This is a genomic window from Rhodoferax sp., assembly GCF_030653815.1.
Classification (GTDB): Bacteria; Pseudomonadota; Gammaproteobacteria; order Burkholderiales; family Burkholderiaceae_C; genus Rhodoferax.
Genome location: NZ_JAURYQ010000015.1, coordinates 55,990 through 113,660, shown reverse-complemented (window position 1 = coordinate 113,660; position 57,671 = coordinate 55,990). Strand labels below are relative to the sequence as shown.

Annotated in this window: 45 protein-coding genes (2 of these 45 only partly in view); 22 read left to right on the top strand and 23 right to left on the bottom strand. The window is 61.9% G+C overall.

Translation table 11 applies throughout. From position 1 onward, the window contains the following. The 4 genes in view from hemH to hpnC are tightly spaced (at most 57 nt apart) and all read right to left on the bottom strand, a layout consistent with a single transcriptional unit that may run on beyond the window. Positions 1–412: the 5' portion of a ferrochelatase gene (hemH, locus tag Q7U49_RS05405; RefSeq protein ID WP_304762885.1), read on the bottom strand. It extends 695 nt beyond the left edge of the window; 412 of the gene's 1,107 nt are visible here — the first part of the coding sequence; its start codon is at positions 410–412; its stop codon lies beyond the left edge, outside the window. A 57-nt stretch (positions 413–469) separates the two neighbouring features. After that, positions 470–1,765: a hydroxysqualene dehydroxylase HpnE gene (gene hpnE / locus Q7U49_RS05400; protein WP_304762884.1), complete on the bottom strand. Its 1,296-nt coding sequence runs from the start codon at positions 1,763–1,765 to the stop codon at positions 470–472. After that, on the bottom strand, positions 1,762–2,601 hold the full coding sequence (gene hpnD, locus Q7U49_RS05395; RefSeq protein ID WP_304762882.1) for a presqualene diphosphate synthase HpnD: 840 nt from the start codon (positions 2,599–2,601) through the stop codon (positions 1,762–1,764). Before hpnD ends, hpnE begins: the two co-directional genes overlap by 4 nt. 44 nt (positions 2,602–2,645) lie before the next feature. Then, positions 2,646–3,515: a squalene synthase HpnC gene (hpnC, locus tag Q7U49_RS05390; protein ID WP_304762879.1), complete on the bottom strand. Its 870-nt coding sequence runs from the start codon at positions 3,513–3,515 to the stop codon at positions 2,646–2,648. A 118-nt stretch (positions 3,516–3,633) separates the two neighbouring features. On the opposite strand from hpnC, the gene clpB reads away from it, so the two are divergent. From clpB to Q7U49_RS05370, 4 genes are all read left to right on the top strand, one after another. Beyond that, positions 3,634–6,222, top strand: coding sequence for an ATP-dependent chaperone ClpB (gene clpB, locus Q7U49_RS05385; RefSeq protein ID WP_304762876.1), 2,589 nt, complete (start codon positions 3,634–3,636; stop codon positions 6,220–6,222). Continuing rightward, entirely contained in the window at positions 6,179–6,727 is a 549-nt protein-coding gene (locus Q7U49_RS05380) for a type II toxin-antitoxin system RelE/ParE family toxin (protein ID WP_304762875.1), read from the top strand. Before clpB ends, Q7U49_RS05380 begins: the two co-directional genes overlap by 44 nt. After that, the gene (locus tag Q7U49_RS05375; protein WP_304762872.1) at positions 6,711–7,034 is read left to right on the top strand and encodes a DNA-binding transcriptional regulator; all 324 of its coding nucleotides are present in this window, start codon (positions 6,711–6,713) and stop codon (positions 7,032–7,034) included. Before Q7U49_RS05380 ends, Q7U49_RS05375 begins: the two co-directional genes overlap by 17 nt. Before the next feature lie 171 nt (positions 7,035–7,205). After that, a complete protein-coding gene (locus Q7U49_RS05370) occupies positions 7,206–8,423 on the top strand; it encodes an MFS transporter (RefSeq protein WP_304762870.1) in 1,218 nt (405 codons plus the stop codon). 49 nt (positions 8,424–8,472) lie between these two features. Here Q7U49_RS05370 and Q7U49_RS05365 read toward each other — a convergent pair whose 3' ends face one another. Genes Q7U49_RS05365 through Q7U49_RS05345 form a run of 5 tightly spaced genes read right to left on the bottom strand, consistent with a single transcriptional unit; the run spans position 8,473 to position 13,585 of the window. Beyond that, on the bottom strand, positions 8,473–9,642 hold the full coding sequence (locus tag Q7U49_RS05365) for a rhodanese-like domain-containing protein (protein ID WP_304762869.1): 1,170 nt from the start codon (positions 9,640–9,642) through the stop codon (positions 8,473–8,475). A gap of 28 nt (positions 9,643–9,670) precedes the next feature. Next, on the bottom strand, positions 9,671–10,915 hold the full coding sequence (locus Q7U49_RS05360) for a YeeE/YedE thiosulfate transporter family protein (protein WP_304762867.1): 1,245 nt from the start codon (positions 10,913–10,915) through the stop codon (positions 9,671–9,673). A gap of 23 nt (positions 10,916–10,938) precedes the next feature. Continuing rightward, positions 10,939–11,331, bottom strand: coding sequence for a c-type cytochrome (locus Q7U49_RS05355; RefSeq protein ID WP_304762865.1), 393 nt, complete (start codon positions 11,329–11,331; stop codon positions 10,939–10,941). 29 nt (positions 11,332–11,360) lie between these two features. Continuing rightward, the gene (locus tag Q7U49_RS05350; protein ID WP_304762863.1) at positions 11,361–11,969 is read right to left on the bottom strand and encodes a cytochrome b/b6 domain-containing protein; all 609 of its coding nucleotides are present in this window, start codon (positions 11,967–11,969) and stop codon (positions 11,361–11,363) included. Positions 11,970–11,980: 11 nt separating this feature from the next. Further along, a complete protein-coding gene (locus Q7U49_RS05345; RefSeq protein ID WP_304762861.1) occupies positions 11,981–13,585 on the bottom strand; it encodes a tetrathionate reductase family octaheme c-type cytochrome in 1,605 nt (534 codons plus the stop codon). 209 nt (positions 13,586–13,794) lie between these two features. Here Q7U49_RS05345 and Q7U49_RS05340 point away from each other — a divergent pair, with 209 nt between their 5' ends. The 4 genes from Q7U49_RS05340 (at position 13,795) to Q7U49_RS05325 (ending at position 21,805) form a co-directional block, all read left to right on the top strand. Then, complete coding sequence (locus tag Q7U49_RS05340) at positions 13,795–16,938, top strand: EAL domain-containing protein (RefSeq protein WP_304762859.1); 3,144 nt, start codon at positions 13,795–13,797, stop codon at positions 16,936–16,938. Positions 16,939–16,954: 16 nt separating this feature from the next. Then, positions 16,955–17,428: a PAS domain-containing protein gene (locus Q7U49_RS05335; protein ID WP_304762857.1), complete on the top strand. Its 474-nt coding sequence runs from the start codon at positions 16,955–16,957 to the stop codon at positions 17,426–17,428. 65 nt (positions 17,429–17,493) lie between these two features. Beyond that, positions 17,494–18,630 (top strand): ABC transporter substrate-binding protein, encoded by a 1,137-nt coding sequence (locus Q7U49_RS05330; protein ID WP_304762854.1) that lies wholly within the window; start codon positions 17,494–17,496, stop codon positions 18,628–18,630. A gap of 34 nt (positions 18,631–18,664) precedes the next feature. Further along, on the top strand, positions 18,665–21,805 hold the full coding sequence (locus Q7U49_RS05325; protein ID WP_304762851.1) for an EAL domain-containing protein: 3,141 nt from the start codon (positions 18,665–18,667) through the stop codon (positions 21,803–21,805). Between the two features lie 45 nt (positions 21,806–21,850). On the opposite strand, the gene Q7U49_RS05320 is transcribed toward Q7U49_RS05325, so the two are convergent. The 6 genes from Q7U49_RS05320 to Q7U49_RS05295 form a co-directional block, all read right to left on the bottom strand. Continuing rightward, entirely contained in the window at positions 21,851–23,467 is a 1,617-nt protein-coding gene (locus Q7U49_RS05320) for an ABC transporter substrate-binding protein (RefSeq protein ID WP_304762850.1), read from the bottom strand. A gap of 45 nt (positions 23,468–23,512) precedes the next feature. After that, positions 23,513–24,535, bottom strand: a complete 1,023-nt coding sequence (locus Q7U49_RS05315) for a peptide ABC transporter ATP-binding protein (protein ID WP_304762848.1) — start codon at positions 24,533–24,535, stop codon at positions 23,513–23,515. After that, positions 24,532–25,539 (bottom strand): ABC transporter ATP-binding protein, encoded by a 1,008-nt coding sequence (locus tag Q7U49_RS05310; protein ID WP_304762846.1) that lies wholly within the window; start codon positions 25,537–25,539, stop codon positions 24,532–24,534. Before Q7U49_RS05310 ends, Q7U49_RS05315 begins: the two co-directional genes overlap by 4 nt. Before the next feature lie 12 nt (positions 25,540–25,551). After that, positions 25,552–26,448, bottom strand: coding sequence for an ABC transporter permease subunit (locus Q7U49_RS05305; protein ID WP_304762844.1), 897 nt, complete (start codon positions 26,446–26,448; stop codon positions 25,552–25,554). Between the two features lie 9 nt (positions 26,449–26,457). Beyond that, the gene (locus Q7U49_RS05300) at positions 26,458–27,462 is read right to left on the bottom strand and encodes an ABC transporter permease subunit (protein ID WP_304762842.1); all 1,005 of its coding nucleotides are present in this window, start codon (positions 27,460–27,462) and stop codon (positions 26,458–26,460) included. 87 nt (positions 27,463–27,549) lie between these two features. Beyond that, positions 27,550–28,044: an SWIB/MDM2 domain-containing protein gene (locus Q7U49_RS05295; RefSeq protein WP_304762840.1), complete on the bottom strand. Its 495-nt coding sequence runs from the start codon at positions 28,042–28,044 to the stop codon at positions 27,550–27,552. Between the two features lie 191 nt (positions 28,045–28,235). On the opposite strand from Q7U49_RS05295, the gene rraA reads away from it, so the two are divergent. Then, positions 28,236–28,757, top strand: coding sequence for a ribonuclease E activity regulator RraA (rraA, locus tag Q7U49_RS05290; RefSeq protein WP_304762839.1), 522 nt, complete (start codon positions 28,236–28,238; stop codon positions 28,755–28,757). Here the strand turns inward: rraA and Q7U49_RS05285 are convergent. Then, positions 28,735–29,601: a DMT family transporter gene (locus Q7U49_RS05285; RefSeq protein ID WP_370653967.1), complete on the bottom strand. Its 867-nt coding sequence runs from the start codon at positions 29,599–29,601 to the stop codon at positions 28,735–28,737. The two genes, rraA and Q7U49_RS05285, sit on opposite strands and share 23 nt — an antisense overlap. A gap of 247 nt (positions 29,602–29,848) precedes the next feature. Here Q7U49_RS05285 and speB point away from each other — a divergent pair, with 247 nt between their 5' ends. Both speB and Q7U49_RS05275 read left to right on the top strand, forming a co-directional pair. Then, positions 29,849–30,766, top strand: a complete 918-nt coding sequence (gene speB / locus Q7U49_RS05280) for an agmatinase (protein WP_304762837.1) — start codon at positions 29,849–29,851, stop codon at positions 30,764–30,766. 12 nt (positions 30,767–30,778) lie between these two features. Continuing rightward, a complete protein-coding gene (locus Q7U49_RS05275; protein WP_304762835.1) occupies positions 30,779–32,077 on the top strand; it encodes an FAD-binding oxidoreductase in 1,299 nt (432 codons plus the stop codon). A gap of 179 nt (positions 32,078–32,256) precedes the next feature. On the opposite strand, the gene fghA is transcribed toward Q7U49_RS05275, so the two are convergent. The 3 genes from fghA to Q7U49_RS05260 form a co-directional block, all read right to left on the bottom strand. Continuing rightward, positions 32,257–33,090, bottom strand: coding sequence for an S-formylglutathione hydrolase (fghA, locus tag Q7U49_RS05270; RefSeq protein WP_304762834.1), 834 nt, complete (start codon positions 33,088–33,090; stop codon positions 32,257–32,259). A gap of 8 nt (positions 33,091–33,098) precedes the next feature. Further along, positions 33,099–34,211, bottom strand: a complete 1,113-nt coding sequence (locus Q7U49_RS05265; protein ID WP_304762833.1) for an S-(hydroxymethyl)glutathione dehydrogenase/class III alcohol dehydrogenase — start codon at positions 34,209–34,211, stop codon at positions 33,099–33,101. 71 nt (positions 34,212–34,282) lie between these two features. Next, positions 34,283–34,558, bottom strand: a complete 276-nt coding sequence (locus tag Q7U49_RS05260; RefSeq protein ID WP_304762831.1) for a metal/formaldehyde-sensitive transcriptional repressor — start codon at positions 34,556–34,558, stop codon at positions 34,283–34,285. 230 nt (positions 34,559–34,788) lie between these two features. Here Q7U49_RS05260 and Q7U49_RS05255 point away from each other — a divergent pair, with 230 nt between their 5' ends. Then, a complete protein-coding gene (locus Q7U49_RS05255) occupies positions 34,789–35,280 on the top strand; it encodes a heme-degrading domain-containing protein (protein WP_304762829.1) in 492 nt (163 codons plus the stop codon). A gap of 132 nt (positions 35,281–35,412) precedes the next feature. On the opposite strand, the gene recD is transcribed toward Q7U49_RS05255, so the two are convergent. From recD to Q7U49_RS05235, 4 genes are read right to left on the bottom strand one after another with little or no spacing between them, the layout of a single operon-like run. Then, complete coding sequence (gene recD / locus Q7U49_RS05250; RefSeq protein ID WP_304762827.1) at positions 35,413–37,182, bottom strand: exodeoxyribonuclease V subunit alpha; 1,770 nt, start codon at positions 37,180–37,182, stop codon at positions 35,413–35,415. Beyond that, a complete protein-coding gene (gene recB, locus Q7U49_RS05245; protein WP_304762826.1) occupies positions 37,179–40,862 on the bottom strand; it encodes an exodeoxyribonuclease V subunit beta in 3,684 nt (1,227 codons plus the stop codon). The genes recD and recB overlap by 4 nt, the downstream gene beginning before the upstream one ends. After that, a complete protein-coding gene (recC, locus tag Q7U49_RS05240) occupies positions 40,859–44,284 on the bottom strand; it encodes an exodeoxyribonuclease V subunit gamma (protein ID WP_304762824.1) in 3,426 nt (1,141 codons plus the stop codon). The genes recB and recC overlap by 4 nt, the downstream gene beginning before the upstream one ends. 8 nt (positions 44,285–44,292) lie before the next feature. Next, entirely contained in the window at positions 44,293–45,771 is a 1,479-nt protein-coding gene (locus Q7U49_RS05235) for a PLP-dependent aminotransferase family protein (RefSeq protein WP_304762822.1), read from the bottom strand. 123 nt (positions 45,772–45,894) lie between these two features. Here Q7U49_RS05235 and Q7U49_RS05230 point away from each other — a divergent pair, with 123 nt between their 5' ends. From Q7U49_RS05230 to thrS, 10 genes are all read left to right on the top strand, one after another. Further along, positions 45,895–47,262, top strand: a complete 1,368-nt coding sequence (locus tag Q7U49_RS05230; protein WP_304762820.1) for a glutamine synthetase family protein — start codon at positions 45,895–45,897, stop codon at positions 47,260–47,262. Between the two features lie 46 nt (positions 47,263–47,308). Next, positions 47,309–48,718, top strand: coding sequence for an aspartate aminotransferase family protein (locus Q7U49_RS05225; RefSeq protein WP_304762818.1), 1,410 nt, complete (start codon positions 47,309–47,311; stop codon positions 48,716–48,718). A gap of 93 nt (positions 48,719–48,811) precedes the next feature. Then, positions 48,812–49,975 (top strand): extracellular solute-binding protein, encoded by a 1,164-nt coding sequence (locus tag Q7U49_RS05220; RefSeq protein WP_370653963.1) that lies wholly within the window; start codon positions 48,812–48,814, stop codon positions 49,973–49,975. Between the two features lie 95 nt (positions 49,976–50,070). After that, positions 50,071–51,171, top strand: coding sequence for an ABC transporter ATP-binding protein (locus tag Q7U49_RS05215; protein WP_304762816.1), 1,101 nt, complete (start codon positions 50,071–50,073; stop codon positions 51,169–51,171). A 9-nt stretch (positions 51,172–51,180) separates the two neighbouring features. Then, entirely contained in the window at positions 51,181–52,098 is a 918-nt protein-coding gene (locus Q7U49_RS05210) for an ABC transporter permease (protein ID WP_304762814.1), read from the top strand. Between the two features lie 9 nt (positions 52,099–52,107). Beyond that, complete coding sequence (locus Q7U49_RS05205; protein ID WP_304762812.1) at positions 52,108–52,968, top strand: ABC transporter permease; 861 nt, start codon at positions 52,108–52,110, stop codon at positions 52,966–52,968. 29 nt (positions 52,969–52,997) lie between these two features. Next, positions 52,998–54,467: an aldehyde dehydrogenase gene (locus Q7U49_RS05200; protein ID WP_304762810.1), complete on the top strand. Its 1,470-nt coding sequence runs from the start codon at positions 52,998–53,000 to the stop codon at positions 54,465–54,467. Positions 54,468–54,493: 26 nt separating this feature from the next. Continuing rightward, positions 54,494–55,834, top strand: a complete 1,341-nt coding sequence (glnT, locus tag Q7U49_RS05195) for a type III glutamate--ammonia ligase (RefSeq protein ID WP_304762808.1) — start codon at positions 54,494–54,496, stop codon at positions 55,832–55,834. 258 nt (positions 55,835–56,092) lie between these two features. Next, positions 56,093–57,412, top strand: a complete 1,320-nt coding sequence (gene aceA / locus Q7U49_RS05190) for an isocitrate lyase (protein WP_304762805.1) — start codon at positions 56,093–56,095, stop codon at positions 57,410–57,412. 144 nt (positions 57,413–57,556) lie between these two features. Then, on the top strand, positions 57,557–57,671 hold the 5' portion of the coding sequence (gene thrS / locus Q7U49_RS05185; RefSeq protein ID WP_304762804.1) for a threonine--tRNA ligase. The gene runs 1,799 nt beyond the window's last position; only the first 115 of its 1,914 coding nucleotides appear in the window; its start codon is at positions 57,557–57,559; its stop codon lies beyond the right edge, outside the window.

Sequence of the window (57,671 nt, the reverse complement as noted above, 5' to 3'; positions counted from 1 at the left end):
CTGCGGCTTTCAGCGCATCAAGCTGCGAGGCAATCGAGGTGCTGCCATAGCGCATGGCGTAGCGCACCTGCACGTCGTGGCCGCGCTGGGCCAGCCAGCCTTGCAGCATCTTGGCTTGTTTTTCGGTCCAGATCTTCAGCGGCGAGCCCTCGGGCAACCAGATGCTGGCGTATTTGGCGCCCGACTTGGCGGGTCGAAAGCGCAGAATGATGCCGTGCAGGATCAACAGCCAGAGCAGGCGCGGCACTTCGACCACGCGTGGGTCTCCCAGGAATTCGCTCAAAAAACGCCGCACGTCAGGGGTGCCGGGGGAGTCGGGCGTGCCCAGATTGCAGTACAGCACGGCAGTGCGCGGGGTTTGGCCATGTTGAAACGGCGGCTCTTTGGCGAAGGGGGAGGTGAGTAAGGTCATGAAGCTATTTTCGTTGAGTCGGATGTTTTTTCAGGGTCTTGCAGGGTTTTGTCCATGTCACAGCAAAGCCACCGCTGCGGCGCCGCTGCGCACGGCACCTTCCAGCGTCGCGGGGTAGGGTCCGGCCACATGGTCGCCGCAGGCCAGCAGGCCCGGGGCAATGGTGCTTGGCGGGCGCTGCAGGCCCGGAGTGCAGGCAAAGGTGGCGCGTTTTTCCACCACTGTTTGTACCGCTTCCAAGTCCAGGCCAAGCTGCGCCCGCGCCTGCGCCAGCACCTGGGCTTGCAGCGTGGCACGCTCGCCCTGGGCGGCGCTGACCACAAAGGCCAGCAGCCCGACCGGACCGCCCAGCTGTGCGCGGTCGAAAACAAACTGGGCCGGATGCTGTGCGCTGCTGCGCAGGGCCAGCATGGCCAGCGGCAAGCTGGCTTGCGGTGCCCAGGCATAGACCGTGGCAATGGCTTCGTGCTGCAGCGCTTGGGTGGTCTCCACCCAATGCTGCACGCCCGCTGCGGTGAATGGGGGTGCATCCAGGCCGCTGGCATGGATGATCTGCGCGGCATGGTGCGCCGAGGTGGCGAGAAGCACCGCGTCAAACAGCTCGCTCTGGACCAGCCAGCGCTGGCCATGGGTGGCGAGCGACGCCACCCGTTGGCCCAGCTTGAGCAGGCCGCCACGCGCCAGCACCCAGCTTGCGGCGGCGTCAGGGAACAATGCGCTCAAGTCGACCTTTGGCAGCAGCAGATGCGAGCCGCCTGGCACTCCCAACAGGGCATCTTGCAGGACGCGCAAAAACACCTGGCCGCTGGCTTGTTCGGGCAGTGTGTTGAGTGCCGACACACACAGCGGCTCGATCAGCTCGGTCTTGACTCTGGGCGTGAGACCCAGGCAGAGCCCAGCCACGGACAGGCTGTCCTCGCAGCGAAATCCCTTCAGTTTCCAGCCTAGCGCCGCGCTCAGCAGGGCCCATTTGTCGGCCAGTGACCAGCCACGGGCTTGCAGGATGCCGACCAGCGCGTCCAGTGGTGTCGGCAAGTTGGCAAATGCCAGGCCCAGGCCGTCGGGGAACTGCAGCGTCATGGGCATGTCGAGCAGGGCGGCTTCGGGCGAGAGACCCACCAGCCGCATCAGTTGCAGGGTTTCGGTATAGGCCCCGATCAGGATGTGCTGGCCGTTGTCCAGCGGTGCAGGTGCGCCGTTCGGCAGCACCAGCGCAGGGCTGCGGGACAAGGCTCTGGCGCGGCCGCCCAAGGCCTGTGTGGATTCGAAAATGGTGACCTGGTGCCCGGCCTCGGTGGCCTTGACGGCGGCTGCCATGCCGGCCCAACCGGCGCCGATGATGGCAACTTTCACAGCCGGCCCAGCGCCTGCACTTTCCAGGCCAACCAGAGCTTGCGCAGCGGCGTCAGACTGATGCGCTGGTGCAGCACGGCAAAGTTGTCGCGCTCGATCTCGCGCAGCAGCGCGCGGTAAATGCTGGCCATCATCAAACCCGGCTTTTGCGCGCGGTAGTCGGCGGCGGGCAACAGCGCCAGCGCCTGGTCGTACAGTCCTTGGGCGCGCTGGGCCTCAAAGCGCATCAGCGCGGTGAAGCGATCGGAATAGGTGCCGTCCAGGATTTCCTGGGCTGTGACGCCAAACTGCTTCAAGTCGTTGACGGGCAGGTAAATGCGCCCGCGCCGGGCGTCTTCACCGACGTCACGGAGGATGTTGGTGAGCTGCAGCGCCTGCCCCAAGGCGTGCGCGTAGTCGGTGGTTTGCGCATCGGTCTGGCCAAAAATCTGTGCCGCCACCTCGCCCACCACGCCGGCGACCAGGTGGCAGTAGCTTTGCAGGCCGGCGTAGTCCAGGTAGCGGGTCTGGTTCAGGTCCATCTGACAGCCGTCGATGATGGCCTGCAAGTGGCGCTGCTCAATTTGATAATCGGCTGCCAGTGGCATCAAGGCCTGCAGCACCGGGTGGCTGGGCGTGCCGGCAAAAGCCTTGGCCACTTCGGCGCGCCACCATTGCAGCTTGGTGGCGGCCACGCCGGGGTCGACCATGTCGTCCACCACGTCGTCCACTTCGCGGCAAAAGGCATAAAAAGCCGTGATGGCGGCGCGCTTGGGCGGCGGCAAAAATAAAAAAGCGTAATAAAAACTGCTGCCCGAGGCGGCGGCTTTTTGCTGGACGTAGTCTTGGGGAGTCATGGGCGGCGTGTGAATTGCGTCCGAGTTTAAACAGGTCGTGTGACTCAGCGCATCCACAGCGCCCGCCAAAGCATCACTGGCATATCCCAGGCGGTGAGTTTGGGCCGATTGCGCCAGGTGGCAAAGTTGAGCGCCTCGATCTTGTCCAGAATGCGCAGGCCACCTTGCACCACCAGGCGCAGCTCCCAGCCGGCCCGGCCCGGGATGCGGCAGGCTAGCGGCGCGCCGGCTTGCATCAGCGCGCGGGCTGATTGGGCGTAGGCGGTAATCAGGCGTGTTGCGCTGTCGCTGTGGCTGCCCGGCTGCAGGTCGGCGTCCTGCACGCCATGGGCTGCCATTGCCTGCACACTGGGATACCAGCGCCCGCGCGGCACGTCGGTGGAGACGTCCTGCCAGAAGTTGATGAGCTGCAAAGCGCTGCAAATCTGGTCGCTCTGCGCCAGCGACAGGTCGTCGCTGATGCCGTACAGGTGCAGCAGCAGGCGACCCACCGGGTTGGCCGAGCGCGTGCAGTAGTCCAGCAGCTCGGCATCGTCGCGGTAGCGGCGCTGCGCAGCGGTGTAGCGCACGTCCTGCGCAAACGCATCGAGCAGGTCGGCCAACAGCGGCACCGGCAGCTTGAACGTGCGCAGCACCTCGCGCAGCGGCTCGAACACCTGCGGCCATTGGCTGCTGTGCGCTTGCTCGCCGGCAATGGCCAGCAGGTCCGCGCGGTACTGCGCCAAAGCGTCCAGCCGTTGCGCGACGCTGGCATCGCCTTCGTCGGCCAGGTCATCGGCCGTGCGGGCAAAGTGGTAGATGGCGGCAATGGCCGGTCGCAAGCGCGGCGGGCACAACCAGGAGGCCACGGGAAAGTTTTCGTAGTGGTCAACCGGGATGCTGGCGGTGGGCGTATTGGCGGGTGGCTTGTTCACAGAGGTAGGCGCAGAGATCGCTGATTGCGCAAGGTGGAGCGCCACTGTAGCAGGCGCGGGCTTGAAATCGGGGCGAATGGCCCCACCTCCTGACCAATCCATTTCAAAGGGAACTCTCATGCGACAAGATAAATTGACCACCAAATTCCAGGAAGCCCTGGGCGACGCGCAAAGCCTGGCGCTGGGCCAGGACCACGCCTACATCGAACCGGCGCACCTGCTGGTGGCCATGCTCAAGCAGGCCGACGGCCCGAAAGCGCTGTTGCAGCGCGCCGGTGTCAATGTGGCCGGCCTGTTGACAGCCGCCGAGGCCGCCGTCAAACGCCTGCCGCAGGTGACCGGCCAGGACCAGGTGCAGGTGAACCCCGAGCTGGCCAAGCTGCTGCAGGCCACCGAAAAGGAAGCGCTCAAGCGCGGTGACCAGTTCATTGCCAGCGAGCTTTTCTTGTTGGCTGTGACCGATGCCAAGGGCGCCCTGGGTGATATGGCACGCGCCAACGGCCTGACGCGCAAGAGCCTGGAAGCGGCCATCGAGGCGGTGCGCGGCGGCCAGAACGTGGACAGCGCCGACGCCGAAGACCAGCGTGAGTCGCTGAAAAAATATTGCCTGGACCTGACCGAGCGCGCGCGCCAGGGCAAGCTGGATCCGGTGATCGGCCGCGACGACGAAATTCGCCGCGCCATTCAGGTGCTGCAGCGCCGCACCAAGAACAATCCGGTCTTGATTGGTGAACCCGGTGTCGGCAAGACGGCCATCGTGGAAGGTCTGGCTCAGCGCATCGTGGCCGGTGAGGTGCCCGAGTCGCTCAAGGGCAAACGCGTGTTGAGCCTGGACATGGCTTCGCTGCTGGCTGGCGCCAAGTTCCGTGGCGAGTTCGAGGAGCGCCTGAAAAACGTGCTGAAAGACCTGGCCAAGGACGAGGGCCAGACCATTGTTTTCATTGACGAGTTGCACACCATGGTCGGTGCCGGCAAGGCCGAGGGCGCGATGGACGCCGGCAACATGCTCAAACCCGCGCTGGCGCGTGGCGAACTGCACTGCGTGGGCGCGACCACACTGGACGAGTACCGCAAATACATCGAGAAAGACGCTGCGCTGGAACGCCGTTTCCAGAAAATTCTGGTCGGCGAGCCCACGGTGGAAGCCACCATTGCCATCCTGCGCGGCCTGAAAGAGCGCTACGAGAAACACCACAACGTCGACATCACCGACCCCGCCATCGTGGCGGCAGCCGAGCTGAGCCACCGCTACATCACTGACCGCTTTTTGCCGGACAAGGCCATTGACCTGATCGATGAGGCGGCCTCCAAAGTGAAGATCGAAATGGACTCCAAGCCCGAGGTCATGGACAAGCTCGACCGGCGCCTGATCCAGTTGCAAATCGAGCGTGAAGCGGTGAAAAAGGAAAAGGACGAGGCCTCGCGCAAACGGCTGGACTTGATCAACGAGGAAATCAACAGCCTGCAAAAGGAAATCGCCAACCTCGATGAAATCTGGAAGGCCGAGAAAGCCAGCGCCCAGGGCAGTGGCGACCTGCGCGAGCAGATCGACCAGCTCAAGTTCCAGATCGAGGAATTCACCCGCAAAGGCGACTTCAACAAGGTCGCCGAGCTGCAGTACGGCAAGCTGCCCGAGCTGGAAAAACAGCTCAAGGAGGCGCAGGACAAGGAAACCAACCGCGTCGAAGGCGCCGCGCCGCGCCTGCTGCGTACCCAGGTGGGTGCCGAGGAAATTGCCGAGGTGGTGAGCCGCGCCACCGGTATTCCAGTAAGCAAAATGATGCAGGGCGAGCGCGACAAACTGCTGCAGATGGAAGGCAAACTGCACCAGCGCGTGGTGGGCCAGGACGAGGCCATTGCCGCCGTGGCCAACGCCATCCGGCGTTCACGCTCGGGCCTGAGTGACCCGAACCGACCCACGGGCTCCTTCTTGTTTTTGGGCCCGACGGGCGTGGGCAAGACCGAGCTTTGCAAGGCGCTGGCCGGCTTCATGTTTGACAGCGAGGACCACCTGGTGCGCATCGACATGAGCGAGTTCATGGAGAAGCATTCGGTGGCCCGCCTGATCGGCGCGCCGCCTGGCTACGTGGGTTACGAGGAGGGCGGTTACCTGACCGAGGCCGTGCGCCGCAAACCCTATGCCGTGCTGCTGCTCGACGAGGTGGAAAAGGCGCACCCCGATGTCTTCAACGTGCTGCTGCAGGTGCTTGACGACGGCCGCCTGACCGACGGCCAGGGCCGCACCGTGGACTTCAAGAACACGGTGATCGTGATGACCAGCAACATCGGTTCCTCCATGATCCAGGCCATGGTGGGCCAGGACTACGAGGACGTCAAGGAAGCGGTGACGGGGGAACTGAAAAACCATTTCAGGCCCGAGTTCCTGAACCGCATCGATGAAACCGTGGTGTTCCATTCGCTTGACGCCAGCCACATTGCCGACATTGCTCGCATCCAGCTGGCGGTGCTCAAGGCGCGCCTGGAACACATGGAACTGGGTCTGGAGGTGAGCGAGGCCGCCGTGGCCGAGCTGGCCAAGGTGGGCTTTGACCCGGTGTTTGGTGCCCGGCCTTTGAAGCGGGCCATTCAGCAGCGACTGGAAAACCCGCTGTCGAAGCTGCTGCTGGAAGGCAAGTTTGCGCCCAAGGACACCATCCACGTCGATGTCGACCCAATCCGCGCACCGGGGCAGTTCAGCTTCGCGTGAGGAGGGTTTTAATGATGCCGGAGCCAGCCTGATTCAGCTCGGGCTGGCTCTAAACCTTTTCCGATCGCCCGATGTATTCGGATGCCTTGTCATCTATATCACCAAGTGGCATAATTTGACAATGAGCCGCGTATTCAAAACCCGTTATTTCAGCAGATGGATGCGCAAAACAGAGTTGAAAGACGAGGCTCTCTGCGCTGCGGTGTCCGAAATGATGAACGGCCTGATTGATGCCGACTTGGGGGGTGGTGTTGTCAAGAAGCGTGTTGGGCTCGCTGGACGTGGCAAGCGTGGCGGAGTCAGAACGCTGGTTGCAACCAATAAGGGGAGCCGTTGGTTTTTCGTCTACGGTTTTGAAAAAAATGATCGCGCCAACATTGCTGACGATGAGCTGGAAGCACTGAAAGGAATCGCTGCCCAGTTGTTGTCCATCACAGGTCAACAGATCAATAAAGCTGTTGCGGACGGCGCACTACAGGAAATTTGCAATGACGACAAAATCTAAAGCCAAGAGCCCAATTTTCGATGCTGTCCACGAGACAGCCAGTGATCTTCATCGACTGGGCTTTATTGACAAACGCAATATGCACAAGTTTGATGCGCTTTGTCTTGACCCCATTCCTGATTACGACAGCGGGAAGATTCGTGCGCTGCGTGACCACCTTCAATTGAGTCAGGCTGTGCTAGCCGCCGTGCTCAATACAAGCTTGTCAACGGTTCGAAAATGGGAAATAGGTGAAAAACATCCAAGTGGCCCGTCGCTGAAACTGCTCAACTTGCTGGATCGCAAAGGCCTGGAAGCGGTGCTCTGACTGGCTCTTAAAGCGGCCTTACCTGCTGCATTCCAAGTAATACCAGGACGGTGTGTTCGTCAACGGTACTGATAATTGTGTTTCCCATGGGGATGATGATAGCGGTGCGACTGATGAGCAGGAATGACCGTTAACCCAGCGTAAAAATCACCTCCAAGCTAACATTCGGGCATGACTGCAGCCGCGCAAACCCTCCCCCTTTCCGTTCCCCTCAAGCAAGACGCCACCATCATCGGCCTGGTGGGCCTGGCCCATGCGTCGTCGCACTTTGGCCATTTGTTGCTGCCGCCGCTGTTCCCGGTGTTCATGGTGGAATTCGGTCTGAGCTTTTCGCAGTTGGGTGCGCTCATGAGCGTGTTTTTTGTGGTCTCGGGCATCGGCCAGGCCTCGGCTGGTTTTGTGGTGGACAAGGTGGGTGCGCGGCCGCTGCTGTTTGCAGCGCTGGCCCTGTTTGCAATGGCCGCTTTACTGGCTTCCACCGTGACCGGTTACAGCGGGCTGCTCATGGTGGCGGCGCTGGCCGGCCTGGCCAACGCGACTTTTCACCCGGTGGATTTCACCATTCTGAACCAGCGTGTGTCGACCCCGCGCCTGGGCCATGCCTTTAGCGCTCATGGACTCACAGGCAATCTGGGCTGGGCGGCAGCGCCAGTGTTCTTTGCCACCGTCACCGCACTCAGCAACTGGCGCACGGCTTATGTCGTGGCCGCGCTGCTGTATGGGGGCGTGCTGGCCTTGATGTGGCTGCAGCGCGACAAACTTGAAACCCACGCGGTGGTGCACCACGCCGACACTCCGGCCGAGCACAGCATGGCCTTCATGAAGCTGCCGGTGGTGTGGTGGTGTTTTGCCTTCTTTTTGCTGTCCACCATGACGCTGGCAGTGGTGCAAAGTTTTTCGGTGTCCATCCTCAAAGCCATGCACGGCATCAGCTTTGAGTCGGCCACCCTGACACTCACGGCCTACATGCTGTGCGGTGCCCTGGGCATGTTTGTCGGAGGTTTTGTGGCGGCCAAATCGCGCCATAGCGACCGTGTGGTGGCGCTGTCGATGTCGGCTGGGGCGGTGTTGCTGGCGCTGTGTGGCAGCGGCCTATTTGGCGCCACGCTGACCATGGTGGTGCTGGCGGCCACCGGCTTTGCGGTCGGCATTGGCGGGCCGTCGCGCGACATGATGATCAAGAAAGCCACCCCCAAAGGCGCCACGGGCCGGGTCTATGGCCTGGTCTATTCGGGTCTGGACACCGGCTTTGCCATTTCACCGCTGATTTTTGGTGTCTTCATGGACCGTGGTTGGTACGCTGCCACCCTGTTGGGGGCGGCGGCCTTTTTGCTGTTGAGCGTGGTGGTGGCGCTGGGGGTTGGGCAGCGCACGGCGCTGAATGCTTAACGGCGAACAGCCTTGCAACTGTTCATGGGGCTACAAGGCTGGCGATGGTTCAGTTGGCCTTGATGGTGTAGTTACCGTCTTTGGACCATTTGATGGCAGCGTCCAGAAACACGGGTTTGATCTCGGGTTTGTAGAGCTTGACCATGTCAAAGGCTTCACCACTGCGTGAACCGGCACCGCAAAAGAAGATGATTTGTTTGTCTTTTGGCAGTTTGTCGATGTTTTTCTCAAGCGTGCTCACAGGCATGTTGAGCGCACCCTTGAAAGTGCCAGTGGCCACTTCTGCCGGGTCGCGCACGTCAATGAAGTACACGCTGTCAGGGGCTTCCTTGTAGATTCGTTCAAAAGAAGCCACAGAGATGCTGCCGGATTCCTTGCCAGCCTCAATGACTGGCGCTTTGGCTGCGGCTGCACCGGCGCCTGCTGCCGTGGGACCTGCACCATAGGCCTTTTCCCAGGCCGGGTAGCCTTCGGGCACGACCGAGACGTTGGTGTAGCCCATCTTGATGGCCTTGAGCGCCGAATTGTTGCTCAGCACACAGGTCACACCTTCGCAGTAAAAGTACAACGCGGCAGTCTTGTCGGCCGGCAGCACTTGAGCGGCCAGTTTGTCAAACTGGGAATCAGGCAGGCTGATGGCGCCAGGAATATGGCCGAGGTCATATTTGCGTTCTTTGGGCCGTGAATCCACCAGTGTGATGGGGGCTTTTTCGTCGATCAGTTTCTTGATGTGGGCCGGGCTGACGGCGCGCAGGTTGCCACCTGCCATCCACCCGGGGAACCCCTCGGCAAACACGCGCACATTGGTGTACCCCAGCTTTTCAGCCTTGTGCGCGCCGTTGTGGCTCAGGATGCAGTCATACCCTTCGCAATAAAACACCAGCAGCATTGACTTGTCAGCGGGCAGCAGCGTGGGGGCGAGCTTGTCAAATTGTGTGTCGGGAATGTTGATGGCCGTGGGAATGTGACCCAGGTCGTACTTGCGCGCCCCAGGGCGTGAGTCAATCAGCAGCACGCCGTCAACTTTGGGAATGGCAGCCTGCTTGACGACAAAGTCCAGGTTCACCAGCTTGCTGTACCAGCCGGGTCCCGGGTTCGCGGGTGAGTATGAAACCACCGCAGCCGCCGCAGGCTCTGCTGCCACAGTCTGGGCTTGAATGGGGGCAATTGCCAGGGCCGACAGCAGGGCGACCAAAAGGGGAAGGCGTTTAACTTTCATGATGACTCCTTAAAAAACGAAACGGTTATCACATCAGGGTAAATTTTTCAGTGGATTCGTTGTAACGCACCAGGGCGTACCACAACAGCAGTAAACCTGCCGATATCAGCAAGGTGAGTCCCCAGCCCGAAAACATGTCCGGCCAGTAGGCCTGAAAGCCGACGGCGGTGCGCTCGAAGGTTTCCAGGTTGGTTTCATCAATGGAGGTGATCTGGAATTTTTTGAACAATGCGCTGGCGGTAGACCCGGCCCAGGCAAAGAAAAACATGCTGATCCACAGTTTGAAGTGGCCTTCACCCATGCGCCACAACGAGCCGGAGGCGCAGCCGCCCGCAAACACCATGCCAATGCCAAAGATCAGGCCACCCAGCAAGGAGCCGATCCAGAACGTGGCCGGAATCGCCACGTAGGGGTCAATGATCTTCTTTTGAAACAGCAGGGCGGCCAGGGGCAGGCCGATGGCCAGCGCCAGGATGACCGCCTTGGTCATTTCGCCTTCGCCCGTCACAAAGGGCTCGCGAAATGCCCTCGCAAAACACAGGCGCGAGCGGTGCAGGATGAAGCCGATGGCAAACCCGGCCAGCACAATCAGCGCGCGAACCGCCAGCGGCTCGCTGCCCGAATAAAGCCACGCGGCGCTCCAGGCCAGAATGACCAGTGCCACCAAGAGTCCCATCAAGGGATACGCTTGTTTGACCTTGGGTGAAACCTGAACCATCGGCGGTGCCTGAGTGCCCCACTCGATGTTTTCCATGGTCCACAGCAGCAGCTTGAAACCCATGGCCGCGCCAGCCAGCAAACCGAGCCACATGGCCCAGCCCGCCGGTGAGGCATGCAGCACCGGGTTGAAAAAACCACCGGTGGTGCAGCCACCGGCCAGGGCGGCACCCACACCCATCATGCAGCCACCCAGGATGGCCCACAGGTATTCAATCCTGGGGGGTCGACTGGGCGCAAACTGGCGCGACAGCAAGGCTGCGCAGAACGAGCCCAGCACCAGGGTGGTATTCATCAGGGACATGCGGTGCGACCAGAAGCCCTCAAGCTCGGCAGGCACACCCAGCAGCGGCCCCAGGCCGATCAGGTTGTTGACCCAATCGCCCCAGAATTTGACACCGCCAAAGACGCCCCACACCAGGCCGTTCACCATCAGCCCAAGGATGACCAGCACCAGCAGCACGGCCCCCATGTAGGAAGACCATTTTTTGACAAACAGCTTGTCGTAGTCCGACTTGAAGCCTGCCACCCATTTGGCACTGGTCTGGTTGCTCATGGGGCTCTCCTTGCGCCAGAAACTCAGCTGCAGCTGGCCGGTGCGTCGCCGTCCTTGGCACCCTTGATCAGGAAGGCCTTGAGGTCATCGGCGAGTTCCTGGTCTGGTGTGTCGGCAAACTTCTCAGCCGCCTTGTTGCCGGACTTGATGCTGGCACGGTAGGCCTTGCTGTAGTACTGGCTTACCGTGTCCTTGCCCTTGGCGTGTTTGTTGGCCTGCAGGTAAGCGGTCCATTCGGCCTTGGTCTTGGTGCTCGGGTTGATCGACCCGACGGGCGAGGCGATGTGGCAGGTTGTGCAAACGGCGCGGTAGTAAATACGCCCGCGCTTCCAGTCCGCGTCATAGGCTTGCGCTGCAAACGAGGCGCCCATCAGGGCGAGCAGGGCGGCGACAGGTAAGGCTTTACGTAATTTCATGATGACTCCTAAAAAAACAAGAACGAAGATTAATGTTTGGACGATTCGATTTCTTCCCACCCGGTGATCATGGCCTTGATCTGGGACGTGAGCTTGTGCCCGGTGGTGGCCAGGTAGAGGTGCGAAATCAAAAAGGCCAGCATCAGGAAGGCGCCCGCGGTGTGGGCGGTGGCGACCCATTCGAGCTGCAGCCCGCTCAAACCCCAGGCGGCCCAGTCGGCATAGAACAGGTAGAGCCAGCCGGTGATCCACAGCAGCGGACTGAGCAAGGTCAAAATGAGCAGGTAGGTGATGCGCTGCAGCGGGTTGTGCTTCAGCACTGATGTGGGCCTGAACGGATGCGGCTCATCCTTGAAGATGCCCGAAGAGTAGTAATGCATGATCGCCAGAACCTTGTCGGTGGTTGGAATGTACTGGCGCCATTCGCCGGTAGTGACGTGCCAGAAGATGGCAAAAATCCATAAGCCCACCAGGGCCCAGGCAGCTATGGTGTGGTAGCCCACCGCTTGCTCAAAGCCGAACAACTTGTAGGTGCCGTGAATCTCGAAGCCGGAAACCATCAGGAAGATGATCAGGGAGGCTTGTGACCAGTGCCAGAATCGCACAAAACCCTTGAATAAATAAACACGTTCAGTCATTTTGATTCTCCTTAAGCCTTGCGGCGTAAAACGATGCGCATCGCACCATGACCCAGTACGGCAAGCAGGGTCAGCAGCGCCAGGCCCCAGCCCAACTTGTCAGGCAGTGGGTTGGCACCACTGCCAGGCATGTAGATGCCATCAAGCCCGGCCAGGCGACCATTGACGGCGTGGCATTCGACACAGCCCAGGGCGTTTTCCTTGGGCGCCACCATGTGGGTGATGGGCCAGTCCATCTGGGTTTTGACAAAGCCAAACTGGCCTGAATAGGGCACGCCCGACACCTCGACCCCTGCCTTCAGGGCTTTGTCCCATTCCAGGTTTTTCCAGTAGCCGGTGTCGTCGTTGCCTGCCGTATGGGGCGTCAGCAAGGTCAGGTTGACGGTGTCGTAAGGTTGTTTGCCGCCAAAGCGTTTGATGGGCCAGATCATCGACTTGCCATCATCCGGGCTGCCGCCCAGTGTGTTGATGCGGGTCACATCTGAAGTGATGTCGAGCTTGTCGGTCTTCAGGGTGTAGTTGACATCACCGTTGAACCACACATAGATCGGTTTGACGTTTTCGGCCAGCACAAAGTCGCCCTTGCGCGATTCATAAGTGATGTGGCCCTTGGCATCCTTGCGCACGATGTGCTCACCCTTTTCATCGCGCTGGCCTGCGGTGGACCAGTCCCAGTTCATCTTGGTGGCAATGCCGCCGCGGGCGAACTCGGGGATATGGCAGGTCTGGCAGGCCAGTTTGGTGGCATGCTGGTTCAGCCGGACATCTTCCTTGTGGGGCACGGCACCGTGGCAGGAAACGCAGGTGGCTGGGTTGGCATTGTCACTGGCACCGCGCAGGTGAGCGCCTTTGGCATCTTTGGCGGTGGGGGTGTAGCGGCTGCCGGCCACATCATGGCTGGAGGTCTTGTGGCAGGTGCCGCAGGTGAAGTCCAGGCCGGTGGCATCCATGTGCACGTCCAGTTCTTTGTCTGGCGCAGCCAGGGAGCTGTCCATGTCGCCGTGCTTGACGCCGTCACCGCCGCCGCCGTTAAAGTGGCAGCTGCCGCAGGTGTCGCGGCTCGACTTGCCCACCTTCTGGGCAATTTTGGTGAGGTCGATGGCCTTGAGGATCTTGCCGGAACCGGGTGGGAATTCCATGTCCTTGGTGACCACGTTGCCGGCCAGCCCCGACGGTTTTTTGTAGCCGCCTGTGGTGTCATGGCAGACCACGCAGTCGACGTTTTCTTCCGAAGTAAAGTCAAAGCTGGCATCTTTCCAGCCGTAGCCCACGTGGCAGCTGTTGCAGGCTGCCTCGTTGGAGGCAATGGAGATGCAGAAATTGTTGATCACATGTTTTTTGCCCAGCAGCTGGTTGGTGTCCGGGTTTTTGTATTCCCATTTCCAGTGCTTGGTGCGGTGGATCTGGCCTGCCGCCTCGGTATGGCAGCTCAGGCAGGCCTTGGTGAGCTCTGGCCCGGAGGCAAACTCGCGTTGCAGTTCCTTGAATTTGGAGTGGTCGGCCGTGGTGGTGAGCTTGACCGACTTGGGCTCCTCGGCGCTGGCCGAGCCCAGTGCAGCAAAGCCCATCCAGCCGGCTAAAAAGACCGCTAGCGCGACGCGGCTTGATTTGGACATCATCTGCAACCTTTCAGGGGTTAATTTTTAATATTCGGAACTAGTGATGTTCATTTTCATGATCTTGTTCGTTAGGCTCTTTGACCAAGATCAAAAAATAAAGGGAAAACCCTTGGGGCTGATCAGCAGCCGTGCGTGTTACCTTGACTTACCTGCGCTGTGCAGAACCCCGGGTTCCCATTCGCCGGGAAATCCATTAGCATTTCTACATGTCATTCAAAAATATTGGCCATACGGTCGGGGAGCGCTTGAAGCCCGCAAAATGGATTGCACTGCTGATCACCCTGCTCATGCTGGGCGTCACGTTTGGCTATTGGCACAAGGAAAAGCAGGAGTCAGACAAGGCGCGTCAGTATTTTTTTCACGAAGCGGCCGATCAGGTCACGAACAGTATCCAGGGGAGGCTGCAACGTTTCGAACTGGTGCTGCGTGGCTTCAAAGGGCTTTACGAGAGCTCTGATGACTTGACGCCAAGCGACTACCGGCAATACTTCCAGGTGCTGCAGCTGGACCAATCATTGGCCAGCCTGCAGGCGGTTTCGCTCTCCCTGCAGGTGCCGCAAGCCCAAAAGGCGCGCCACCTTGCCGACATGCGCAGCCGTGGCATGCGCGGCTACCGGATCAGTCCCGAGGGTGAGCGCGCGCAGTATGCTCCGATTGTGCTGATCGAGCCCTTCGAGGGCAGCAATGTGAAGGCGCTCGGTTTTGACATTGTCTCGAAGCCTGATTTGCTGGGCGCCCTGGAGCGGGCGCGTGACACGGGTGCAATGGCATTGACCGGGCGCGTCAAATTGGTGCAAGACGGGACAGACGCATTGCCAGCGGTTGTCATGTACCTGCCGCTTTACGCCAGAGCCACGCCGATCGAGACGCAGGATGAGCGCCGAGCGACGCTGCTGGGCTGGGTCGGCGGCCCTTTTCGCCTGGGGGACCTGGTGAGCAGCCTGAAGCTCCAGTTTTCAGACGACATTGGTTTTGACATTTATGACGGTGAGCGCCTGGTACCGGCAGCCCAACTTTTTGTGGGTGAGCAGGCCGGCGCGACAACTGGCGCGGGCCCCCACCTGGGCACCACCCGAACGCTGACGATGGGAGGCAAAAGCTGGACTTTGGTGTTTCGTCCGCTGCCGGCATTTGAAAACCGTTTCAGCGACACACATGGGCACGCGATGATCGCCATCATGGGGGTCGCCTTGAGCCTGTTGCTGGGTTGGCTGTCGTGGCTGCTGGTCACCGGGCGCGAGCGCGCCGAGGCACTGGCCCGCGACATGACACAGGAATTACATCTGGCCCGGGCTGATCTGGAAGCCACGCTGGATGCCATGCCAGACATCCTGTTCGAGGTGGATCTGGCTGGGCGTTATCACAGCTACCGTACCTCGCGTTTGAACCTGTTGGCGGTGCCGCCTGAAGTTTTTCTGAATAAACTGGTCTCAGACGTACTGCCGCCAGAGCCTGCCGCGATCTGTCTGGCGGCCTTGCAGGAGGCCAATGCAACCGGCTTGTCTACCGGACAACAGGTTGCGCTTAAGATTGGTGGCAACTACCGCTGGTTTGAGCTATCGGTGGCGCGCAAACCTGGCGCCGAATTGACTGAGCCCCGTTTCATCGTGATCTCGCGTGACATCACCGAGCGTAAAAAAGCTGAGGAACAGTTTCAGCTCAGCGCGCAGATGTTCACCGCCAGCCGCGACGGCATCATCATTACCGACGCCCGCAACCGTGTGCTCTCGGTCAACCCGGCGTTTACCACCATTACCGGCTTTGTCGAGGCAGAAATTCTTGGTCAGACCCCCGTTTTTCTCAAGTCCGGGCAACAGGACCGTGCTTTTTATACCGCCATGTGGCAAGACCTCCAGGCCGACGGTTATTGGCAGGGCGAGATCTGGAACAAGCGCAAAAACGGGGAAATTTACCCGGAGTGGCTGTCCATCAGTGCCGTGAAAGACGTTTCGGGCAAGCTGACAAGCTACATCGGCATCCTGTCTGACCTGACTGAGCGCAAAGCTGACCAGGCGCGCATTGATTACCTTGACCACTACGACAAGCTGACCCATTTGCCCAATCGCGACCTGTTGCACGACCGGACCGGCCTGGCGCTGGCCACGGCCCGGCGCACCAACGGCCATGTGTCGATGTTGTTTGTCGATATCGACCGCTTCCAGTACATCAACGATTCGCTGGGTCGCCCGGCGGGTGACCAGGTGCTGCGCACGATGGCCGAGCGTCTGGTGAAAAACCTGCAGGCCGATGACACGGTGTGCCGGCACAGCGCGGATGAATATATTCTGCTGCTGCCCAACACCGACGCCCAGGGTGCCGCGCACATCGCCAGCCGCTTGCTGGGCCTGCTCAAGGAGCCCGTGGTGCTGGACAGCGGCCAGGAGCTGCGCCTGACGGCCAGCATCGGGGCCGCCGTGTACCCCGACAACGGCGCCGATTATGAAAAATTGACCCAATGTGCCGGAGCCGCCCTGAAACAGGCCAAACTCACCGGGCGCGACAACTTCAAGTTTTTCACCGAACAGATGCATGGCCAGGTCAATGAAATCCTGCTCATTGAAAACCAGCTCCGCCAGGCTTTGCCTAGGGGTGAGTTGCTGCTGTACTTCCAGCCGCAGGTCGATGCGCTGAGCGGTCGCATCATCGGTGCCGAAGCGCTGATTCGGTGGCAGCACCCCGAGTGGGGCCTGGTTGCCCCCGCGCGGTTTATCCCGATTGCAGAAAACAGTGGCCAGATTCTGGAGATTGGTGACTGGGTCTTGCGCACGGCGGTGCAGCAGGTGGCCAGCTGGCAGCGCGAAGGGTTGCCCGTGGTGCCGGTGGCGGTCAATTTGTCCGCGCTCCAGTTCCTGCAGCCCAGCTTGTGCGAGGCGGTGGGTGCCGCGCTGCAGAGCTGCCAGTTGGCGCCGGGCTTGCTCGAGCTCGAACTGACCGAGCGTATTGCCATGGAGAATTCGAACCTGACGGTTGAGCAGATTGGCAAGTTGCATGCCATGGGCGTCACCTTGTCGATTGACGATTTCGGCACCGGTTATTCGTCCTTGAGTTACCTCAAGCTGTACCAGATCGACAAACTCAAGATCGACCAGTCCTTTGTGCGCGGTCTGGGGTGTGACGCCGATGATGGCGCCATCGTTGCCGCCATCATCCACATGGCCCATGGCCTTGGTTTCAGAACCATCGCCGAGGGCGTGGAAACCCGGGCGCAACTGGACTATTTACGGGCCCAGGGCTGCGACGAAATTCAGGGCTACTTCTTTGGCCGCCCGGTGCCGGCGGATGAATTCGCCAGGCTGTTGCGGCGCGGTGGCGTGCTGGTGGGACGTGAGCCCGACGACCGAAATGACTGAACCCAAAAAGTCAACCATGACAAAAGTCACCCATGCAACGCCTCCAGAATCGGGTGCTCAGGCGGCTGCGGCCCGCTTCGAGAGCGAACAGCGCTTCAGCGCCATCAACGGCTACCCGCGCCAGTCCCCGCTGGGTGTGAGCTTTCTCGATATCACACACCCGGACGACCGGGCGCGCTCGGCTGAAGTTTGTGAACGCCTGCTGAGCCTGGGCGAGGGCTACGGGATTGAAAAACGCAACGTGCGGGCAGACTGTCGCGGCCTCGCCCGACCGACCGCTGGCCCGATCACCTTGAGCGTGGGGGTGACCATCGCCCATGAGGAACAGGCCAACGAGAACGAGGCCGTGCTGGACGCGGACAAGGCGTTGTATTTGGCCAAAGATCGGGGTCGCAATCAGGTTCAATGGGCACCCAAGTCCGTGGTCCGGGCCAGAACGGATGATGCCATTCACGCAAAGCCCGTCCCCGGCACGCGACGTCGTGGCTGATCACACGGCAGCGCAGGCGCCTACAATTCAAGCGTGTGTTGATGATCGTCACTACATAGATCGCCATGAACCTCAAGTTTTTCCCTGAAAGTGTGCCTGTTCGTTCGGGTGCGCTTCTGGTGATGCTGGTCATTTCAGTCCTGATGCTTGGCTGCTCCGCACGTGAACCGATCCGGCTGGGTTTCCTGGGCGGTCTGTCGGGTCGTGTCGCCGATCTGGGCATCGGGGGCCGCGATGGTGCCCTGCTGGCCATCGAGTTGCGCAATGCCTCGGGCGGCATCAACGGGCGTTTGCTTGAGTTGGTCGCCGAGGACGACCAGCAGGATGCAGACAGTGCCAAACAGGCGGTGGCGCGCCTGATCAACAACAAGGTGGTGGCCATCATTGGCCCGATGACCAGCGCCATGGCCGTTGCCACGCTGCCGCAGGTCAATCAGGCCCAGGTGTTGATGGTCAGCCCGACCGTGACCGCCACCGAACTGGCGGGCACGGACGATCATTTTCTGCGCGTGATCGATTCGACCACCAACTATGCGAGCCGCAGCGCCAATTACCATTTTTCGGTCCAGGGCAGTCGTCGCATCACGGTGGCTTTTGACCTGAATAACAAGGCGTATACCGAAAGCTGGTTGAGCGACTACCGCAAGGTATTTGAAGCGGCCGGCGGCACCATCCTGGTGGCCGTGCCCTTCAGTTCCAGCGACGATGCCCACTTTTCAGCGCTGGCGCAGCGCCTGCTTGAGCCCGGGCCGGACGGTGTGCTGATTCTGGCCAACTCGGTTGATACCGCCATACTGGCCCAGCAACTGCGCAAACGCAATGCGGCGGTCCACATCAACGCCTGTGAATGGAGTGCCACCGAGCGCTTGATCGAACTCGGTGGCAAGGCCGTGGAAGGGATCGTGATCGCCCAGTTCATTGATCGCGATAGCCAGCAAGCTTCTTATCTTGCCTTCAGAAAAGCCTATCAGGCGCGTTTCAAGCGCGAGCCCGGTTTTGCTGGTTTGACTGCCTTTGACGCCACCAACGTGGTGCTGGAGGGTCTGGCCGCCCAGACCTCCGGGCAGACGCTCAAGAGCGTGATTCTTGAACGACGGGAATTTGCCGGTGCGCAGTCACGGTTCCGTTTTGATGCGTACGGTGATGCCGCGCGCGACACCTACCTGACCACGGTTCGCAAAGGCGCTTTTGTGCGGCTGTAATCGCTTGCACGCCAGCGCCCATCATACCCGACCCATGGCACGTTCCCTGCGCTTCTGGCTTTCAATGGGCTTTTCAGCTTTTGTGGGCCTGGCCATGGCGCTGCTTGTGACCGCCCTGCTGTGGGTACTGCTGCCGCACCTGAATGCCGAGGTCCAGGCCAGGAACCGGTCCCTGGGTGGCTCCATGGCCAGTCAGGTCGAGAGTTTTCTTGCCGATGCTCAGAGCGCACTTGAAAACCTGGCCACAGACATGGACGGGCAGTCGTCATTGCCAAGCGATCGCATGCAGCTGATGGTCGACACCCTGGCCAACACCGACGAACACCTGGAAGCCCTTTACCTGATCGATGAAGCCAACCAAGTGATGGAAGTGGGGCTGCCACAAGCGCGTCGCGGGCAGCGCGAGGACCTGGTAGGCACTGACTTTTCGGGTCGTGCCTTTGTCCAGTTGGCGCAAAAAGCCAGGCACAGCGTGTGGTCAGATACTTATTTGTCGCAGCGTGGCCGGATTGTGGTGGGGCTGGCCGTGCCTTTGCGCGGTCCGCCCGGCAGCGCCGCGTCGGGCATGCTGGTCGGAGAATTCGGTCTGGAGCAAATATCGGTGCTGTTGCGCCGCATTGGCAAGTCGGGGGATGTGTTGCCGGTCATCGTCGATCGAAATGGCCAGATCGTGGCGCACCCGGATGCCACACGCAGCCTGCGCCAGGAAAACATCGGCTATCTGCCCTTGCTGCAGGGCGAGAACCTGGCGTTGGCGCAAACGGCGCAGTTCCGCATGGACGGGGTCGACTACATCGGAAGCACCACCCCGATTTCGGCTCAGGGCTGGACGGTGCTGGTGGCGCAAACGGTCGACAAGGCTTTTGCCACGGTTCACTCGACCCTGCTGGCGCTGGCGATCGCCAGCGTGCTGGCGCTGTCGCTGGCCCTGATGTCGGCCTTCTGGATGAGCCGACGCATGTCGCGCCAGGTGGCTGAGTTTGGCCGCCACATGCAGGCAATTGCCGAGGGTGATTACCAGGCCGTCATTCCGCGGTCGACCACGCAGGAGATCGAGACGCTGGCCCAAAGCATGCGCCAGATGGCCAACGCGGTGTTGCAGCGCGAGGAAAAATTGCAATTGGCCGCAACCGTTTTTGAATCAACCGCCGAGGGCATCCTGATCACCGACGCGCAGCGCCGCATCATTTCTGTCAACCCGGCCGTGCTCACGATCACCGGCTACCCGGCCGATGAGTTGATCGGACAAAAGCCAACCGTGCTGAGTTCAGCCCGGCACGACGAGGCCTTTTATCGTGCCATGTGGGACAGCATCGATCGCACCGGTTTGTGGCGCGGTGAGATCTGGAACAAGCGCAAGAATGGCGAGATTTTCCCCGAGCTGCTGGCCATCACGTCTGTGCACGACAGCCTGGGAACCATCACCCATTACGTTGGCAGTTTCTTTGACATCAGTGAACGCAAGCGCGCCGAAGAAGAGTTGAGGGATAGCGAGGAACGTTTCCGTACCCTGATCGAATGGTCGCCTGAGCCCATTTTGGTGCTGCGTGGCGAGACGCTGGCCTACGCCAATCCTGCGGCACTGCAGATGATGGGAGCCAAGTCAGACCACGAGCTTGTTGGCAAGCCGATTCTTGACTTGGTGCACCCGGACTTTCATCAAATTGTGCTCGGGCGAATCAAGAAACTGGCAGAGGGCGACAAGGTCACACCGATGCTCGAACAAAAATTTTTAAAACTCGATGGCACACCTTACGACGTGGAAGCGCAAGGCGCTGCCATCATTTACGACGGCAAGCCAGCGATTCAGGTCGCCATTCGTGACATCACGGCACGCAAGGCGGCACAGGAACAGATTCAGACGCTGGCCTTTTCCGATGCGCTGACCAAGCTGCCCAACCGCCGTTTGTTCAAGGACCGGCTTGAGCAGGCCTTGGCCGCAGCCAACCGACATCAGCGCGAAGGGGCACTGCTGTTCATTGATCTGGATGACTTCAAAACCATCAACGACACCCTGGGCCATGACCAGGGCGACGACTTGCTGCGGCAGGTCGCCCAGCGCTTGCTGACCTGCGTGCGTGAGGGTGACACGGTGGCCCGCGTGGGTGGCGATGAGTTTGTGGTTTTGCTCAAGGAGTTGAGTCAGGACCCACACGAGGCAGCGAGCTGGGCCGAAGCGATCGCCAGAAAAATCCTTGCCGCTCTCAATCAAGCCTACCAGCTTGGCCATGCGGTGCAGTACTGCACCGCCAGCATTGGCGTGACGATGTTCGGCCGCGACCAGCGCGAAGGCATTGATGAGCCCTTGCGACGGGCCGACATGGCGATGTACCAGGCCAAGATGGCGGGGCGCAATACCCTGCGCTTTTTTGACCCGCAGATGCAGGCTGTGGTGAGCTCCCGCGCGGCGTTGGAGGCCGGCTTGCACGAGGCACTGGACCAAGACCGATTCCTGTTGCACTACCAGGCGCAGGTCACGCATCAAGGTCAGATCATCGGGGTGGAAGCGCTGGTGCGCTGGAATGATCCGCTGCGTGGCATGGTGCCGCCTGCCGAATTCATCCCGCTGGCCGAACAAACCGGCTTGATCCTGCCGCTCGGCAAATGGGTTCTGGAGAGCGCCTGCAGGCAGTTGGCCCGTTGGGCGACCCGCCCCGCCATGGCACAGCTCACCATGTCGGTGAACGTCAGCGCACGGCAGTTTCACCAGAGTGACTTTGTCGAGCAGGTGCTGGCCGCGCTGGACCAGAGTGGCGCCAATGCAAGTCGGCTCAAGCTCGAACTCACCGAGAGTTTGCTGATCAAGAACGTCGAGGATGTCATTGCCAAAATGACGGCACTCAAGGCCTCCGGCGTGGGCTTCTCGCTTGACGATTTTGGTACCGGCTATTCGTCCCTGTCTTACCTCAAGCGCCTGCCGCTGGACCAGCTCAAGATCGACCAGGGCTTTGTGCGCGACATCCTGAATGATGCCAACGACGCGGCCATTGCCAGAATGGTGATTGCACTGTCCGAAAGCATGGGTTTGAGCGTCATCGCTGAAGGGGTGGAAACTGCAGCGCAGCGTGAGTTACTGCTCAAGCTGGGCTGCAACGCCTTTCAGGGCTATCTGTTTTCCCGGCCGCTTTGCTTGCCGGACTTTGAGGACTTTTTTCAGAGCGGGTCACGCCCATGAAAAAAGCCGGCTTGCGCCGACTTTTACACCTCAAGCGGCTTTGACTTACTTGGCCATGTCCACACCGTAGAAGCTGTGGCGGCCAAACGGGCTCAGCTTGAAGCCAATGACTTCCTTGCGCACCGGTTTGATCTGCACGGCGTGGGCAATGGTGAACCAGGGCGCCTGCTGCTTGAAGATCACCTGGGCTTGCTCATACAGCTTGGCGCGCTCGGCCGGGTTCGACACCACCTTGGCTTTTTGCACCAGATCTTCAAATGGCTGGTAGCAGAACTTGGCTACGTTCGATCCGTTTTGTTTGGCGGAACTGCATCCCAACAGGGTGTTGAGGAAGTTGTCCGGGTCGCCGTTGTCGCCGGTCCAGCCCAGCATGCCCATCTGGTGTTCGCCAGCCTGCATGCGCTTGCGGTACTCGCCCCATTCAAAGCTTTTGATCTCGGCCTTGATGCCGACCTTGGCCAGGTCCGCCTGCATCAATTCGGCAATGCGCTTGGCGTTTGGGTTGTACGGGCGTTGCACCGGCATGGCCCACAAATCGGTGGTGAAACCGTCTTTCAGGCCCGCAGCGGCCAGCAGTTTTTTGGCTTCTTCAGGGTTGAAGGCGTCGTCCTTGATGGACTTGTTGTAAGACCACTGGGTCGGTGGAATCGGGTTGGTGGCAGGCACGCCGGTGCCCAGGTACACCGCATCGACAATGGCTTTTTTGTTGATGGCCATGTTGACCGCCTTGCGCACGCGCACGTCGTCGAACGGCTTCTTCGTGGTGTTGTAGGCCAGGTAGCCGATGTTCAAGCCGGGTTGCTCCATCACCACCACATTGGCATCCTTGCGGATGGCGGGCAGGTCAGCCGGGTTGGGGTAGGGCATGACATGGCACTCGCCCTTTTGCAGCTTGGCCCAGCGCACTGACGCATCGGGCGTGATCGAGAAAATCAGGTCGTCGATCTTGGCCTTGCCGGCCCAATACTGGGGGAAGGCCTTGTAACGGATGATGGCGTCTTTCTGGTACTGCACCAGCATGAACGGGCCGGTGCCCACAGGCTCCTGGTCAATTTTCTCGGGCGTGCCGGCTTTGAGCATGGCAATGGCGTATTCCTTGGACTGGACACCCGCATATTGCATGGCCAGATTCGACAGGAAAGGTGCTTCGGGGGCGTTCAGCACGATCTTCACGGTGTGCTCGTCGACCTTGTCCACCGATTTCAGCAGCTTGGGCATGCCCATGTCGCCAAAGTAGGCGTGGTTGGAACTGGTGACCTTGAAGTAGGGGTCGTTCTCTTTCCACTGGCGCTCGAACATGAACAGGATGTCGTCGGCATTCATGTCGCGCGTGGGCTTGAAGTTTTTGTTCGACTGCCACTTCACACCTTTGCGCAGCTTGAAGACGTATTCCAGGCCATCCTTGGACACGGTCCAGCTTTCAGCCAGGCCGGGCACGACCTTGGTGCCACCGCGTTCGAAGTCGACCAGATTGTCGTAAATCTGCTCACTCACATCAAAAGAGGTACCAGTGGTGTTGATGCTGGGCGCGAAGTTTTCCGGGCTGCCCTCCGAGCAATACACCAGGGTTTTGGCCCCGACCTGGCCCACGGCCAGCAGGGCCAGGGCGCACAGCGCCGTGCGCTTGAGCGCCAATTTGCGGCTTGATTTGAGAACACTCATCTTGCGGACTCCTACAGGTTGATGCTGCGTTGCAGCGGTTTGGGTTCAGGGTATTTCAGGCGGCTGGACAAATTGTTCGGCCAGATGACAGGCTACCTGCCTGTTGGCCAGTGCGCGCAAGGGTGGCCGTTCGTTGTGGCATTGTGCTACAACGTGCGGGCAACGGGTGGAAAAAACGCAGCCACTGGGCGGGTTCAAGGGCGAGGGCAGTTCGCCCGTGAGCACGATGCGTTTTTTGGCCGCGCCGGTGCCGACAATACCGGGCGTGGAGGCCAGCAAGGCCTGCGTGTAGGGGTGTAGCGGCTGTGCAAAGATGGTTTTTTTCTCGCCCTGCTCAACGGCATGACCGAGGTACATCACCAGCACGTCGTGGGCGATGTGGCGCACCACGCCGAGGTCATGCGAGATGAACAGGTAGGCCAGCCCGAGTTCCTGTTGCAGGTCGGCCAGCAGGTTGAGCACCTGGGCCTGAATCGACACGTCGAGCGCCGACACCGGCTCGTCGGCCACGATCAGCGCCGGTTTCAGCATCAGCGCGCGCGCAATCGCGATGCGCTGGCGTTGACCGCCAGAGAACATGTGCGGGTAACGGTCATAGTGCTCGGGGCGCAGGCCCACCAGGGCCAGCATGGCACGGGCCTGCTCAGCGCGAGTTTTTGCATCGAGGTCGGTGTTGATCTCCAGCGGCGACTCGAGAATGGCACCGATTTTTTTGCGTGGATTGAGCGAGCCAAACGGGTTCTGAAACACCAGTTGCACGGTGCGGCGCAGGGCATGGCGCTGCTGCGGGCTGGCCTTGACCACGTCGACGCCGCCCAGCGACAACTCGCCTGCGGTCGGCGTTTCTATCAGCGACACCATGCGCGCCAGGGTGGACTTGCCGCAGCCGGACTCGCCCACCACCGCCAGTGTTTTGCCCGCCTGCACCGTGAACGAGACACCGTTGACCGCTTGCAGGTGGTCGGCCGGGTGCAGGAAACCACGGCTGATCTTGTAGACCTGTTTCAGGTCGCGCGCCACCACCACGGGCGCGGTGGTCGGCAGGGCGCTTGGGGCTAGGGGGCTCATGGAGTCGCTTCCACCGTGGGGGTCGACCAGGCAAGGTCCGACAAGGGCGCCAGCGGGTAGTGGCAGCGCACCCCGCCGTTTTGCCAGTCGCGCAGGGCCGGGCGTTCTGCGCGGCAATGGTTGTTGGCGTAGAGACAACGCGGTGCGAACAGGCAGCCGCCGGGACGGTCATAGAGGCCCGGCACCATGCCGGGAATGGTGGCCAGGCGGCTGGCGCCGTCGCTGCGTTCGGGCATGGCCGCCAGCAGGGCCTCGGTGTACGGGTGCTGCGGCGACTCAAAGATGTCATGCGCGCTGCGCGTTTCCATGATCTGGCCGGCGTACATCACGGCCACGCGCTGCGCCATCTCGCTCACCACACCCATGTTGTGGGTGATCAGCACCAGCGCCATGTTGCGGTCCTTTTGCAGGGTGCGCAGCAGGTCCAGAATTTGCGCCTGGATGGTCACGTCGAGCGCCGTGGTGGGCTCGTCGGCAATCAGCAGCTTGGGGTTGCACGAAATGGCCATGGCAATCATGACGCGCTGGTTCATGCCGCCCGACATCTGGTGCGGGAACACGTTCAGGCGGCTCTCGGCCGCTGGAATGCCGACCTGCTCCAGCAGCTCGATGGATCTTTTGCGCGCCGCCTTGCCGTCCATCCCCATGTGCAGTTTGAGCGTCTCGGCCAGCTGGAAGCCCACCGTGAAGCAGGGGTTCAGGCTGGTGGTCGGGTCCTGAAAAATCATGGCCACGTCTTTGCCGGTGAGCTTGGCGCGCGCACTGCCGGACAACTGCAGCAGGTCATGGCCGTCAAAACGCAACTTGTCTGCCGTGACCACGCCGGGGAACGACACCAAGCCCATCAGCGCCATCATGGTGACGCTTTTGCCGGAGCCTGATTCGCCCACGATGCCCAGCACGTCGCCCGCGCCCACCGACAGCGAGACGCCATCCACCGCGTGCATCACCGCCGTCTTGGTCGGAAACTGGACCGAGAGGTTTTCTATTTCAAGGAGCGCCATAAAACGTATTTATTACCGTTTGAGCTTGGGGTCAAACGCGTCGCGCAGGCCGTCACCCAGCAGGTTGAAGGCCAGCACGGTGATCAAAATGGCCAGGCCGGGAAAGGTCACGACCCACCAGGCGCGCAGCACGAACTCGCGCGCGTCGGCCAGCATGGTGCCCCACTCTGGGGACGGCGGTTGCGCGCCCAGGCCCAGAAAGCCCAAGGCCGCGGCGTCCAGGATGGCCGAAGAAATACCCAGCGAGGCCTGCACGATGAGCGGTGCCGTGCAGTTGGGCAACACCTCGCTGAACATCAGGCGCAGATGGCCGGCGCCGTTCATGCGCGCAGCCGTGACGTAGTCGCGGCTCATTTCGGTGATGACGGCGGCCCGTGTGATGCGCACGTAATGCGGCAGCACCACCACCGCCACGGCCAGCATGGCGTTCATCAGCCCCGGACCCAGGATGGCCACGATCACAATCGCCAGCAGCAGGCTGGGCAGCGTCAAAATGATGTCCATCAGGCGCATCACCGCGACCTCGTAGATGCCGCGGAAATAACCCGCGGTGAGACCCAGCACCGTGCCAATTACCACCGACAGTGCCACCACCGCCAGGCCAATGGCCAGCGACAGGCGGGCGCCATGAATCAGCCGCGACAAGATGTCACGGCCAATGGCGTCGGTGCCCAGCCAGTGCAAGCTGGAACCACCCTCTTGCCAGGCCGGCGGCGTCAGGAAGACACTGGGGTCGGTTTCATTGGGTGCGTAGGGCGCAATCCAGGGTGCGAAGGCCGCCATCAGCAGCACGCCCAGCACAATGACCAGGCCGGCCACGGCGCCTTTGTTGGTTGAAAAATAATCCCAGAATTCGCGCAGGCGGTGCGGCGGCGCCGTGGGGGTAGGTGTGTCGGCAAGCGTGCTCATGGTGGGTATTTAATGCCGGATGCGCGGGTTGATGATGCCGTAGGTCACGTCCACCATCAGGTTGACAACCATGACCATGCCGCCCAGCAGCAGCATGCCGCCTTGCAGCACAGGGTAGTCACGCCGGCCGATGGCCTCGATCATCCATTTGCCGACACCGGGCCAGGAAAAAATGGTCTCAGTGAGGATGGCGCCGGTGAACAGCACGCCGACTTGCAGGCCGATGACGGTGATCACCGGGATCAGTGCGTTGCGCAGCGCGTGCAGGGTGACCACCCGGAAGTTCGACAGGCCTTTGGCGCGGGCCGTGCGAATGTAGTCCTCGCCCAGCACCTCCAGCATGGCCGAGCGCGTCATGCGGGCAATCACCGCCAGCGGGTTGGTGCCCAGCACAATGGTCGGCAGGATCAGGTGTGTGGCGGCCGACCAGAATGCGTCCATGTCGCCGGCCAGCCAGGTGTCGATCAGCAGGAAGCCGGTGACTGGTTCAATGTAGTACATCACCGAAATGCGCCCGGACACCGGCGTCAGGTCGAGCTGCACTGAAAACAGCAAAATCAGCAGCAGCCCCCACCAGAAGATCGGCATCGAGTAACCGGTGAGCGACACGCCCATGACACCATGGTCCAGGATGGTGTTGCGCTTGACTGCCGCCAGAATGCCAGCCGGAATGCCGATGATCAGCGCGAACAGAATGGCGCACAGGGCCAGTTCGATGGTGGCCGGAAACAGCGCCAGGAACTCGTTGAGCACGGGCTCGTGGGTAATGATGGACTTGCCCAGGTCGCCCTGCAGCACGCGGCCAATGTAGATGCCGTATTGCACCAGCACCGGGCGGTCCAGGCCATAGGCCTTGAGCAGCTCGGCATGGCGCACCGGGTCAATACCGCGCTCGCCGGCCAGCGTCTCGATGGGGTCACCCGGCACCATGCGGATCAGGAAGAACGCGACCAGCGTCATGCCGATGAAGGTGGGAATGATCAGGCTGAAACGGGTCAGGAGAAAACGAAGCATCGGTGAGCAACTTTTGGTGTTGGTAAGAATGATGCCACAACAAAAAGGCCGACTTGCGTCGGCCTTTAGAAAACGGATGTTAAATGCTTATTTCAGGTGCTTGCCAATCAGGCCAGCCATTTCGAACATGGTGACCTGTGCCTTGCCAAACACTTCTTTCAGTTTGGCGTCGGCGTTGATCAGGCGTTTGTTGATGGCGTCCTGCAGCTTGTTGTGCTTGATGTAAACCCACAGTTGCTTGACCACCTCGGTGCGTGGCAGCGGCTTGCCGCCGACGATGGCAGCCAGTGCGGCGCTGGGTGTCATGGCTTTCATGAAAGCGGCATTGACGGTGCGTTTGGCAGCGGGGGCCTTCTTGGCAGCGACCTTCTTGGCGGGAGCAGCTTTTTTGGCTGGCGCGGCTTTCTTGGCGGGGGCGGCTGCTTTTTTGGCAGGAGCTGCTGCCTTCTTGGCGGGAGCAGCAGCCTTTGCGGCTACTTTTTTAGCGGGCGCCGCTGCTTTAGCCGGAGCTGCTTTTTTAGCCGGAGCGGCTTTGGTGACTGGAGCAGCTTTTTTAGCCGTTGCTTTCTTTGCAGTTGCCATGAGAAGGTCCTTTTCGTAGTTGATCAAATACCAGCAAAAGAAAGATCGGCTGGTTGGAGTCGAATCCTACTGGAGAAAGCTGCGCTTTCATAGGGGGAAGACGCTAATTCTGCTGGGAAAAAGTCATTTATGTTGCGTTTTTTGCCGATTTACAATTTCCAAAACCGATCAACCCAGCCAGGATCATTTTGATGAACCCTTCTTTTGCCACCTGTGATTTGTGGGATGCCCATAAAAATGCCGCGCCCGAGGTGTTCAGGGTGTTGCCGCCCGTGTTGCGGGACTTTGGTGCGCGCCGTGTTTTTTGCGGTCCGGTGGTCACGGTGAAATGCTATGAGGACAACTCGCTGGTCAAGGCCGCCGTGGAGTCGGCCGGTTTTGAGGAAACCCCTGACGGGCGCATCGGCAAGGTGCTGGTGGTCGATGGCGCGGGCTCGCTGCGCCGCGCCTTGTTGGGCGGCAACCTGGGCGCGGCCGCTGCCCGAAACGGCTGGGCCGGGGTGGTGATCGACGGCTGCGTGCGTGACGTGGCGGAGCTGGCCGTGCTGGACGTGGGCATTCGCGCGCTGGCCAGCATTCCGATGGCGACTGAAAGGAAAAATCAGGGCTTGCAGGATCTGGCCGTGCAGATTCAGGGCGTCTGGGTGCACCCGGGTGACTGGCTGTATGCCGATGCCGATGGCATCGTGATCAGCGCGACCCGTCTGCTGTAACGCGCCCCGGCAGGGTGGCCAGCAGCACGCCGGCCAGGCACAGGGCAAACGCAAACAGTTGCAGTCCACTCAGGCTTTCACCCAAAAAGAGCACGCCCACCAGCGCCGCGGAAATGGGCAGCATGACGGTGAACACGCCGGCGCGCGCTGCCGCGATGGTCTTGAGCCCGGTCATCCATAGCCACACGGTCCAGACGCTGGCAGCCAGCGCATAAAACAGCAGCAGCAGCCACATGGGCGCGGGCACACCTGAAAAGTCAAAACCCCAGGCGGCATACACGCCAAAGGGCGTCATCAGGGCAAAGCCCCACAGGTTGATCAGAGCCGTAATGCGTTTGGGCGACAGCGAGCCGGTCAGTTTCTTGCCAATGACCGCATAGGCCGCTTCACACAGCACGGCGGCAAAGACCAGCAGGTTGCCCCACAGCGCGTTCTGTCCCGCAGGCGCTGTTTGATCAGATTTCGCCATTGAAAACAAGCCGATGCCGATCACGGCCAGCGCAATCGCAGCCCACACGCGCGCGCCGATGCGCTCACGCAGGAACAGCCAGCTCAGCAAGGCCACGGCAGTCGGTATGGTGGCCATGATGATGCCGGCCGACACCGCCGTGGTCAGACTGACGCCAAATAGCATGCAGATGGTGAAGAGAAAATTCCCCAGGAACGACTCCAGAAACAACAGGCCCTTGGTGCTGCGGCTCATGGGTGCTTCGCTGGCCGGTTTGGCCAGCCAGTGCGGCATGGCCAGCACGCCAATGCCAAAGCGCAGCCAGGCCAGCAACAGCACGGGGATCGCGGCCACCAGGGGTTTGCTCAGGGCGACATAACTGCCGACCAGCGACATGCTGGTGGCCAGTAACAGGTAGGCCAGCCAGCGCGGTGCAGCGGGGGCCGAATCTTGAAGGGGTGGTGTCACGTCGGGTCGGAAAAAATTTGCGTCATACCGTATGGCTTGACGCCTGCGCTGGGTGGTTCAGTGGATTGACCGATGGTAGGTGAATTGGCACCATGGAAAGCCCTGAACTCCGGATAATTTGCAGTGCCGATGCCAGACGGTTCGGTCAGCCTGCGCTCACTTCAAGGATGTGTTCATGTCAATCGGTGAATTTTCCTACGCCAACAACAGCAACCGTTTTCTGGCCGCGCCCGAGTTGGCGCAACAGCCCTTTGCCGTGGTCGGTGTGCCCTTCGATGGGGCGGTGACGAATCGGCCCGGCGCGCGCTTTGGCCCGCAGGCCATTCGCAGTGCCAGCCTGATGCTGTGCGACGGCATCCACCCGCATTTCGAGGTCACGCCCTTGGGGCACCTGGGCGACGGCCATGACATGCGCCTGCCCAACGCCTCGCCGCTGGCCGAGGTGCGCGCGCGCATCCAGGCCCAGGCCAGTGCACTCATGGCGCGGCACCACTGCGTTTTTTTGGGCGGCGACCATTCCATCACCTTGCCGCTGCTGCGCGCCGCCCATCAACAACACGGCCCGCTGGCACTGGTCCATTTTGATGCCCACTGCGACACCTGGAGCGACCACTTTGGCGAGCCCTCGGGTCACGGCACCTGGACCTATGAGGCGCTGCAGGAAGGACTGGTGAGCCCGCAGCACACGGTTCAAATTGGCCTGCGCTCCAGCGGCGAACGCGCCGCGCGCGAGTATGTGCAAGACCAGGGTGGCCTGATCTTTACCGCGCGCCAGTTGCGCGGCCTCGACGGCGCGGCGCTGCAACCGGTGATCGCGCAAATCCTGGCGCGCCTGGGGGAGCGCCCGTGTTACCTGACGTTCGACATCGACTGTCTCGACCCCGCCTTTGCCCCCGGCACCGGCACCCCCGAGCCCGGTGGCCTGAGCAGCGCGCAGGTGCTCAGCCTGCTGGAAGAGTTGGCACCGCTGAACCTGGTGGGCATGGACTGCGTCGAGGTGGCGCCCGCCTATGACCATGCCGAACTCACCAGCAACGCCGCCGCCACCTTCGTCTGGACCTACCTGTGCGGCCAGATCGCCAAACTTGTCTGAAAGTTTTGATGCATGCTGCTCGACTCCGACACCCAGCTTAACCAGCACAGCTACTACGAAGCCAGCGTGCAGCGCGACGCCGTGGCGCCACCTGTGCAAGGCCACATCACGGCCGACGTGCTGGTGGTCGGCGCCGGTTATGCCGGCCTGTCGGCGGCCATCGAGCTGGCGCAGCGTGGCCACCAGGTGGTGGTGTTGGAGGCCGACCGGATTTGTGCCGGGGCCTCCGGGCGCAACGGCGGTCAGGCCCTCGCGGGCTATGCCAGTGGCCAGGCGCCCTTTGAGGCGCAACTCGGCAAGGCGCAGGCGCGTCTGGCTTGGGACCTCTCGCTGGGCTCGCTCGACCTGATCGACCAGCGCATTGCCGACTTCCAGATCGACTGCGACCGCCAGCACGGCTACCTGCACGTGGCCGACTCGGCGCACAAGGCGCGCTCCCTGGCCGCCGACATGCAGGCCATGGCGCAATACGGCCTGGTGACCGACTTTGCCATGGGGGCCGAGGTGCAGCGCCATATTGCCAGCCCGCTTTACCAGGCCAGCGCCTATGAGCGCAAATCGGGCCACCTGCATCCGCTCAAATTCGGCCTGGGGCTGGCGCGCGCCGCCCGCAGCCTGGGCGTGCAGATTTACGAGTATTCGGCAGTCACGGCTCTTCAACGCGGCAAGCAGCTCACCGCCAGCACGTCCCAGGGTTCGGTCAGCGCGCCCTTCGGTGTGCTGGCGGGCAACTGCATGCTGGCCGAATACGGCCCCAAGGTGGCCCCCGACATCGCGCCGCGCATCATGCCGGTGGGCACCTACATGATCGGCACCGCGCCGCTTGACCCCGAACTGTGCCAACGCCTGATTCCGAGCAACGCAGCGGTCTGCGACAACAATTTTGTGCTGGACTACTTTCGCTTCAGCGCCGACCACCGCATGCTGTTCGGCGGGCGCGTCAGCTACACCACCCGCACCCCGGCGAACCTGCAAGCGCTGATGGCAGCGCGCATGGCCAAGGTGTTTCCGGAGCTGCGCAACACGCCGGTCGAATTTTTATGGGGCGGCTTTGTCGACATCAGCATGAACCGCGCGCCCGATTTCGGCCGCCTGGGCGACAACCTGTATTACCTGCAGGGTTTCAGCGGCCATGGCGTGGCGCTCACCGGCCTGGCCGGGCAACTGGTGGCGCAGGCAGTGGCGGGCCAGGCTGGTCAGTTCGACCTGTTTGCCAAATTGCAGCACCGCCGTTTTCCGGGCGGGCCGCTGCTGCGCATGCCCAGCCTGGTGCTGGGCACGCTGTACCACCGGCTGCGGGATGTGCTGTGAGCAGGAAATGATGGTCAGAAATAACCGCACCCGGTTATTGGGCTGCTTGCCTTTCGTGTATCCGAAACTCCAATCGGTGAGTGCATTGGAGCCCTACTGTTTAATCACCACCTGGAGCACCGGGGAAGTGTTGGAGGTTGACATATCGAATGTGATGCGCGGGCCTGCAAGTAGGGCGTCTACGGTCGCAGCGCGTTCGCGTGGTGGCTGAAGTGGTCGGCCAGAAAGCTGGCAATGAAGTAGTAGCTGTGGTCGTAGCCTGGGTGGCGCCGCAACGTCAGCGGATGGCGGGCGTGCTGGCAGGCAGCTTCGAGTAATTCAAGGCGCAACTGGGTGGCGAGGAATTCGTCGTCCTCACCCTGGTCCACGAGCAGGGGCAGCCGCTCCGGCGCGTTGGCGATCAGTGCGACCGTGTCCCAGGCCTGCCAGCTGCTGCGGTCTTCGCCCAGATAGGCGGTCAGTGCTTTCTGCCCCCAGGGCACCTGGCTGGGCGCCACGATGGGGGAGAAGGCCGAGACGCTGCGGTAGCGACCCGGGTGACGCAGCGCCGTCACCATCGCGCCATGTCCGCCCATCGAGTGGCCCAGAATGCCGCGGGCATCGGTCGCGGGAAAGTGCGACTCGATCAGCCCGGGTAGCTCCTCGGCCACATAGTCCTGCATCCTGAAATGCGGCGCCCATGGGGTCTGCGTGGCATTGACGTAGAAGCCTGCGCCCTGGCCCAGGTCGTAGGCCGGGTCGTTGGCGACCGCTTCGCCGCGCGGGCTGGTGTCGGGTGCGATGACGATCAGTTGGTGGCGCGCGGCGTGTTCCTGCGCTCCGGCCTTGGTGATGAAGTTCTGCTCGGTGCAGGTGAGGCCCGAGAGCCAGTACAGCACCGGGCAGGGCTGGCCTGCGAGCGCGGCCGGCGGCAGATAGACCGCAAACCGCATCTCGCAGCCCAGAGTTGCTGAGGCGTGCTGCCACACCTCCTGACGCCCGCCGAAGCTGGCGTGATGTTCGATGCGTTCCATGGCGGCGTTCATCCGTAGTGGACTACGGAGCGGATCGACTTGCCCTCGTGCATCAGGTCAAAGGCCTCGTTGATGTCGGTCAGCGGCATGGTGTGGGAGACGAAGGGCTCGAGCTGAATGCGGCCAGCCATCGCGTCCTCGACCATGCCGGGCAGTTGCGTGCGGCCCTTGACGCCGCCAAAGGCAGAGCCCATCCACTTGCGGCCGGTCACGAGTTGAAACGGACGGGTGGAAATTTCCTGTCCCGCGCCTGCCACGCCGATGATGACGGACTGACCCCAGCCGCGGTGCGCGCACTCCAGGGCAGCGCGCATTACGTTGACGTTGCCGATGCATTCGAAGCTGTGGTCCACGCCCCAACCCGTCATCTCGATGATGACCTGCTGGATCGGCTTGTCATGGTCCTTGGGATTGACGCAATCGGTGGCGCCGAAAACGCGCGCCAGATCGAACTTGGTCGGGTTGGTGTCGATGGCGATGATGCGCCCGGCCTTGGCCAGCTTGGCGCCCTGGATCACGGCCAGGCCAATGCCGCCCATGCCGAACACGGCGACCGTGTCACCCTCTTGCACCTTGGCGGTGTTCTTGACCGCGCCCAGGCCTGTGGTCACGCCGCAGCCCAGCAGGCAGACCTGCTCCGGGTTGGCGTCGGGGTTGATCTTGGCCAGCGAGACTTCGGCCACCACGGTGTACTCGCTGAAGGTCGAGCAGCCCATGTAGTGGTAGATGGGCTGACCCTGGTAGGAAAAGCGCGTGGTGCCGTCGGGCATCACGCCCTTCCCTTGGGTGGCACGCACGGCCACGCACAGGTTGGTTTTGCCGCTCTTGCAGAACAGGCACTCGCCACACTCGGCGGTGTAGAGCGGGATCACATGATCGCCAGGCTTGACGCTGGTGACGCCTTCACCCACTTCCACCACGATGCCTGCGCCTTCATGTCCGAGCACGGCCGGGAAGATGCCTTCGGGGTCGTCGCCCGAGAGCGTGAAGGCGTCGGTGTGACAGACGCCGGTGTGCGTGATCTTGACCAGCACTTCGCCCTTTTGGGGTGGTGCCACGTCGATTTCAACGATTTGCAGGGGTTCTCCAGCCTTGAAGGCAACGGCGGCACGGGATTTCATGAATGGACTCCGAAAAGGGCAGGGTTGAGGAAAGTGAAATGGAAATGGCCACGAATGCAAGGCGGTGTCTCTCACTTCAGGTAGGAGCGAACCAGGCGCATGAGCTGCTCGATTTCGGACTCCATCCCGGGTTTTGCATCCTGGGCTGTGCCAAAGGTCTCTCGCAGGTGGCTGTCGAGCACCTCGGCCATCAGCCCGTTGGCCGCGCCCCGCAGAGCTGCCAGTTGCTGCAGCAGCGATCCGCAGTCAGTGCCGGCCTCTACGGCGCGTTCCATCGCCTCGGCCTGTCCACGGATGCGGCGCAGCCTGGTGATGACGCGTTTCTTTTCCTGAAGGGAATGGGGCATGGCAACGGATTGTATTTTGTACTGGGGGGTAGTATATCAACAAGCTCATTAAAATGCTACTTTAGGCACGAGCCAGGCATGCATGGCTGCTCAGAGGCCTGGCCGGAGACAAAAGTGCGGGTTCCCTGTTGTGCTCAAGCTGTAACAATGGTGTCTGGACTGCTGTTTGATCGAAAAAGCCTGTTGTTCATTCAGTGCGGTCTTGTCATCAAAGACTTTGAGAAATTAGCATGGACATTGAAAAAGATATTGCAATGATCGCCCTTCAAGAGGAACGACTACGTTTCACAGCGTTTGACGAGAACACGGCTTGGACGTTGGGATCACTCCTGAGAACCAAGGTAAAAGAGCGGGGAGCTGCGGTGGTTATCGAGATCCGCCTGGGCCGTGAAACGGTGTTTTTCTCCGCCATGCAGGGAACTGCTCCCGTCAATGCGGACTGGGCGAGGCGCAAACGCAACACAGTGGAGCTCCTCAACCGAAGTTCATACGCGATTGGCCTGGCACTGCGTCAGGAGCAAAGCTCACTGGAGAGCAAGATGGGCTTGCCTACGCGTGACTTTGCCAGTCATGGCGGCAGTTTTCCGATTTCCGTTGCGAGTGTGGGCTGCATTGGTACTGTCACGGTCTCAGGTCTTCCCCAACGAGAAGATCACGCTATCGTGGTGCATGCACTGGCGGAGATGTGTGGTGTGCCGATTGTTGCCATCGCATTGGATTAATTCGTGGCGGAATTTGCCCTATGGATAGCGGTCATTAGCGGCCGGCAGCAACTCGTCGTCAACAGACACCGAAAACTGAAAGCCCCTCAGAAATTTCCTGTGTGAGGCATAACGCCGCTGACTTCATGCAATTCACAGGTCAGTCAGCCCACCGCTGCGCAGCACCTGGGCCGCGACCGCGTGCCACAGCACCTGGGCCTGCGGCACCACCAGCGTCAGCTGTTCCTTGGCCCGCGTCATGCCGGTGTAAAGCAGCTCGCGCGTTAGCACCGCCACCGGCCGGTCGGGCAGCACCAGGGCGACATGGTCAAACTCCGAGCCCTGCGACTTGTGCACGGTCATGGCAAATACGGTTTCTACCGCGTCCAGCCTGGCGGGCAGCACCCAGCGCATGCCGCCTTGGCCGTCCGGGAAGGCCACGCGCAGTCCCCTGGTGTGATTCAGGCACAGGCCGACGTCGCCGTTCATCAGTTTGAGGTTGTAGTCGTTGCGCGTCACCATCACCGGGCGGCCGGTGTACCAGCCCTCGGCGGGCAGGCCCATGCTGCTGGCGATGCGTTGGTTCAGGCTGTCCACACCCCAGGGGCCGTCGCGCACCGCGCACAGCACCTGAAAGTTGGCAAACGCCTTGAGTGCGGCCAGCGCCTGTGCGTCGCTGCACGCGCTGGATTTGACGTTTTCAAGTTGTTGCAGCCAGGCTTGCCAGCCCTGCTGCACCAGCGCTTTCAGGCGCGGGTCATGCGCCTGGCCGGGTTGCAGCCGGGTGACGCTGGCTGACGCGTCACGGCGCCAGTCAGGGGCTTGGCGCCACAGCCTGGCGACCCCGGCGCTGTCACCCGCATTCACCGCGCGCGCCCATTGGCCGATGCCACTGTCGTCGGCAAAGCGGTGGCTCAGGCGCAGCATCACAGTTTGCTGCGCCAGGCTTGAGCCGTCACCGGCCCAGGCGCTCAGGTCGGCCCCGGTGGTTTGTGCCAGCCAGGCCAGCGTGTCAGGGGTGTAGCGGCCCAGGTCGGCACCGGCACAGAGTTGGCCCATCACGGCGCCCGCTTCGACTGAGGCCAGTTGGTCCTTGTCGCCCAGCAGGATCAGGCTGGCGCTCAAGGGCACGGCGGCCAGCAGCCGGGCCATCATGTCGAGGTCGATCATCGAGGCTTCGTCCACCACCACCAGGTCCACGGCCAGCTCGGGCACGGCGTCCTGCGCCAGGTTGCTGCGCACTTGCAGCAATTTGTGCAGGGTGACGGCCTGGGTCGGGATGTGTTGGCGCAGCGGCTCGGGCAGCTTTTGCACCGCTGAAGCAATCGATTCGCCCAGCCGCGCGGCCGCCTTGCCGGTGGGGGCCGCCAGCGCGATGCGCAAGGGCGAGTGCTGGCGCGCCGGGTCGGCTTGCAGCAGGGTTAGCAGGCGCACCACGGTGGTGGTTTTGCCGGTGCCGGGGCCACCGGTGATGAGCGTGAAGCGTTTGCGCGCGGCCAGCGCGCAAGCCACCTTTTGCCAATCCGGGGCGGCAGTTTGAGTGCCTTCCTCGAACAGCTGCGACAGTGTCGCGCTCAGGTTTTCGGGGACGGGGCAGGGCTGCGCAAGACGGGCGGCAATCGAGGCGCGGATGCTTTGCTCAGCGCTCCAGTTGCGGCGCAGATAAAGCCTTGCACCGTCCAGCACCAGCGGGCTGTTGGGGCCTTTAATCCAGGGCAGGCTGGCCGCGCTCTGGCGCAATTCAGGCGCCAGCGTGCTCAGGTCCAGACAGGCGTGGCCCAGGCCGAACTGCTGGCTGACCCGGGCCGCCAGTTCGCCGTGCAGCGGCTCCAAGCTGGGCTGCACTGCTTGCAGAAATGCCACCAGGGCCCGGTCCAGTCCGGTCAGTGCCAGGGTGTCGTTTTCAGCCAATGAGGCGCTCATGGGGCAGCCTCCAAAGGTTCGGCGCGCGCGGGGCGGGCGGAGAACGCCGCGTCAAGTGCTTCGATCAGGGCTTTGGGCGGCCGGTCCAAATACAGCCCGGCGCCGGATTGGTCAATGCCGCGCAAAAACAGGTACAGCGCACCGCCCACATGCCGGTCGTAGTCGTAGTCGGCCAGGCGTGATTTGAGCAAGCGGTGCAGCGCCAGCAAATACAGGGTGTACTGTACGTCGTAGCGGTGCGCCAGCATGGCCTGCTGCAGCTGCGCCGGCTCGTAGCCCGGCAGCTTGTTGGACTTGTAGTCGAGCACGTAGTAGCGTCCTTCAAATTCCAGTACCAGGTCCATGAAGCCGGTGAGCATGCCCTCCAGTTGCCGGGGCTGCATGGCTTGGCGCGGCTGGCCGACTTGCACATGTGCAGCGATCAGGTGGTCAAGCCGGGCGCTGTCCAGGGCGCTGACCTTCAGGCTGAAAGCCATCTCGGCCCAGTGTTGTACAGGTTTCAAGCTGGCCAACACCAGCCTGGATGACCCTGTCAGCGGCAACGGTGTGTTGACGATGGCGGGCACCCAAGCGGCCAGCACATCGCACTCGGTCGCATCGAGCTTGAGTCCCTGCGCCTTGCGGGCCAGCAGCTTTTGCCACTCAAAGGCCACAGCTGCGGGCGGGTTGTTTTGCGCTGCGGGCCAGCCCTGTTGCGCCTGCCATTCCAGCAGGTCATGCAGCAGGGTGCCGTAGTGGCTGCCGGCAGGGAAGGCATTGAACGGCGGGGACAGCAGGTCGGGCTGATCGTCCTGGCATGGATTGCCGCGCTCTGCTCGCGATGACGGGGGCAGGGCGCTGTCGATCCGGGCATCGCCCAGGCGTTCGTCCAGCGCGGACCCGGGGTTTGGCGCCGGGTTGGCGGTCTCCACATCACGCGTGAGCGCGCTGAAGCTGGCGCTCCACCAGCGGCTGCGCAACTGGCGCCGGGGTGTGAGCGCCGGTTTCCAGATTTTGGCGGGGGCCTGCGGCGTGTACGCGCTGTCGTCGGGTACGGGTGCGTTTTGCACCACGATGTGTTCGGACGCCCACGCCCTGAGGCACTGCGCCAGGTCGTCACTGGTCTGGCGGCCCAGCAGCGCCGACACCGCACTTTTGACTTTGGGGCTCTTGCCGTCCATGTCGCCCCGGGTCGGGGTGATGCCCAGCCACACCGCTTGCTCGGCACGGGTCAGCGCCACATACAGCAGGCGGATGTCTTCGGCCAGCCGCTGCGGCTCGTCTTCAGCCTTGTCAGCCGGCCGGTAGTTGGCCACAAAAGGCAGGAACACCAGCGGGTATTGCAGCCCCTTGGCCTTGTGCAGGGTGATGACCTGCACCAGATCGGCGTCGCTTTCAAGGCGCAATTGCGCGGTGTCGCCGCTCGCTTGCGGGTCGCGCAACTGGTCTTCAAGGTAACGCAGCAGCGCGCCTTCGCCCTGCAAACCCAGACTGGCGCTTTGCAGCAAATCGCCCAGATGCAGCAGGTTGGTCAGTTGGCGTTCGCCCTGCGTGCTGGCAGCGTCGCCCTGCTTGAGCAGCCGCGCCGGAATGGACTGCTCGTGCAGCAGATGGTGCAGCATCGGCAGAAAGCCCTGGCGCTGCCAGATTTTTTGCCAGCCATGAAAACGTTCGCTGATCTCGTCCCAGGCCACTTCATCCTGAAACAGGTTTTCAAGATCGTTCCAGGGCAGTCCCCAGAGCGCGGTCGCCAGCGCGGCCCGGATGTATTGGGCATCACGCGGCTGGGCCACGGCCCGCAAGATGCGCCACAGGTCGGTGGCCTGCGGCGTGGCAAAGACGCTGTCGCGCTCGGACAAATACACGCTGCGCACGCCACGGTTTGACAGGGCGGCGCGAATGGCGCGCGCCTCCACCCAGTTCTTCACCAGCACCGCCATGGCGCCGGGTCGGGTGGCACCCGCATTGAGCAAGCCGACCATTTGGGTGGCAAAGACCTCGGCCAGTTGGCGCAACAGCACCGGCTTGCGCGGCATTCTGGCGTGCTGCAGCTGCCAGACGGTCATGGCGGGCTGGGTCAGGCCCGCCACCTGCAGCGGCGGCACCTGGTCATTGCAGGCGGTTACGATCTCATAAGGCACGTCGCCAAAAGGTTTGACCGCGTGGGCAAACACATGGTTCACTGCCGCCACCAGGCCCGCGGTCGAGCGGAAGTTGCCTGACAGGGTGTGAATGGCCTGGGCTTGCTGGCGGGCGCCCAGGTAGGTCGCCAGGTCGGCGCCGCGAAAGCTGTAAATGGCCTGTTTGGGATCGCCAATCATGATCAGGCCGGTGGCGTGGGGCGAGCCGTCAGAGGCGCCATAAATCTTGCTCAAGGCACCATACTGCCAGGGGTCGGTGTCCTGAAACTCGTCGACCAGCGCCACCGGAAACTGCTGACGAATGGCCTCAGCCAGGCGGCCGTCGGGTGCCTGCAGCGCGTGGTACAGGTTTTGCAACAGGTCGGAAAAGTCGAACTGCGCCAGGCGGGCCTTGGCTCGGGCGTAGGCTGCGCCCACCTCATGCGCGGCGTGGGCCAGCAACTGCTCGGCCACTTCGGGCTCGGCGGCAAGATGCTCGCTGAGGGCCTCGATGTGGGCAAAGGCGCTGTGTTGCGCGGCGTCAGCCCAGCCCTTGTCGAGCAATGTCTGCCGTGAAAACCGTTGCAGTAGCGTGATGGCAGCGCCCTGCGCTTTTTTGTCGAGTTGGCTGAACGCGCCGCCTTGGCCCCATTCGGCCAACTTGCCTGGCCAATCGGCCCGATAGGCCTTGAGTTTTTTGGCAGCAATGGTGTCACGGAGCAACGCAATCACGTCGTCAGTACAAGCAGCGTGCGCCAGTTTGTCCAGTTCCTGGCATTGGGTGTGCCAGAGCTCCCAGGCCTGGATGATGACATCGGGCGTTAGGAGCCAGGGCGGCAGAGCGTTCTGCGCAGGTAAAAGGAGGAGCCCGCAGGGCGGGGGACACGCAGCAGAACGCTCTGCCGCCCTGGCTCCCAGCTCCGGCGCGGTGGCTGGCTGCGGCGCCTTGTCCTCTTTCGCCCAGAGTGGTCCCAGTTGGTCCAGCAGATCCTGTGGGCTGCTGGCCACTGCCTGCAAGGCGCCGATCTGATCGGCCGACAGCGGGTAAAACCACTTGCGCCAATAGTCCTGCACGGCAGTCAACTTGAGCTGCGCGCTGTCCTCGACCCGGCTTTGCTGGAACAGGCTGGCGCTGTCGAAGGCGTGGGTTTTGAGCATCCGGCTGCTCCAGCCGTGGATGGTAAAAATCGCGGCTTCGTCCATCCACTGGGCGGCCACGTCCAGCCGCTCGGCGCAGGCCGGCCGTTGTCCGGCATCGGTCTCGGCGTACAGCGCGCGCAGGAAATCATCGACCTCAAAACCGGGCTGCTCGCCGTCATGAAAGTAGCGTGCCGCCTGCGCCAGGCGCGCGCGGATGCGCCCGCGCAGCTCGGCCGTGGCGGCGTCGGTGAAGGTCATGACCAGGATTTGCGGCGGGTACAAGCCCCGGTCGGTGTTGCTGCCACCGGGCGCATGGCCCAGCACCAGGCGCACATACAGCGCCGCCAGCGTCCAGGTCTTGCCGGTGCCGGCCGAGGCCTCGATCACCTGCAGGCCTTTAAGCGGCAGGGTCAGCGGATCGAGCTTTTGGACGGCGCTCATGTGTTCCCGCCATCGCTGGGGGTCAGTTGAATGTGGCGGGCCATGTCACCGTACAGGCGCTCGGCCCAGTCGGGCAACTCGGCCTCGATCTCGTCATAGCTCTCGAAGGCACGCGCCAGGTAGGCCGACTCGGCGCGTTCACCCGCGCGGCGCGCGCCCTCGAAGACGGCCTGGGCCGCCTCATGCGGGTCTTTGGGCTCCTTGTCGGGATCGGTGGCAGCCTGCCGGGCCGCCTGCGCCTGGGCTTGCAGGTAGGCCCAGGCAGATTTGCAGGCCACCGGCAGCGGGCGCTCCCATGCCGCCAGGTAGGCCGTGACCAGCCCCTGCAATAGGCGCAGGGCGTCGGCCTGGGGCAGGGGGGCAAAGATGACCTGGCCGTCCAGCCCCAGTTGCACGCTGGTCAGCGGCATGGCGCTGGCGCAGGCCGCCAGATGCTGCAGCCACAGGCCGACCACCACATGGGCGCGTGCCGTGCGCGCTTCTTTTTCGCCTTCCAGCACGGCGCCGACGCGCTGGTTCATTTGCAGCCAGCCGCCTTCCCCGTGGTAAAGCCCCTCCAGCGTGCCGGTGAGGCTGATGCCACCCACCTGCAGCTCAATCGATTGCGCTGGCAGAGGCTCGGGATACCGCAGCGTCCACTCGCCTTGCCGGTCCAGCACCACTTGCGTTTTGGCCTGCAATTCAGTGGCCAGGCGCTGGCCAAAGGCGGCCATCGGCAGTTGGCCTGACAGCCTCATGTGTTCAAGGGCCTGGGGCAGCTCAGTCGCGTCGAGCAGCGCCTGGCCCGCCTGGTACTGTTCCAGGCCATTGAGCGCGAAGGGCTCCTCGGTTTGCTCCAGCTCTTCCAACGTGTCAAGCCGAACTCTCAGGCGCGATTTGAAGAACACCTCGACCGGCTGGCGCAGCAGTTGTCGCAAGTCGGCCAGCGTCAATGCGCTGGGGGCGGTCAGGGCAGGGGGGCCGGCCTGCGGCGCCTGGGGCGCGGGCTGTTCATGCACCCGTGCCCAGTCCCTGGCGTAACTCTCAAACGGCGAATCCTGCAAGAAGTAGGCTTCAGAGAACGCCTGCAGCGGTTGCTGCTGCGGCTTGGGCGCACCCTGCCAGCCCATCTGCAGGTAGTCCAGCAGTTGCGCCACCAGCACCGAGGGCGGTTGTTCGCTGTTGTCGGTGGCGCGGTGGCCCTGCCAGCTGATGTAGAGCTTTTGCCGCGCCGACAAAATGGCCTCCAGAAACAGGTAGCGGTCGTCCTCGCGACGCGAGCGGTCACCCGCGCGCCAGCTCTGCGCCATCAGGTCGAAGTCACGCGGGGCTTGTTGGCGCGGGTAGTCGCCGTCGTTCATGCCCAGCAGGCAGATCACCTGGAACGGGATCGAACGCATCGGCATCAAGGTGCCAAACTGCACACCACCGCCAAAAAAGCGCTGCTGCAAACTGCTTTCTTCGATCTGCGACAGCCAATGCTCGCGCACCACGTCCAGCGGCAGCGGGGTCTCCAGCTGCGCCGCGTCGCAGGCTTGCTGCCACACCTCCAGCGGCGCCAGGCAACGCTGGATGAGCCGCTCATCAAGGTCATCAGCGGCGGCAAAAAAGCGCGCGACGATGCCGGACAGAGTCAAGCCCCATTGGCTGGGCGTTTGGCTGCCAGACAGTTCCTGCAGGGTCTGGTTGACGGCCTCCACCCAGTCGAGCAGGGCGCTGATCACGCTGGCATCGAGCCCGTTCAGGGCCGCCTGCGGCAAGGTGTTACCCCAGGGTGCACCGGCACCCACGGCGTAACCCAGCAGCAGGCGCCGCAGGCCAAAAGCCCAGCTGTTCTGGTCCAGGCCAGGCACCCCCGGCGGCACACCCCAGGCCATGCGGTGGTGGGCGTCCAGGCCCCAGCGCACGCCGGCCTGGGCCAGCCAGTCGTGCAATTGCGCCACATCGGCTTCATCCAGGCCAAAACGCTGGCGCACTGCCGCCACTTCAAACAGACCCAGCCAGTCGGCCAGCGACACCCTGGCGTTTGGCAGTGACAGCAGCTGCTCCAGCGCCTGCACCAGCGGCGACTGGCGCGGCGTGGTGTCCGCCACCGAATACGGAATATGCCGCACCTGTCCGGCGGCAAAGCGGCCAAACACCGCCTGAATGTGGGGTGCAAAGGCTGCCATGTCGGGCACCATCACCATCACATCGCGCGGGCTCAAAGCCGGGTCGGCGTCGAACCAGGCCAGCAGCCGGTCATGCAGCACCTCGACTTCGCGCTGTGCGCCATGGCAGGTCACCAGGCGGATGCTGTCGTCGTCCGGCGGTACCTTGCGTTTGGCGTCAAGCGCGTTGTGGGCTGGCTCAAGGTTCAGGATGCCCGACTGCAACTGGTTCAACAGCGTCGGGGTGTCCAACCCGGCGGCGGGGTCGACAAACACATCGACCCGGTGCATGCGCTGGCGGTACTGCGCCACGTTGTCAAAGTCATCCAGCAAATGCAGGTGATCGCGACCCTGTTTGCCCCACGAGGCCAGCAGCGGATGGCTGTCGCTGGCCACCGGCCGGGCGGCTTGGCGGTGGCGCAGTTGGGCGCGCAACTGGTCATGGCCGGCCACGATGTCACCCCAGTAGTACTGACACGGGTTTTGCACCAGCATCAGCACCTGGCAGACCTGGCCCAATTGCGCCAGCGCCTCGACGGTTTGCATCGGCAGTGACGAGATGCCAAACACCACCAGGCGTGGCGGCAAGCCCGCCGGGCGCTGACCGGTGGTCTGGCTTTGCGCCAGCTGCGCCTGGAGTGCGGCCATGAAGCGGGCATGCACGCTGGCGCGCGAGGCATCGGCCAGCCCGGGCCCGACATCGGCGCGCAGGTCGCGCCACAACCGGGCTTGCCAGGCGTGGGCGTCTGCCAGCACGCCGGGCTGGCCATCATGGCCGCGCAGCACGTCGTCGCCAGCCGCCCAGTCCGCCAGCCAGTCGGCGCGGTAGCTCTGGTAGGCATCGAAGACGTCGGCCACCTGCAGCGCCAATTGGTACAGCTTGCGGCCGTCGGCATCGAGCGCCAAGTAGCGCTGCAGCGGCGCATAAACCGGCTGGCTGTCGGCCAGCACGGGCAACAGGCGAACCAGTCGCCAGACCAGATGGCTTTTGTCAAAGGGCATGTGCGCGGGCACGGTCTCCGCGCCCAGCACGCTGCGGTAGACCTGCCACAGGTAGCCGCTGGGCAGTTCCAGTCGGGTGGCGGCGCAAATGCCCAGGGCCGCGTCGTCGGCCAGCGCCATTTCCAGCCAGTGCTTCATGCCGTTGCTTTGCACCAGAATCACCTCGGGAACCAACGGTGGCAGCGGCTGGGCGCGCAGGAATTCGCTGAGCAGGTCGCGCAGGTCTTCCAGCCGATTGCCGTGCAAGACCATGAAGCCGGACTTGAAAACGGGGGCGGTCACCTCAGTCATGTTTGCGTTCATACCGAAGCGCCGCTGCGTGATAGCGCGCCCGCGATGGTTCGGGCCAGCACGGGCCCGAAGTGCTCGATTTCTGCCAGCGGCGCATAGCCATAACCAATGATCAGGCCGCGCAGCCGGGTCTGCTGGAGGCAATAGCTGGAGAGCGGGCGCACGGTCAGACCGAGTTTGCCCAGCTGCTGTGCCAGCGCCTTGTCGTCGAGCGTGTCGGGCAGGCGCAGGCACAGGTGTAGCCCTTGCTCGGCGCCGGTGATCTGGGCCAGCGGCCCCAGGCAGGGTTGCAGCGCGGCCAGCAGGCTGGCGCGGCGCTGGGCGTAACTTTGGCGCGCGCGGCGCAGGGCGCTGGCGAAATGCCCCATGTCGATGAATTCGGCCAGCGCGGCCTGCACCGGCATCTGGCCGGGGCGGTTCAGGTCGTAGTGGGCGCGCTTGAAGGCGGCGGCCAGTCCTTTGGGCACCACCATGTAGCCGAGCTTGAGCCCGGGGTAGAGCACCTTGGAAAACGAACCCAGGTAGATCACGCGCTGGTCGGTGTCGAGCCCGGCGAGTGAGGAAATCGGCGGGCCGCTGAAACGGAATTCGCTGTCGTAATCGTCTTCCAGGATCCAGGCCCGGTGCTGGCGCGCCAGCGACAGGATCTGGTGGCGCCGTGGCAAGGACATCACGGCCCCGGTGGGGTATTGGTGCGAGGGCGTCACGTAAATCAGGCGCGGCGGCTCGGCATCATCAGCGGGCTGGGGCGCAATGCCCTGCTCGTCCACCGGCACCGCGTGCAGCTTCAGGCCGGTGGCCATGAAGGCCTTGACGGCGCCCCAGTAGGCCGGGTCTTCGAGCCAGACGGCATCACCCTGGTTGGCCAGCAACTGGGCGCACAGCACCAGCGACTCCTGGGTGCCGCTGGTGATGATGACCTGTTCCAGGTCGAGCGGCACGCTGCGAAACACCCGCAGGTAGTCGGCCACCGCGCGGCGCAGCGGGGCGTAGCCGCCTGAACTGCTGTAGTCGAGCATGTCGGGGTAGGTCATGCGCCAGTGCTTGTTTTGCAGGCGTTGCCACAAGCCCACCGGAAACGCGCTGAAATCGGCAATGCCCGGTGTGAACGGCTGGATCTCGAGGTCGGTGGCGCAAAAGCTGCCGCTCAATGCCAGACCGCGCGTCGACAGGGTGGCCTGCCCGCTGGGTGCACCCCGGTGCGGCGGGGCGGGCAGTCGGGGCACGTTGTCGCTGACGAAGGTGCCACTGCCAATGTGGCTGACCAGGTAGCCTTCCACGGTGAGCTGATTGATGGCCGCGACCACTGTGTTGCGCGACAACTGCAGGTCTTGCGTCAGGTCGCGGCTTGAGGGCAGGCGTTCGCCGGCGGCCAGTTTGCCATCCAGAATGGCTCGCCGCAGCGCCTCGTACAGCTGGCGGTGCAGCGGCAGCTTGGCGGGCGGGTTCAGCCGGGCAATTTCAGTCAGTAGCAGTTCCGAGAGCATAAGGAGGCAGAAGTGGCACCCTGTGGCAGGTTTAAATGGCTCTGATTGTGAACCAATTTCGCACGCACAATGGTTCCTGATGCAAGGTGCAAAATAGGCGATCAGTATCATCCTGGAGCAAACATGAATGCCAAGAAATCAATGAACTTCAATGATCTGGAGCAATGGCTCAACGAGCGACGTGTGACCGAGGTGGAGTGCCTGGTGCCCGACCTGACCGGCGTGGCCCGCGGCAAGATTTTGCCGCGCGTCAAGTTCACCGAAGACCGTGGCATGCGCCTGCCGCAGTCGGTGGTGGCCATGGGCGTCACTGGCGAATTCCCCGAGAGTGGCCCGTATTACGACGTCATCGACCCCACCGACAAAGACATGCAGTTGCGCCCGGACCCGTCCACCGTGCGCATCGTGCCCTGGGCCAGCGACCCCACCGCACAGGTCATCCACGACTGTTTTGACCACAAGGGCAACCTGGTGCCGTTCGCGCCGCGCAGCGTGTTGCGCCGGGTCTGCGACCTGTTTGCCGCCGAGGGCCTCAAACCCATCGTGGCGCCCGAGCTGGAGTTTTACCTGACCGCCCGCAACACCGACCCCAACACCCTGTTGCGCCCGCCGATTGGTCGCAGCGGCCGCAGCGAGACCTCGCGCCAGGCCTACAGCATCGATGCGGTCAACGAGTTCGACCCGTTGTTTGAAGAAATTTACGATTTTTCAGACAAGATGGAACTCAATGTGGACACGCTGATCCATGAAATCGGCGCCGGCCAGATGGAGATCAACTTCTTTCATTCCGAGCCGCTGGGCCTGGCTGATGAGGTCTTCTTTTTCAAACGCACCGTGCGTGAATCGGCCTTGCGCCACGACATGTACGCCACCTTCATGGCCAAGCCGATTGCCGGCGAACCCGGCAGCGCCATGCATGTGCACCAGAGCATTCTGGATGTCACCACTGGCAAGAACATCTTCAGCAACGAGGACGGCACGCCGTCCGAGGCCTTCATGCACTACATCGGCGGCCTGCAGCGCTACATTCCGGCGGCCATGGTGCTGGTGGCGCCGTACGTGAACAGCTACCGGCGCCTGTCGCGCAATACCGCCGCGCCGATCAACATCGAATGGGGTTATGACAACCGCACCGTGGGCATTCGCTCGCCCATTTCATCGCCGGAAGCGCGACGGGTCGAGAACCGCGTGATTGGCGCCGATGCCAACCCTTACGTGGCCCTGGCCATGACCATGGCCTGCGGCTACCTCGGGCTCAAGAACAAGATCAAGCCCAAGGCCGAAATGAAGGGCGATGCCTACCTGTCACCCTACGCGCTGCCGCGCAGCCTGGGCGAAGCGCTGGACTGGCTGCGCCGCGAGTCGGATTTGCACGAGGTGCTGGGCAAGGAATTCATTACCGTGTACTCGGAAATCAAGGAGCTTGAGTTCGACGAGTTCATGAAAGTGATTTCGCCCTGGGAGCGCGAGCACCTGCTGTTGCATGTTTAACGCATCGTTTGTTTAGCTATTCATCGTTGACTCAAGGATCGCCACCATGACCGCTTTGACACCTTCCCAAGCACTGTCCACCCATGAAATCCAGGCCATGGACAGTGCGCATTTCATCCACCCGTTCACCGACCACGGTGACCTGGCGACGCGGGGTGCGCGCGTGATTGTCAAGTCCGAAGGCATCTACGTCTGGGACTCTGAAGGCGAGAAACTGCTCGATGCCATGAGCGGCCTTTGGTGTGTCAATGTCGGCTACGGGCGCAAAGCACTGGCGCAAGCCGCCTTTGACCAGATGATGACGCTGCCGTTCTACAACAGCTTTTTCCAGACCACGAACGTGCCGGCGGTCAAGCTGGCCACGCGTCTGGCCGCGCTGGCGCCCAAGGTGGGTGACCGCACGTTCGAGCATGTGTTCTATTCCAGCAGCGGCTCCGAGAGCAACGACTCCAACGTGCGCATGGTGCGCCGCTACTGGGACCTGCTGGGGCAGCCGCAGCGCAAGGTCATCATCAGCCGCAAAAATGCCTACCACGGCAGCACCATGGCCGGGGCCTCACTGGGTGGCATGAGCGGCATGCACGCGCAGGGCGATCTGCCCATTCCCAACATCACACACATTGAGCAGCCGTATTTTTTCGAGAACGGTCTGCCGGGTGAGAGTGCCGACGCATTCGGCGTGCGCGCCGCCGGTTGGCTGGAAGAAAAAATTCTGGCCCTCGGTGCCGACAAGGTGGCCGCCTTCATTGCCGAGCCGATCCAGGGCGCCGGCGGTGTCATCATTCCGCCGGCCAGTTACTGGCCCGAAATCCAGCGCATCGTCGACAAATACGGCATTTTGTTGATCAGCGACGAGGTCATTTGCGCCTTTGGCCGCCTTGGCCACTGGTTTGCCTACGAAAAATTTGGCTACAAGCCTGATTTGGTGACCTTTGCCAAGGCGGTCACCAGTGGCTACATCCCGCTGGGCGGCGTCATGGTGGGCAATCGCGTGGCCCAAGTCTTGATCGAGCAGGGCGGTGAATTCAACCACGGCTACACCTACAGCGGCCACCCGGTGGCCTGTGCCGTGGCGCTGGCCAACCTCGACATCATGGAAGCCGAACAGCTGCCGCAGCGCGTCCGGGACGACACCGGCCCCTACCTGGCCCAGTGCTTCGAAGCCATCGCCGAACACCCGCTGGTGGGCGTGGCCGAAACCTGCGGCCTGACGGCAGGCCTGGTGCTGGTCAAAAACAAACGCACCCGCGAGCGTTTTGCTGAAGACCTGTCGGTTGGCATGATGTGCCGGCGCCATTGTTTCCAGAACGGCCTGGTCATGCGCGCCGTGGGCGACCGCATGATCATTGCACCACCGTTGACCATGACCCATGCCGACATCGACGAGATGATGCGCCTGATCAGGCAGGCCCTGGACCTGACGCAACAGGAATTGACCCAAAAAGGGCTGATTTAGGCGCCTGCGCCAAAAAATTGGCTGGTCTGGTTTTTGCTAGACTTAAACTCGCGTTTCCCTTCACCATTTTTCTCTTACTCTCGGAGTGTTTTCATGATGAAAAAATACCTTTGGTCGTTTGCGCTGTCCGCCATTGTTCTGGCCGGCTGTGGCAAGAAAGAAGAGCCGGTTGCGGTCGCTCCGGCACCGGTGGTCAGTGCCCCCGCAGCCGCGCCCGTCAACACCGAAGAAAAAGTACTCAACATCTACAACTGGGCCGATTACATCCCCGAGGGCATGATTGCCACGTTCGAGAAAGAAACCGGGATCAAGGTAAATTACGACACTTTCGAGACCAACGAGGCCTTGCACGCCAAGCTGGTGGCGGGCAATTCGGGTTATGACATCGTGGTGCCGGGTTCGGTCTTTGCCAAGCCGCAAATTGAAGGCGGCCTGTTGCAGGCGCTGGACAAGTCCAAGATTCCCAACCTGAGCAATCTTGACGCCCCGATCATGGCCACCCTGGCAGCCAAGACCGACCCCGCCAACAAACACCTGGTGCCTTGGGCCTGGGGCTTCACCACCGTGGGCATCAACAAGACCAAAGTGGCCAAGGCACTCGGCAAGACACCCATGCCGGAAAACGCCTGGGACCTGGTGTTCAAGCCCGAATACACCAGCAAGCTCAAATCCTGCGGTATTGCCTACCTGGATTCACCGACCGAGATCATTCCCGTGGCTCTGCATTACATCGGCAAGGACGCTTATTCCAATGATCCGGCGGACTATAAGCTGGCCACCGACATGCTGGCCAAGGTGCGCAAGGATGTTCGTATTTTCAGTTCGACCATGATCGACGACATCGCCGGCGGCAAGGCTTGCGTGGCCATTGGCTGGTCGGGTGACATCAACATTGCCGCGGCGCGCGCTGTCGAGAACAAATCCAAGGACGAGATCGAGTCGCTGCTGCCCAGCACCGGCGCGCTCATCTTCTTTGACACCATGGCCATCACCAAGGATGCCAAGCACCCCAACAATGCCCACGCCTTCATTGACTTCTACCTGCGTGCCGAAAACGCGGCACTCATGAGCAACGAAATGAACTACCCCACCGCCAACAAGGCCGGTGTGCCGATGGTCAAACCGGAAATTGCCGGCAACAAGACCATCTTTGTCGAGGCCGATTATTTCGCCAAGATGATTCCGCCCAGCAGCTTCAGCAACGAAGCCCGTGAAGCCATGGCCAACGCTTACAACAGCTTCAAAAAAGGCAAGTAAATCTGACCTGGACCGAGCCGCAGGGCTGTTTGTACGTTGGGTATGAACAGCCCTTTTTTTTGAAAAGTGTGATGTGCTGAACCAAAGGCTTGACCATGGCTGATGCGGGTACCAAAAAAGACTATCTTGTGACCGAGAAGCTGGTCAAGCGTTTTGACGAGTCGCTGGCGGTCGATGAAGTCAACCTGTCCATCAATCAGGGCGAAATCTTTGCCTTGCTGGGCAGCTCGGGTTGCGGTAAGTCCACCCTGCTGCGCATGCTCGCGGGGTTCGAGACCCCCACGTCCGGACGCATTTTGTTGGGCGGCCAGGACGTGGCCAAGCTGGCACCCTACGAGCGCCCGTTCAACATGATGTTTCAGTCTTACGCGCTGTTTCCGCATCTGGACATCTGGGAGAACATTGCCTTTGGCCTCAAGCGCGAGGGCTTGCCCAAGAACGACATCAAGCAACGCGTGGGTGAAATGCTCGACCTGGTGCAGTTGGGCGCCTATGCCAAACGCAAACCCCACCAGTTGTCGGGTGGACAACAGCAGCGCGTGGCGTTGGCGCGCAGCCTGGCCAAGAAGCCCAAGGTGCTGCTGCTGGATGAGCCGCTGGGCGCGCTCGACAAAAAGCTGCGCGAGCAAACCCAGTTCGAACTCGTCAACATCATTGAAAAAGTGGGCGTGACCTGCGTCATGGTGACCCACGACCAGGAAGAAGCCATGACCATGGCGGGTCGTATTGCGGTCATGAGCAAGGGCAGGGTGCTGCAGGTAGGCTCGCCCGAAGAGGTCTACGAACACCCGGCCAACCGTTTTGTGGCCGACTTCATCGGCAACGTGAACCTGTTTGACGGCAAGCTCAGCGTCGACCAGCCCGACCGTTGCGCGGTGCAAACGGCCATCGGTGAAATTCATGTGGGCCATGGCGTCAGCGGTGCGCTGCACATGCCGGTGTCGATTGCGGTGCGCCCCGAAAAAATCGAGATCAGCAAGGAGCGCCCCGACTTCGCGCACAACTTGTTCGCGGGCAAAGTCAAGGAGATTGCCTACTTTGGGTCCTACAACTCCTTCATCGTTCAGGCCTCTGACGGCACCCGGGTCAAGATCACCGAGGCCAACACCTCGCGCCATGACCTCAGCAACATCACCTGGGAAGACGACGTGTTTTTCTGGTGGAGCGACGTGGCCGGCATTGTGCTGCGCGACTAAAGGAACGTCATGGCCATCCAGAGTATGACGATGCCCGGCAAACGCTTTGTGATTGGCGTGCCGTTTGTCTGGCTGATCCTGTTTTTCCTGTTCCCGTTTTTGATCCTGCTGTACATCAGCTTTGTCGACATGGGCAACGACATCTCGCCGTTCAAGCCGATCTGGGATTCCAGCACCGGCCTGCTCAAGCTCAAGTACGAAAACTACGGCTCCATCTTTCGCAGCGGCGATGACGGGGCACTGTTCCAGACCATCTACATCGAAGCCTATCTGCGCTCGCTCTGGTATGCGCTGTGCACGGCGCTGCTTTGCCTGCTGATCGGCTACCCGTTTTCGTATTTCATCGCCCGCGCCAAACCCAGCGTGCGCCCGGCCTTGCTGATGATGGTGATGCTGCCGTTCTGGACCTCCTTTCTGTTGCGCGTCTATGCCTGGAAGGGCATCCTGGCCGACCAGGGGGTGCTGAACCAGATCTTCCTGGGGCTGGGCCTCATCAGCGAGCCCATCCAGATGCTGTACACCGACATCTCGATGTTGGTGGGCATGACCTATGTGTACCTGCCCTTCATGGTGCTGCCGCTCTATGCCAACCTGGTCAAGATGGACTTCCGGCTGCTGGAGGCGGCCTACGACCTCGGCGCCTCACCCTTCAAGTCGTTCTGGCTGGTCACCGTGCCGCTGTCCAAGGCCGGCATCATCGCCGGCTTCATGCTGGTGTTCATTCCGTCGGTGGGCGAGTTCGTCATCCCGTCGCTGCTCGGCGGCCCCGAAAACATCATGATCGGCCGCGTGGTCTGGGACGAAATGTTCAGCAGCAACAACTGGCCGCGCGCCACGGCGCTGGCGGTGGTCATGATCGGCCTCATCGTGGTGCCGCTGGCCATTTATTACCACTACACGGGTGATGCACCCGAGGCCAAAGCCTGAGGCCCGCCCATGAAGCAATTCCTGAGTCGTCATTTCGGCAAGCTTTGGATGGGGCTGACCTACCTGTTCCTGTACCTGCCGTTGTGCTTCATGATCGTGTTTTCCTTCAACAGCACGCGCCAGGATGCGGTATTCACCGGCTTTTCGCTGCGCTGGTACGAAGCGCTCACGCGTGACACCAAGATCGTCGACGGTTTCTGGCTCTCGCTCAAGATCGCCACGGCCGCGGGCCTGGCCTCGGCCGTGCTGGCCACCTTTGCCGCCTTTGTGCTGGTGCGCTACCGCCGCTTTCCCGGGCGCACGCTGTTCTCGGGCATGGTCAATGCGCCACTGGTGATGCCCGAAGTGGTGATCGGCCTGTCGTTGTTGCTGCTCATGGTGGGGGTGCAAAACGCTTTTGGCTGGCCGCAACGCGGCATGCTGACCATTGTGCTGGGGCACACCCTGCTCGGCATGGCCTACGGCATGGTCGTGATCCAGTCGCGTTTGCTGGAAATGGACCGCGCCATCGAAGAGGCCGCCATGGACCTTGGCGCCAAGCCCTTTCAGGTGTTCTTCCTGATCACCATGCCCAACATCTTGCCGGCCATTTTTGCCGCCTACCTGCTGGCCTTCACGCTCTCGTTCGACGACGTCGTGATTGCCGAATTTTTGTCAGGCCCAGGTGTCAACACCCTGCCGCAAGTTATCTTCGGCTATGCGCGGCGCGGCATCAATCCGACCATTTACGCGGCGGCCACTCTCTTGATTGTGTCCGTCACGCTGGTGGTCATTGGCTACAGCGTCTGGGTGGCACGCCAGACGCGGCGCCGCGAGCGCGAGATCGCGGCGGCCACACGCGCCGAGCTGGCCGCGCTGCAGGCAGGCTAAATTCATCTCTTTATCTTCGAGGCTTAAACATGCTTGGACAAGTCTATGACGGTCGCGCGTTGATCAACGGCGCACGCGTTCACGCCCGGAGCGGCCAAACCTTCGACTGCATTTCGCCCGTCGACGGTCGCCTGCTCACCACCGTGGCGCGTTGCGGCCAGGCCGATGTCGATGCGGCGGTGGCGGCCGGGCGGGCCGCCTTTGAAGACCGGCGCTGGTGCGGCATGGCCCCGGCTGCGCGCAAGCGCGTCATGATCAAATTTGCCGATCAGTTGCTGGTCCACGCCGATGAACTCGCCCTGATGGAAACACTCGACATGGGCAAACCCATCCGATACGCCCGCAATGTCGATGTCAACAGTGCGGCCAATTGTCTGCGTTGGTACGGCGAGGCAGTGGACAAGATTTACGACGAGATTGCGCCCACCGCCAGCACTGCGCTGGCGCTGATCCAGCGCGAGCCGATGGGCGTGGTCGGTGTCATCGTGCCCTGGAATTACCCCATGATCATGGCCGCCTGGAAGATCGCCCCGGCGCTGGCCGCCGGCAACTCGGTGGTGCTCAAGCCCAGTGAAAAATCGCCTTTGACAGCGCTGCGCCTGGCCGAACTGGCGCTGGAAGCCGGCCTGCCGCCCGGCGTGCTCAATGTGGTGCCAGGCTACGGCCTCGAGGCGGGTTCGCCGCTGGCGCTGCACATGGATGTTGATTGCATTGCCTTCACCGGCTCCACGCGCGTGGGCAAGCAAATCCATGTGATGGCCGGGCAAAGCAACCTCAAGCGCGCCTGGACCGAACTGGGTGGCAAGTCGCCCAACATCGTCTTTGCCGATTGCCCGGACCTGGACAAAGCGGTTGAAGCCGCGGTCGGCAACATCTTCTTCAACCAGGGCGAAAGCTGCAACGCGCCGTCCAGGCTTTTTGTCGAGGCCGGCATTCGCGAGCAGTTCCTGGAAAAGGCGCTGGCGCTCGTGCCCGGCTACATGCCCGCCAATCCGCTGGCGCCTGACACCGTCATGGGCGCCATCGTCGACCAGACCCAAATGGACTCGGTGCTGCGCTACATTGAACTGGGCAAGCAGGAGGGCGCCGCCCTGCTGGCAGGCGGTGAGCAGGCGCTGCTGGACACCGGCGGCTGCTATGTGCAGCCCACCATCTTTGCTGGTGTGACCCCCGATATGACCATTGCCCGCGAAGAAATCTTTGGTCCGGTGCTCTCGGTGCTGTCTTTCACCGACACCGCGGAGGTGGTGCGCCAGGCCAACCAGAGCATCTACGGCCTGCAGGCGGCGGTGTGGACGCGCGACATCAACAAGGCGCATGGCGTGGCGCGCGCGCTCAAGGCCGGCACAGTGCATGTCAACCAATATGACGAAGACGACATCACCGTGCCCTTTGGCGGCTACAAACAAAGCGGGGTAGGGCGCGACAAGTCGCTGCACGCGTTTGACAAATACACCGAGACCAAGACCACCTGGATCCGCATCGACAGTCCGGTCTGAACCCTTGCCACCCTGAGCCACGCAACATGTCCCCAACCGACACCCTTCAAGCCACCATCGACGACCTGTCCGCGCAAGGCATTCACAGCATCCTGACCCAGTTTTGTGACCTGCATGGCGTGGCCAAAGGCAAGCTGGTGCCGCTCGACGACCTGAGGGAATGGGTGGAGGTTGGTGCCGGTTTTGCCGGCCCCAGCATCTGGGGTACCGGCCTGGGACGCTTTGGCGCGCGCAGCGAATACTACGGTCGCGTCCAACCAGAAACCCTGCGGCCCTTGCCCTGGTTGCCAGGCGTGGCGCACGCGGTGTGCGACGGTTATGCTGCTGGCGAGCCGCTGGCCACTTGCTCGCGCCAGTTGCTGCAGCATCAGCTCGCGCGCTTGAAGGCACGTGGCTGGATTCTGTGGGTGGGTATCGAGCCCGAATTTTTCCTTCTGCGCCAGGACGAAAATGGTCATTGGCAGGGCGCCGACGCGCAGGATGGCCTCGACAAACCCTCTTACGACCTGAAAGCCATCCACCGCAACCACGGGTTTCTGGACGACATGCGCCAGACCCTGACCGCCCTGGGTTTCCGGCTGCAGCAAATGGACCACGAAGACGCCCGTGGCCAGTACGAGATCAACTACCGCTACCACTGCGCGCTGGAAGCCGCTGACCATTACATGCTGTTCAAGATGGCGGCGCACGCCGTGGCGCAAAAGCATGGCGCTGTCTTCAGTTGCATGCCCAAACCTTTTGCCGCCATGCCGGGCAGCGGCCTGCACTTTCACATGAGCATCACCGACGCGCAGGGGCGCGCCGTGTTCCAGGACACCAGCGATGCCCTGCAACTCAGCCCCACGGCGTACGGCTTTGTGGCCGGCCTGCTGCAACACGCCGATGCCCTGAGCGCCCTGTGCGCGCCCACGGTCAACAGCTACAAACGGCTGGCCTGCAGTGACAGCGCCTCGGGCACCACCTGGTCACCGGTGTGGAAAGCTTTTGGTGACAACAATCGCACTTGCCTGGTGCGCAGCGTCGCCGGGCGCATCGAATGGCGCCTGCCCGACCCATCGTGCAACGTGTACGCAGCCATCGCCGCTACCCTGGCCGCCGGGCTGGATGGCATTGACCAGCGCATGACGGCGCCCGCGCCCTGCGCAGAAGACCTGTACGAGCGCTTCGCCAGCGGCCAGGCCATGCCTGCGCGCCTGCCGCGTGACCTGGGTGCCGCGCTTGATGCGCTGGCAGCCGACACCGTGCTGATGAACGCCGTTGGCCGGGACTTCTGCCAACAATTCCTCGCCATCAAACGGCAGGAGTGGAGCAGTTTCAGCCAGTCAGTCAGCGACTGGGAACTCAGCCGGTACGTCGATTTGTATTAATTTTGCATTGCGGAATTTTAATTTCGTATCGTGCAATGAAGCCAATCAAAATTGGCTGAAAAATTTGAAAATTCAAAGAATAGTTTTTCATATTGAGAAATGAATGGTCTAAGTTGTTGATTTAATTCGATTAAATAAAAGTCTTCTATAAGACATAAGATGTGCTTATAGTCTTCTATAAGACATAGAATAAACACCATGACATCAACAGCGTAATGCGACAGATGCCTTTCTTTTCATCAACTCAGGAGTGACCTCATGCCACAGACTCTCACAGAACAATTAAGCCGCGAACAACAAATTGCCGCCCTGGAAAAAGACTGGGCGACCAACCCGCGCTGGAAAGGCATTAAGCGTGGTTACAGCGCTGCCGACGTGGTGCGTCTGCGTGGTTCTTTCCCCATCGAGCACACCCTGGCGCGCCGTGGTGCTGAAAAGCTGTGGAACATGGTCAACACCGAAGCTTATGTCAACTGCCTCGGTGCGCTCACCGGTGGTCAGGCCATGCAGCAGGTCAAGGCCGGCGTCAAGGCCATCTATCTGTCGGGCTGGCAAGTCGCCGCTGACAACAACTCCTACGCTTCCATGTACCCCGACCAGTCGCTGTACCCGGTGGACTCGGTGCCGACCGTGGTCGAGCGCATCAACAACACCTTCCGCCGCGCCGACGAGATCCAGCACTCCAAAGGCATTGACGCGGGTGACAAGGGCTACATCGACAACTTCGCGCCCATCGTGGCCGACGCTGAAGCCGGTTTTGGTGGCGTGCTCAACGCGTTCGAACTGATGAAGGCCATGATCAAGGCCGGCGCTGCTGGCGTGCACTTTGAAGACCAGTTGGCTTCGGTCAAGAAATGCGGCCACATGGGCGGCAAGGTGCTGGTGCCGACCGCCGAAGCCTGCCAGAAGCTCATCGCAGCCCGCATGGCTGCCGACGTCTGCGGCGTGCCGACCCTGGTAATTGCCCGCACCGACGCCGAAGCCGCCGACCTGCTGACCAGCGACTACGACGAAAACGACAAGCCTTTCCTCACCGGTGAGCGCACCGCCGAAGGCTTCTACAAGACCAATAAGGGCATGGACCAGGCCATCAGCCGCGCCGTGGCTTACGCCGAGTACGCCGACCTGGTGTGGTGCGAAACCGGTACGCCCGACCTCGAATTTGCCCGCAAGTTCGCCGAGGCCGTGCGTGCCAAGCACCCAGGCAAGCTGTTGGCCTACAACTGCTCGCCGTCCTTCAACTGGAAGAAGAACCTCGACAACGCCACCATTGCCAAGTTCCAGAAAGAACTCGGCGCCATGGGCTACAAGTACCAGTTCATCACGCTGGCCGGCATCCACTCCATGTGGTACAACATGTTCGACTTGGCGCAAGACTACATGGCACGCGGCATGACCGCTTATGTGGAAAAGGTGCAAGAACCAGAGTTTGCGGCCCGCGACCGTGGTTACACCTTCGTGTCGCACCAGCAGGAAGTCGGCACCGGTTACTTTGACGAGGTCACCACCGTCATCCAGGGTGGCAAGTCCAGCGTCACGGCCCTGACCGGCTCCACTGAAGAAGAGCAGTTCCACTGAAGAAGCCGGACCTGAGGAGGTCTGAGGCTGGCGTTTCCTGCGGGGGCGGCCAGCCTTTTTTCATGGAGTCAACTGCGGTTTAAAATCACTCATCACAAACGCGGAACCTTCCGCGTTTTTTAATTACCTTTTCCCTTCATCGCCATGGTCCAAATCACGCTTCCCGATGGTTCTCAACGCAACTACGACGCCGCGGTCACCGTGGCCGAGGTGGCCGCGTCCATCGGCGCCGGGCTGGCCAAGGCGGCGTTGGCCGGCA

What these genes read in the sequence shown, in the direction of transcription:
- Q7U49_RS05285 (WP_370653967.1), bottom strand. Translation starts at nt 29,601, where the DNA reads ATGTCGCTGGTCGGCAGTTATGTCGCCCTGAGCAAACCCCTGGTGGCC.
- Q7U49_RS05325 (WP_304762851.1), top strand. Translation starts at nt 18,665, where the DNA reads ATGGCACGTTCCCTGCGCTTCTGGCTTTCAATGGGCTTTTCAGCTTTT.
- Q7U49_RS05210 (WP_304762814.1), top strand. Translation starts at nt 51,181, where the DNA reads ATGGCCATCCAGAGTATGACGATGCCCGGCAAACGCTTTGTGATTGGC.
- Q7U49_RS05200 (WP_304762810.1), top strand. Translation starts at nt 52,998, where the DNA reads ATGCTTGGACAAGTCTATGACGGTCGCGCGTTGATCAACGGCGCACGC.
- Q7U49_RS05230 (WP_304762820.1), top strand. Translation starts at nt 45,895, where the DNA reads ATGAATGCCAAGAAATCAATGAACTTCAATGATCTGGAGCAATGGCTC.
- Q7U49_RS05335 (WP_304762857.1), top strand. Translation starts at nt 16,955, where the DNA reads ATGACAAAAGTCACCCATGCAACGCCTCCAGAATCGGGTGCTCAGGCG.
- aceA (WP_304762805.1), top strand. Translation starts at nt 56,093, where the DNA reads ATGCCACAGACTCTCACAGAACAATTAAGCCGCGAACAACAAATTGCC.
- recC (WP_304762824.1), bottom strand. Translation starts at nt 44,284, where the DNA reads ATGACTGAGGTGACCGCCCCCGTTTTCAAGTCCGGCTTCATGGTCTTG.
- rraA (WP_304762839.1), top strand. Translation starts at nt 28,236, where the DNA reads ATGAACCCTTCTTTTGCCACCTGTGATTTGTGGGATGCCCATAAAAAT.
- Q7U49_RS05205 (WP_304762812.1), top strand. Translation starts at nt 52,108, where the DNA reads ATGAAGCAATTCCTGAGTCGTCATTTCGGCAAGCTTTGGATGGGGCTG.
- recB (WP_304762826.1), bottom strand. Translation starts at nt 40,862, where the DNA reads ATGAGCGCCGTCCAAAAGCTCGATCCGCTGACCCTGCCGCTTAAAGGC.
- Q7U49_RS05365 (WP_304762869.1), bottom strand. Translation starts at nt 9,642, where the DNA reads ATGAAAGTTAAACGCCTTCCCCTTTTGGTCGCCCTGCTGTCGGCCCTG.
- Q7U49_RS05360 (WP_304762867.1), bottom strand. Translation starts at nt 10,915, where the DNA reads ATGAGCAACCAGACCAGTGCCAAATGGGTGGCAGGCTTCAAGTCGGAC.
- Q7U49_RS05300 (WP_304762842.1), bottom strand. Translation starts at nt 27,462, where the DNA reads ATGCTTCGTTTTCTCCTGACCCGTTTCAGCCTGATCATTCCCACCTTC.
- Q7U49_RS05260 (WP_304762831.1), bottom strand. Translation starts at nt 34,558, where the DNA reads ATGCCCCATTCCCTTCAGGAAAAGAAACGCGTCATCACCAGGCTGCGC.
- Q7U49_RS05345 (WP_304762861.1), bottom strand. Translation starts at nt 13,585, where the DNA reads ATGTCCAAATCAAGCCGCGTCGCGCTAGCGGTCTTTTTAGCCGGCTGG.
- Q7U49_RS05330 (WP_304762854.1), top strand. Translation starts at nt 17,494, where the DNA reads ATGAACCTCAAGTTTTTCCCTGAAAGTGTGCCTGTTCGTTCGGGTGCG.
- Q7U49_RS05370 (WP_304762870.1), top strand. Translation starts at nt 7,206, where the DNA reads ATGACTGCAGCCGCGCAAACCCTCCCCCTTTCCGTTCCCCTCAAGCAA.
- Q7U49_RS05380 (WP_304762875.1), top strand. Translation starts at nt 6,179, where the DNA reads ATGTCGACCCAATCCGCGCACCGGGGCAGTTCAGCTTCGCGTGAGGAG.
- clpB (WP_304762876.1), top strand. Translation starts at nt 3,634, where the DNA reads ATGCGACAAGATAAATTGACCACCAAATTCCAGGAAGCCCTGGGCGAC.
- Q7U49_RS05225 (WP_304762818.1), top strand. Translation starts at nt 47,309, where the DNA reads ATGACCGCTTTGACACCTTCCCAAGCACTGTCCACCCATGAAATCCAG.
- speB (WP_304762837.1), top strand. Translation starts at nt 29,849, where the DNA reads ATGTCAATCGGTGAATTTTCCTACGCCAACAACAGCAACCGTTTTCTG.
- Q7U49_RS05375 (WP_304762872.1), top strand. Translation starts at nt 6,711, where the DNA reads ATGACGACAAAATCTAAAGCCAAGAGCCCAATTTTCGATGCTGTCCAC.
- Q7U49_RS05320 (WP_304762850.1), bottom strand. Translation starts at nt 23,467, where the DNA reads ATGAGTGTTCTCAAATCAAGCCGCAAATTGGCGCTCAAGCGCACGGCG.
- Q7U49_RS05235 (WP_304762822.1), bottom strand. Translation starts at nt 45,771, where the DNA reads ATGCTCTCGGAACTGCTACTGACTGAAATTGCCCGGCTGAACCCGCCC.
- Q7U49_RS05265 (WP_304762833.1), bottom strand. Translation starts at nt 34,211, where the DNA reads ATGAAATCCCGTGCCGCCGTTGCCTTCAAGGCTGGAGAACCCCTGCAA.
- Q7U49_RS05220 (WP_370653963.1), top strand. Translation starts at nt 48,812, where the DNA reads ATGATGAAAAAATACCTTTGGTCGTTTGCGCTGTCCGCCATTGTTCTG.
- Q7U49_RS05350 (WP_304762863.1), bottom strand. Translation starts at nt 11,969, where the DNA reads ATGACTGAACGTGTTTATTTATTCAAGGGTTTTGTGCGATTCTGGCAC.
- Q7U49_RS05275 (WP_304762835.1), top strand. Translation starts at nt 30,779, where the DNA reads ATGCTGCTCGACTCCGACACCCAGCTTAACCAGCACAGCTACTACGAA.
- glnT (WP_304762808.1), top strand. Translation starts at nt 54,494, where the DNA reads ATGTCCCCAACCGACACCCTTCAAGCCACCATCGACGACCTGTCCGCG.
- Q7U49_RS05310 (WP_304762846.1), bottom strand. Translation starts at nt 25,539, where the DNA reads ATGGCGCTCCTTGAAATAGAAAACCTCTCGGTCCAGTTTCCGACCAAG.
- Q7U49_RS05215 (WP_304762816.1), top strand. Translation starts at nt 50,071, where the DNA reads ATGGCTGATGCGGGTACCAAAAAAGACTATCTTGTGACCGAGAAGCTG.
- Q7U49_RS05255 (WP_304762829.1), top strand. Translation starts at nt 34,789, where the DNA reads ATGGACATTGAAAAAGATATTGCAATGATCGCCCTTCAAGAGGAACGA.
- Q7U49_RS05305 (WP_304762844.1), bottom strand. Translation starts at nt 26,448, where the DNA reads ATGAGCACGCTTGCCGACACACCTACCCCCACGGCGCCGCCGCACCGC.
- hpnD (WP_304762882.1), bottom strand. Translation starts at nt 2,601, where the DNA reads ATGACTCCCCAAGACTACGTCCAGCAAAAAGCCGCCGCCTCGGGCAGC.
- Q7U49_RS05355 (WP_304762865.1), bottom strand. Translation starts at nt 11,331, where the DNA reads ATGAAATTACGTAAAGCCTTACCTGTCGCCGCCCTGCTCGCCCTGATG.
- Q7U49_RS05340 (WP_304762859.1), top strand. Translation starts at nt 13,795, where the DNA reads ATGTCATTCAAAAATATTGGCCATACGGTCGGGGAGCGCTTGAAGCCC.
- Q7U49_RS05295 (WP_304762840.1), bottom strand. Translation starts at nt 28,044, where the DNA reads ATGGCAACTGCAAAGAAAGCAACGGCTAAAAAAGCTGCTCCAGTCACC.
- recD (WP_304762827.1), bottom strand. Translation starts at nt 37,182, where the DNA reads ATGAGCGCCTCATTGGCTGAAAACGACACCCTGGCACTGACCGGACTG.
- fghA (WP_304762834.1), bottom strand. Translation starts at nt 33,090, where the DNA reads ATGGAACGCATCGAACATCACGCCAGCTTCGGCGGGCGTCAGGAGGTG.
- Q7U49_RS05315 (WP_304762848.1), bottom strand. Translation starts at nt 24,535, where the DNA reads ATGAGCCCCCTAGCCCCAAGCGCCCTGCCGACCACCGCGCCCGTGGTG.